56 protein-coding genes and 1 other RNA gene (1 of these 57 cut by a window edge) are annotated in these 56,673 nt (G+C 54.9%); 24 read left to right on the top strand and 33 right to left on the bottom strand.

Features of this window, described 5'->3' with window-relative positions; translation table 11 throughout:
* Positions 1-244: the beginning of a PLP-dependent aminotransferase family protein gene (locus JTA15_RS00815; protein ID WP_181240138.1), read on the bottom strand. It extends 1,217 nt beyond the left edge of the window; the window shows 244 of its 1,461 coding nt (coding positions 1-244); its start codon is at positions 242-244; its stop codon lies off the left edge, out of view.
* 100 nt (positions 245-344) lie between these two features.
* Between JTA15_RS00815 and JTA15_RS00810 the strand changes: the two genes are divergently transcribed.
* Positions 345-1,055: a GNAT family N-acetyltransferase gene (locus JTA15_RS00810; RefSeq protein ID WP_181240139.1), complete on the top strand. Its 711-nt coding sequence runs from the start codon at positions 345-347 to the stop codon at positions 1,053-1,055.
* On the opposite strand, the gene ykgO is transcribed toward JTA15_RS00810, so the two are convergent.
* Together ykgO and JTA15_RS00800 are read right to left on the bottom strand one after the other, a co-directional pair.
* A complete protein-coding gene (ykgO, locus tag JTA15_RS00805; RefSeq protein ID WP_219372744.1) occupies positions 1,052-1,192 on the bottom strand; it encodes a type B 50S ribosomal protein L36 in 141 nt (46 codons plus the stop codon). The two genes, JTA15_RS00810 and ykgO, sit on opposite strands and share 4 nt — an antisense overlap.
* A gap of 2 nt (positions 1,193-1,194) precedes the next feature.
* Positions 1,195-1,455 (bottom strand): type B 50S ribosomal protein L31, encoded by a 261-nt coding sequence (locus tag JTA15_RS00800; RefSeq protein ID WP_010428154.1) that lies wholly within the window; start codon positions 1,453-1,455, stop codon positions 1,195-1,197.
* 208 nt (positions 1,456-1,663) lie between these two features.
* Between JTA15_RS00800 and JTA15_RS00795 the strand changes: the two genes are divergently transcribed.
* Positions 1,664-3,229 carry an EAL domain-containing protein gene (locus JTA15_RS00795; RefSeq protein WP_219372743.1) on the top strand — a complete coding sequence of 522 codons (1,566 nt, stop codon included), beginning with the start codon at positions 1,664-1,666 and terminating at the stop codon, positions 3,227-3,229.
* On the opposite strand, the gene JTA15_RS00790 is transcribed toward JTA15_RS00795, so the two are convergent.
* Positions 3,222-3,494 (bottom strand): metal/formaldehyde-sensitive transcriptional repressor, encoded by a 273-nt coding sequence (locus JTA15_RS00790; protein ID WP_020885193.1) that lies wholly within the window; start codon positions 3,492-3,494, stop codon positions 3,222-3,224. The genes JTA15_RS00795 and JTA15_RS00790 overlap by 8 nt on opposite strands.
* Before the next feature lie 134 nt (positions 3,495-3,628).
* On the opposite strand from JTA15_RS00790, the gene JTA15_RS00785 reads away from it, so the two are divergent.
* Entirely contained in the window at positions 3,629-4,474 is an 846-nt protein-coding gene (locus JTA15_RS00785) for a nickel/cobalt efflux protein RcnA (RefSeq protein WP_219372742.1), read from the top strand.
* Positions 4,475-4,507: 33 nt separating this feature from the next.
* Here the strand turns inward: JTA15_RS00785 and JTA15_RS00780 are convergent, their stop codons facing one another.
* The 3 genes from JTA15_RS00780 to JTA15_RS00770 form a co-directional block, all read right to left on the bottom strand.
* Positions 4,508-7,600: a beta-galactosidase gene (locus JTA15_RS00780; protein WP_219372741.1), complete on the bottom strand. Its 3,093-nt coding sequence runs from the start codon at positions 7,598-7,600 to the stop codon at positions 4,508-4,510.
* Positions 7,601-7,703: 103 nt separating this feature from the next.
* Positions 7,704-8,774, bottom strand: a complete 1,071-nt coding sequence (locus JTA15_RS00775; protein WP_032677525.1) for a LacI family DNA-binding transcriptional regulator — start codon at positions 8,772-8,774, stop codon at positions 7,704-7,706.
* Between the two features lie 78 nt (positions 8,775-8,852).
* Positions 8,853-9,464 carry a YitT family protein gene (locus tag JTA15_RS00770; RefSeq protein WP_032677524.1) on the bottom strand — a complete coding sequence of 204 codons (612 nt, stop codon included), beginning with the start codon at positions 9,462-9,464 and terminating at the stop codon, positions 8,853-8,855.
* An 86-nt stretch (positions 9,465-9,550) separates the two neighbouring features.
* Between JTA15_RS00770 and JTA15_RS00765 the strand changes: the two genes are divergently transcribed.
* Positions 9,551-10,972 carry a PLP-dependent aminotransferase family protein gene (locus tag JTA15_RS00765; protein WP_025204848.1) on the top strand — a complete coding sequence of 474 codons (1,422 nt, stop codon included), beginning with the start codon at positions 9,551-9,553 and terminating at the stop codon, positions 10,970-10,972.
* Positions 10,973-11,052: 80 nt separating this feature from the next.
* Here JTA15_RS00765 and JTA15_RS00760 read toward each other — a convergent pair whose 3' ends face one another.
* The 3 genes from JTA15_RS00760 to ffs form a co-directional block, all read right to left on the bottom strand.
* Complete coding sequence (locus tag JTA15_RS00760) at positions 11,053-11,268, bottom strand: hypothetical protein (RefSeq protein WP_014168888.1); 216 nt, start codon at positions 11,266-11,268, stop codon at positions 11,053-11,055.
* Positions 11,265-11,516, bottom strand: a complete 252-nt coding sequence (locus JTA15_RS00755) for a hypothetical protein (RefSeq protein ID WP_020885198.1) — start codon at positions 11,514-11,516, stop codon at positions 11,265-11,267. The genes JTA15_RS00760 and JTA15_RS00755 overlap by 4 nt, the downstream gene beginning before the upstream one ends.
* A gap of 268 nt (positions 11,517-11,784) precedes the next feature.
* An RNA gene (gene ffs, locus JTA15_RS00750) (signal recognition particle sRNA small type) lies at positions 11,785-11,881 on the bottom strand.
* 170 nt (positions 11,882-12,051) lie between these two features.
* Here ffs and JTA15_RS00745 point away from each other — a divergent pair.
* Complete coding sequence (locus JTA15_RS00745) at positions 12,052-12,363, top strand: MGMT family protein (protein WP_020885199.1); 312 nt, start codon at positions 12,052-12,054, stop codon at positions 12,361-12,363.
* Positions 12,364-12,393: 30 nt separating this feature from the next.
* On the opposite strand, the gene JTA15_RS00740 is transcribed toward JTA15_RS00745, so the two are convergent.
* Positions 12,394-12,921 (bottom strand): YbaY family lipoprotein, encoded by a 528-nt coding sequence (locus JTA15_RS00740; RefSeq protein WP_014168885.1) that lies wholly within the window; start codon positions 12,919-12,921, stop codon positions 12,394-12,396.
* Between the two features lie 203 nt (positions 12,922-13,124).
* Between JTA15_RS00740 and tesB the strand changes: the two genes are divergently transcribed.
* The gene (tesB, locus tag JTA15_RS00735; RefSeq protein ID WP_020885200.1) at positions 13,125-13,985 is read left to right on the top strand and encodes an acyl-CoA thioesterase II; all 861 of its coding nucleotides are present in this window, start codon (positions 13,125-13,127) and stop codon (positions 13,983-13,985) included.
* A 75-nt stretch (positions 13,986-14,060) separates the two neighbouring features.
* On the opposite strand, the gene amtB is transcribed toward tesB, so the two are convergent.
* The 5 genes from amtB to JTA15_RS00710 all read right to left on the bottom strand — a co-directional run bounded on the left by amtB (position 14,061) and on the right by JTA15_RS00710 (position 19,999).
* The gene (gene amtB, locus JTA15_RS00730; protein WP_020885201.1) at positions 14,061-15,347 is read right to left on the bottom strand and encodes an ammonium transporter AmtB; all 1,287 of its coding nucleotides are present in this window, start codon (positions 15,345-15,347) and stop codon (positions 14,061-14,063) included.
* Positions 15,348-15,382: 35 nt separating this feature from the next.
* Positions 15,383-15,721 (bottom strand): P-II family nitrogen regulator, encoded by a 339-nt coding sequence (glnK, locus tag JTA15_RS00725; protein WP_008503304.1) that lies wholly within the window; start codon positions 15,719-15,721, stop codon positions 15,383-15,385.
* Between the two features lie 222 nt (positions 15,722-15,943).
* The gene (locus JTA15_RS00720; protein ID WP_020885202.1) at positions 15,944-17,725 is read right to left on the bottom strand and encodes a SmdB family multidrug efflux ABC transporter permease/ATP-binding protein; all 1,782 of its coding nucleotides are present in this window, start codon (positions 17,723-17,725) and stop codon (positions 15,944-15,946) included.
* Complete coding sequence (locus JTA15_RS00715) at positions 17,718-19,490, bottom strand: SmdA family multidrug ABC transporter permease/ATP-binding protein (protein ID WP_032677523.1); 1,773 nt, start codon at positions 19,488-19,490, stop codon at positions 17,718-17,720. Before JTA15_RS00715 ends, JTA15_RS00720 begins: the two co-directional genes overlap by 8 nt.
* A 50-nt stretch (positions 19,491-19,540) precedes the next feature.
* Positions 19,541-19,999: an Lrp/AsnC family transcriptional regulator gene (locus JTA15_RS00710; protein ID WP_020885204.1), complete on the bottom strand. Its 459-nt coding sequence runs from the start codon at positions 19,997-19,999 to the stop codon at positions 19,541-19,543.
* Between the two features lie 115 nt (positions 20,000-20,114).
* Between JTA15_RS00710 and JTA15_RS00705 the strand changes: the two genes are divergently transcribed.
* Positions 20,115-21,161, top strand: coding sequence for a PLP-dependent cysteine synthase family protein (locus JTA15_RS00705; protein WP_040016790.1), 1,047 nt, complete (start codon positions 20,115-20,117; stop codon positions 21,159-21,161).
* 41 nt (positions 21,162-21,202) lie between these two features.
* Here the strand turns inward: JTA15_RS00705 and cof are convergent, their stop codons facing one another.
* A complete protein-coding gene (cof, locus tag JTA15_RS00700) occupies positions 21,203-22,021 on the bottom strand; it encodes an HMP-PP phosphatase (protein ID WP_219372740.1) in 819 nt (272 codons plus the stop codon).
* Between the two features lie 101 nt (positions 22,022-22,122).
* Between cof and JTA15_RS00695 the strand changes: the two genes are divergently transcribed.
* Both JTA15_RS00695 and queC read left to right on the top strand, forming a co-directional pair.
* The gene (locus JTA15_RS00695) at positions 22,123-23,823 is read left to right on the top strand and encodes an SgrR family transcriptional regulator (RefSeq protein WP_219372739.1); all 1,701 of its coding nucleotides are present in this window, start codon (positions 22,123-22,125) and stop codon (positions 23,821-23,823) included.
* Between the two features lie 66 nt (positions 23,824-23,889).
* A complete protein-coding gene (queC, locus tag JTA15_RS00690; RefSeq protein WP_219372738.1) occupies positions 23,890-24,585 on the top strand; it encodes a 7-cyano-7-deazaguanine synthase QueC in 696 nt (231 codons plus the stop codon).
* A gap of 60 nt (positions 24,586-24,645) precedes the next feature.
* On the opposite strand, the gene JTA15_RS00685 is transcribed toward queC, so the two are convergent.
* The 9 genes from JTA15_RS00685 to bolA all read right to left on the bottom strand — a co-directional run bounded on the left by JTA15_RS00685 (position 24,646) and on the right by bolA (position 35,009).
* Positions 24,646-25,044, bottom strand: a complete 399-nt coding sequence (locus JTA15_RS00685) for a YbgC/FadM family acyl-CoA thioesterase (protein WP_014168875.1) — start codon at positions 25,042-25,044, stop codon at positions 24,646-24,648.
* Positions 25,045-25,143: 99 nt separating this feature from the next.
* Positions 25,144-25,524, bottom strand: coding sequence for a helix-hairpin-helix domain-containing protein (locus JTA15_RS00680; protein WP_040016787.1), 381 nt, complete (start codon positions 25,522-25,524; stop codon positions 25,144-25,146).
* Positions 25,525-25,672: 148 nt separating this feature from the next.
* Entirely contained in the window at positions 25,673-27,544 is a 1,872-nt protein-coding gene (gene ppiD, locus JTA15_RS00675) for a peptidylprolyl isomerase (RefSeq protein ID WP_020885208.1), read from the bottom strand.
* A gap of 212 nt (positions 27,545-27,756) precedes the next feature.
* Positions 27,757-28,029, bottom strand: a complete 273-nt coding sequence (hupB, locus tag JTA15_RS00670) for a nucleoid-associated protein HU-beta (RefSeq protein ID WP_002444653.1) — start codon at positions 28,027-28,029, stop codon at positions 27,757-27,759.
* A gap of 210 nt (positions 28,030-28,239) precedes the next feature.
* Positions 28,240-30,594, bottom strand: coding sequence for an endopeptidase La (gene lon / locus JTA15_RS00665; protein ID WP_014168872.1), 2,355 nt, complete (start codon positions 30,592-30,594; stop codon positions 28,240-28,242).
* 183 nt (positions 30,595-30,777) lie between these two features.
* A complete protein-coding gene (gene clpX, locus JTA15_RS00660; RefSeq protein ID WP_020885209.1) occupies positions 30,778-32,052 on the bottom strand; it encodes an ATP-dependent protease ATP-binding subunit ClpX in 1,275 nt (424 codons plus the stop codon).
* 126 nt (positions 32,053-32,178) lie between these two features.
* Positions 32,179-32,802 (bottom strand): ATP-dependent Clp endopeptidase proteolytic subunit ClpP, encoded by a 624-nt coding sequence (gene clpP, locus JTA15_RS00655; protein ID WP_020885210.1) that lies wholly within the window; start codon positions 32,800-32,802, stop codon positions 32,179-32,181.
* A 260-nt stretch (positions 32,803-33,062) separates the two neighbouring features.
* A complete protein-coding gene (gene tig, locus JTA15_RS00650; protein WP_014168868.1) occupies positions 33,063-34,361 on the bottom strand; it encodes a trigger factor in 1,299 nt (432 codons plus the stop codon).
* A 330-nt stretch (positions 34,362-34,691) separates the two neighbouring features.
* Positions 34,692-35,009, bottom strand: coding sequence for a transcriptional regulator BolA (bolA, locus tag JTA15_RS00645; protein WP_013095855.1), 318 nt, complete (start codon positions 35,007-35,009; stop codon positions 34,692-34,694).
* A gap of 304 nt (positions 35,010-35,313) precedes the next feature.
* Between bolA and JTA15_RS00640 the strand changes: the two genes are divergently transcribed.
* The 8 genes from JTA15_RS00640 to JTA15_RS00605 all read left to right on the top strand — a co-directional run bounded on the left by JTA15_RS00640 (position 35,314) and on the right by JTA15_RS00605 (position 44,189).
* The gene (locus JTA15_RS00640; protein ID WP_014168866.1) at positions 35,314-35,892 is read left to right on the top strand and encodes a lipoprotein; all 579 of its coding nucleotides are present in this window, start codon (positions 35,314-35,316) and stop codon (positions 35,890-35,892) included.
* A 46-nt stretch (positions 35,893-35,938) separates the two neighbouring features.
* On the top strand, positions 35,939-37,414 hold the full coding sequence (ampG, locus tag JTA15_RS00635; RefSeq protein WP_219372737.1) for a muropeptide MFS transporter AmpG: 1,476 nt from the start codon (positions 35,939-35,941) through the stop codon (positions 37,412-37,414).
* A gap of 479 nt (positions 37,415-37,893) precedes the next feature.
* The gene (cyoA, locus tag JTA15_RS00630; protein WP_219372736.1) at positions 37,894-38,841 is read left to right on the top strand and encodes a cytochrome o ubiquinol oxidase subunit II; all 948 of its coding nucleotides are present in this window, start codon (positions 37,894-37,896) and stop codon (positions 38,839-38,841) included.
* Between the two features lie 16 nt (positions 38,842-38,857).
* Positions 38,858-40,849, top strand: a complete 1,992-nt coding sequence (gene cyoB, locus JTA15_RS00625) for a cytochrome o ubiquinol oxidase subunit I (protein ID WP_014168864.1) — start codon at positions 38,858-38,860, stop codon at positions 40,847-40,849.
* Positions 40,839-41,453, top strand: a complete 615-nt coding sequence (locus JTA15_RS00620) for a cytochrome o ubiquinol oxidase subunit III (RefSeq protein ID WP_014168863.1) — start codon at positions 40,839-40,841, stop codon at positions 41,451-41,453. The genes cyoB and JTA15_RS00620 overlap by 11 nt, the downstream gene beginning before the upstream one ends.
* Positions 41,453-41,779, top strand: a complete 327-nt coding sequence (locus tag JTA15_RS00615; protein ID WP_006176899.1) for a cytochrome o ubiquinol oxidase subunit IV — start codon at positions 41,453-41,455, stop codon at positions 41,777-41,779. The genes JTA15_RS00620 and JTA15_RS00615 overlap by 1 nt, the downstream gene beginning before the upstream one ends.
* Positions 41,780-41,790: 11 nt before the next feature.
* Complete coding sequence (gene cyoE / locus JTA15_RS00610) at positions 41,791-42,678, top strand: heme o synthase (RefSeq protein WP_014168862.1); 888 nt, start codon at positions 41,791-41,793, stop codon at positions 42,676-42,678.
* A gap of 149 nt (positions 42,679-42,827) precedes the next feature.
* On the top strand, positions 42,828-44,189 hold the full coding sequence (locus JTA15_RS00605; RefSeq protein ID WP_219372735.1) for an MFS transporter: 1,362 nt from the start codon (positions 42,828-42,830) through the stop codon (positions 44,187-44,189).
* Positions 44,190-44,221: 32 nt separating this feature from the next.
* Here the strand turns inward: JTA15_RS00605 and JTA15_RS00600 are convergent, their stop codons facing one another.
* Complete coding sequence (locus tag JTA15_RS00600; RefSeq protein ID WP_020885215.1) at positions 44,222-44,713, bottom strand: YajQ family cyclic di-GMP-binding protein; 492 nt, start codon at positions 44,711-44,713, stop codon at positions 44,222-44,224.
* Between the two features lie 203 nt (positions 44,714-44,916).
* On the opposite strand from JTA15_RS00600, the gene panE reads away from it, so the two are divergent.
* Both panE and yajL read left to right on the top strand, forming a co-directional pair.
* A complete protein-coding gene (panE, locus tag JTA15_RS00595; RefSeq protein WP_073395609.1) occupies positions 44,917-45,828 on the top strand; it encodes a 2-dehydropantoate 2-reductase in 912 nt (303 codons plus the stop codon).
* Positions 45,791-46,384, top strand: coding sequence for a protein deglycase YajL (gene yajL, locus JTA15_RS00590; RefSeq protein ID WP_020885217.1), 594 nt, complete (start codon positions 45,791-45,793; stop codon positions 46,382-46,384). The genes panE and yajL overlap by 38 nt, the downstream gene beginning before the upstream one ends.
* Before the next feature lie 45 nt (positions 46,385-46,429).
* Here the strand turns inward: yajL and thiI are convergent, their stop codons facing one another.
* Positions 46,430-47,878 (bottom strand): tRNA uracil 4-sulfurtransferase ThiI, encoded by a 1,449-nt coding sequence (gene thiI, locus JTA15_RS00585; RefSeq protein WP_014168857.1) that lies wholly within the window; start codon positions 47,876-47,878, stop codon positions 46,430-46,432.
* 312 nt (positions 47,879-48,190) lie between these two features.
* On the opposite strand from thiI, the gene xseB reads away from it, so the two are divergent.
* From xseB to JTA15_RS00565, 4 genes are all read left to right on the top strand, one after another.
* Complete coding sequence (gene xseB / locus JTA15_RS00580) at positions 48,191-48,433, top strand: exodeoxyribonuclease VII small subunit (RefSeq protein WP_008503331.1); 243 nt, start codon at positions 48,191-48,193, stop codon at positions 48,431-48,433.
* Positions 48,434-49,333: a (2E,6E)-farnesyl diphosphate synthase gene (gene ispA / locus JTA15_RS00575; RefSeq protein ID WP_014168855.1), complete on the top strand. Its 900-nt coding sequence runs from the start codon at positions 48,434-48,436 to the stop codon at positions 49,331-49,333.
* A gap of 24 nt (positions 49,334-49,357) precedes the next feature.
* Complete coding sequence (gene dxs / locus JTA15_RS00570; protein WP_219372734.1) at positions 49,358-51,220, top strand: 1-deoxy-D-xylulose-5-phosphate synthase; 1,863 nt, start codon at positions 49,358-49,360, stop codon at positions 51,218-51,220.
* A gap of 63 nt (positions 51,221-51,283) precedes the next feature.
* The gene (locus JTA15_RS00565) at positions 51,284-52,258 is read left to right on the top strand and encodes an aldo/keto reductase (RefSeq protein WP_014168853.1); all 975 of its coding nucleotides are present in this window, start codon (positions 51,284-51,286) and stop codon (positions 52,256-52,258) included.
* 81 nt (positions 52,259-52,339) lie between these two features.
* Here the strand turns inward: JTA15_RS00565 and thiL are convergent, their stop codons facing one another.
* From thiL to nrdR, 5 genes are all read right to left on the bottom strand, one after another.
* On the bottom strand, positions 52,340-53,311 hold the full coding sequence (gene thiL / locus JTA15_RS00560; RefSeq protein WP_020885221.1) for a thiamine-phosphate kinase: 972 nt from the start codon (positions 53,309-53,311) through the stop codon (positions 52,340-52,342).
* A 78-nt stretch (positions 53,312-53,389) separates the two neighbouring features.
* The gene (nusB, locus tag JTA15_RS00555) at positions 53,390-53,809 is read right to left on the bottom strand and encodes a transcription antitermination factor NusB (protein ID WP_006809908.1); all 420 of its coding nucleotides are present in this window, start codon (positions 53,807-53,809) and stop codon (positions 53,390-53,392) included.
* A gap of 21 nt (positions 53,810-53,830) precedes the next feature.
* Entirely contained in the window at positions 53,831-54,301 is a 471-nt protein-coding gene (ribE, locus tag JTA15_RS00550; protein WP_006176874.1) for a 6,7-dimethyl-8-ribityllumazine synthase, read from the bottom strand.
* An 87-nt stretch (positions 54,302-54,388) separates the two neighbouring features.
* Positions 54,389-55,492, bottom strand: coding sequence for a bifunctional diaminohydroxyphosphoribosylaminopyrimidine deaminase/5-amino-6-(5-phosphoribosylamino)uracil reductase RibD (gene ribD, locus JTA15_RS00545; RefSeq protein WP_219372733.1), 1,104 nt, complete (start codon positions 55,490-55,492; stop codon positions 54,389-54,391).
* A gap of 4 nt (positions 55,493-55,496) precedes the next feature.
* Positions 55,497-55,946: a transcriptional regulator NrdR gene (gene nrdR / locus JTA15_RS00540; RefSeq protein WP_008503337.1), complete on the bottom strand. Its 450-nt coding sequence runs from the start codon at positions 55,944-55,946 to the stop codon at positions 55,497-55,499.
* A 152-nt stretch (positions 55,947-56,098) separates the two neighbouring features.
* Here nrdR and JTA15_RS00535 point away from each other — a divergent pair, with 152 nt between their 5' ends.
* Positions 56,099-56,638 carry a DUF3251 domain-containing protein gene (locus JTA15_RS00535; RefSeq protein ID WP_025204974.1) on the top strand — a complete coding sequence of 180 codons (540 nt, stop codon included), beginning with the start codon at positions 56,099-56,101 and terminating at the stop codon, positions 56,636-56,638.
* The last annotated feature ends 35 nt before the right edge of the window (positions 56,639-56,673 follow it).

Below are 56,673 nucleotides of genomic sequence, written 5' to 3'. Positions count from 1 at the left end.
GGCGGTTACGCAGCAGATACCCTTCGAGCGTCAGCTGTTCCAGCGCCGCATTGACGGTATTCCGTGAAAGCGAGAGCTGCTGAGCCAGCATTCGCGAACCGGGAAGCCGGCTCCCGGCGTGTAGCTTGCCGCACAGTATCGCTTCACGCAGTGCATGATACAGCGCGCGCTGCAGCGTCTCTTCCCCCCGCGCTTTCAACGCGGCATTCAGCAAAGTATAAAATTCATCGCCCGGTATGTTCATCTCGCCTCCCGTGGTACCACCAAAACATAGCTGAGTGGCACTTTTTAAGGAACCAGTAATTCACTAGTCTGGCGTTCTTATCAACGTCACGGACAGTAAAATGAAAACATTCAATGAGTTTGGACAGCCAGTAGGCGAGGCGCTTATCGACTGGCAACCCCGCCAGCACCCTTCACGTGTGGTGCTTCAGGGCCACTATTGTCGCCTTGAGCCGCTGCGGGTGGAGCACGCTGAGGCGTTGTTCAGCGCGTATTCTCTGGCCGAAGATACCCGCAGCTGGACGTGGCTGTTGCGTGAGCCGGATGCCAGCGCAGAGGCGTTTGCAGGGTGGGTAGAGAGCGTGCGTGACTTATCCGATCCGATTCACTTTAGCGTTATCGACAACCAGACCCAGTCTGCGGTCGGCACGCTGGCTCTGATGCGGATCGATCCAACCAATGGCGTTGTGGAGGTGGGACATGTTCATTTCTCCCCGCTGCTCAGCCGCACGCCGATGTCGACGGAAGCGCAATATCTGCTGATGCGATACGTGTTCGACACCCTTGGGTATCGTCGATACGAGTGGAAGTGCAACAGCCTGAACGCGCCTTCGCGCAAGGCGGCACTGCGTCTTGGCTTTCAGTTTGAGGGGCGTTTTCGTCAGGCGCTGGTCACGAAAGGTCATAACCGGGATACCGACTGGTTTTCAATTCTCGACAAAGAGTGGCCGGCGCTGGCGAGTGCCTTTGAAGGCTGGCTTGCCACCGACAATTTTACTGCCGATGGCAACCAAAAAAGATCCCTGGAAAGCTGGCGCGAAACACGCGTCTAGCGTCTTTTCTTACGTCCCTGAACCGCCTTAAAACGCGGATTGGATTTGCAAACCACGTATAAGCGTCCCTTGCGTTTGACTATCTGGCAATCCGGGTGACGCTGTTTTGCACTGCGCAATGAGTTAAGTACCTGCATGGTTATCCCCGCTTCGCATTAAGAAAGCCGCCGAAACGCTTACGGAAGCGCGCCGCACTGCCATCCGTCGAGAACGTTTTCTGCTTGCCGGTGTAGAACGGGTGCGATTTTGAAGAGACCTCGATGGTGATATACGGATACGTTTCACCGTCGAGTTCAATTTCGCGGTCGGTCTTAATGGTTGAGCCGACTTTAAAGTATTCATTAGCACTGGTGTCGTGGAACACCACGGTGCGATAGGCTGGGTGGATATCTGGTTTCATCGTAAACTCTTTATGTTTTGTTATAACATAACAAAATGATATCTAACCCCTGCTGAAAAAACAACCCCTCTGCCCCGACGATATTTTCTGTTGTGCCGTAAATCATGACCTGCGCGTGCTATAACTTTATCATTTAGCGGTAAAATCTTTCTCCTCTGGCAGGTTTTTCAGCGCCCAGGAGCGGGCATAAGAGGAAGGAAACAGCACCATGAAAACCCGACATCTGGTCAGTCTGGTGACCGGCGTACTTATCATTGCGGTGCTGGTTCCGATTAGCCTGAGCATCTGGCTGGCACATCGCCAGGCGGAAGATAAGTTTGTCGATGCGCTGGATAGCTATGCCTCACGCGTGCTGATACGTACCGCCAGGGTGGTGGATGATGCAAAGGAAGCGCTCAATAGCCTGCAGACCTTTAAAGGGATCCCCTGTAGCGTTATGCATTTAAGGGAGATGCGGCGGGTCGCTTTTTCATGGCGTTATGTTCAGGAAGTTATTTATATCAACAATCTTGAACCCCTTTGCTCGTCCCTGGAACAAACCAGTCAGTCGGCCCCTTTCCCGCCGCCCATGCGAATCACGGAAGATGGTTATGGCGCATGGCTCACCACGCAAAACGATCTCGGTTTTAGCCGCTACATGGCGGTCCTGGGTCGGGGCCACTATCTGGTGCTGGTGGATCCTGCCTCGCTTGTCGATGTGATCCCTTTTGGTGAGATCGCCACAGATGCCGCCCTGGTGGGCAGCAAATCACATCTCATTTTTGCCAGCAGCAGCAAGCTCGATCCGCATATCCGCAATCTGGTTAAGGATCAGGGCGTCACCCGTATTCAGTACAACGGCTCGATATACATTATGAAGCCTGTTCCTGAACTGGGGTTTACGGTGGTCGCCTGGGCGGCGTTAAAACCGCTGGCTGAAACCTGGCACCAGCAACTTCTCATCTGGCTGCCATTCGGCATACTGATAAGTCTGCTTGCCGCACTCTTTGTTTTACGATTGCTGCGTCGCATCCAGTCGCCACGCAACCGCCTGCTTGACGCCATCAATAACCGGGAATTTGTGGTGCATTACCAGCCCATTATTGAACTCTCTAGCGGGAAGATTGTGGGCGCAGAGGCGCTAACCCGCTGGCCCCAGCCTGACGGCAGCAGCCTTTCACCGGATATTTTTGTGCCACTTGCTGAGCAAACGGGGCTCATCTCGCAGCTGACGCATTTGGTCATTGAAAAGGTGTTTGAGGATATGGGCTACTGGCTGCACCTTCACGCCGGTCAGCATATTTCCATTAACCTCGCGCCGGCCGATTTGACCTCGGGAAAACTCCCGCCACTGTTGAGTCACTTAATGAATAAGTGGAAAGTCCATCCGCAACAGATCGCCCTTGAGTTAACCGAGCGCGGCTTTGCCGATCCTAAAATCAGCGCACCGGCCATCTCCGCCTTTCGTCATTCAGGCCACGCAATCTATATTGATGATTTCGGTACGGGCTATTCCAGCCTGAGCTACCTGCAGGATCTGGATGTCGACACGCTAAAAATTGATAAAGCGTTTGTGGATGCACTGGAATATAAAAACGTGACGCCACACATTATTGAAATGGCAAAATCGCTGAAGCTGGCGATGGTTGCGGAAGGCGTGGAGACCGAAGGGCAACTCGCCTGGCTACGTCGTCACGGCGTGCAGTATGGGCAGGGTTGGTACTACAGCAAGGCGTTGCCGAAAGCGGACTTTATTCTTTGGGCGGAAGATAACCTCAAAACACATCCTACTTAAGATAGGATTTGATCACCTGTAACACGACGCCAAGATCGGCTTCGCGCTGAGCTTCTTCAGGCTCTTTCACCACATGATCGGTGAGATGACCTTCGATCACCTGCATCATCATGCCGTTTACCGCGCCGCGGATCGCCGCCAGCTGTTGTAACACGTCGGCGCATTCGTGGTCGCTATTGAGCATTTTTTCCAGGGCAGCGCTTTGCCCCTGAATTTTCTTCAGGCGAGTCAATAACATCTTCTTGTCGCGAACCGTATGTGACATCTCTGTCTCCCTCATCGTATGGCTTTTAAAGCATATCATGCTCTACTCCCCCTGAGTATTTTTCTACTGGGGGGTAGTATTAGACTACTGGGGGGGAGTAGTATCTGAACACGCTTTCCACTCCGGAATTTTCCATGAACGATTTTGCTTCACTCCTGCAGCAGGGCAATGCCTGGCTGTTTGTACCCAGCGCTATCCTCCTCGGCGCGCTGCATGGCCTGGAGCCGGGCCACTCCAAAACGATGATGGCCGCGTTTATTGTGGCTATTCGCGGTACGCTGAAACAGGCGGTGTTGCTTGGTCTGGCGGCAACGCTTTCCCATACGGCGGTGGTCTGGATCATTGCCATGGCAGGATTATGGTTTGGCCGGGGCTGGGATGCGCATACGTCTGAGCCCTGGTTCCAGCTGGTCTCGGGGATACTGATCGTGCTGATCGCCCTGTGGATGGCCTGGCGAACCTGGAAGGAGAGTCAGCCACACGATCACCACCATCATCACGATCACCATGACCATCATCATGATCATCACGACCATGACCATGACCATGACCACCATCATGATCATCACGACCATGGGCATCCACTGGTTGAAGAAGAGTGGCAGGACGCCCACCAGCGCGCGCATGCACAGGATATTAACCGCCGCTTCAACGGCCAGAACGTTACCACCGGACAAATTGCACTGTTTGGCCTGACCGGAGGGCTTATCCCCTGCCCGGCCTCAATCACGGTCCTGCTCATCTGCCTGCAGCTGAAGCATTTTGCCCTCGGCGCAACGCTGGTATTCAGCTTCAGTATTGGTCTGGCGTTAACGCTGGTCGCTTCCGGTGCAATTGCCGCCCTGAGCCTTAAGCATGCGACAAAACGCTGGCCGGGTTTCAGCGAGTTTTCACGAAAAGCACCGTGGATCTCCGCTGCCCTGATTACTGTGGTCGGGATTTACATGAGCCTGCACGGCCTGAGCGGTATCCTGGCGTAAGCGAGGCGGCCACTGCTGTGGCCGCCTCTTTGCTCAGTCAGGGTTCTGCTGCCAGTTGAAGGTATAGCGAAGCTGGCGTTTCTGCAGAATAAATTCCGGCGAGACGCTGGGGCTCCACGAGTCATCACCGCCCACGCCCATATGGAACGCGTCCAGGTTAAACCAACACCCCGGCTCCTCGCGCAACAGATGATGGTGAGTTGTCTCATGCAACTGCTGCTGGCTGTAGCGGCTGACGGAGAAATGGAACAGGCCATTCAGCCGATGCGCGCCCAGCAGCAGTTCACGGGTATCACAGCGCAGACCATTTTCTGTCGGGAAGATGTAAGGTGTGTGCATGGCTTCCAGCGGTAATGTCCAGCGCCCCTGCTGAGCCGCCAGCGTTCTGTCCGGGTAATTTTCATGTGGCCCAAGCCCCAGCCATTGAACCGTTTCCGGCGTTGCGGCAAGGTGAACACTCAGGCCTACGCGTGCCGGTTCCGGGATATCAGACGCAATATCGACCTGAATATCGCCATGCAAAACGCCCCGATCGTCCACCCGCCAGACTTTACGGCTCAGGAACAGCGCTTTACCGCGATACTCCCAGACATGCAGGGTTTTCACCACCGCCTCGGCTGCATGCTGCTCTCCTTCACAGTGCAGTAATCGCGGGGTGAGCTCGTACATGCCTGCCGCTTTCCAGCGCTCCACCCACGCATTAGGATCGATTCGCGTGGCCTCGCTCACGCCAATATCATTGTCCAGCGGTGCGCGGCTAACGTTATCCGTCAGCGGTGAGAGCAGCGTTTCAACGCCGTTGCGCCACCATTGCGTCAGGTGTCCTGACGCGCGGTTGAACTGCCAGCGTTGCTGCTGATGCACCAGCTCAAGCACGTCGCCAGTTTGCGTTAACACCGGCGGTACACCTTCTGGCACTGGCGGGGCGATATACAGGGGCGTCGGAACCGGCCACTGCTCCCACGCGCAGCGATGGTTTGCCGGTGACCACGGCGTCGCCCGCGGCTGGTGCACTTCAACGTTCAGCCAGACGTCACCCGCTTCAGGCGCCAGCGCTGGCAGGTTGATGTCCAGACGCTGTGTGCCCTGGGGAGCAATGGCAAGCGTCACGTCCCCCCTGGCCAGCACGTTGCCGTCACGGACAAGGGTCCAGCGCAGCACCTCGTTATCGGTATGACGGAACAGGTAATCGCTGTGGACTTCAAGCACCAGCGGAGACATACTTATCCGCGTAAAGGTGAAAAACTGCTGAGCGCGCTGGGCTTCATACAGCGCCGGATGCGGTGTGCGATCGGGAAAAACCAGCCCGTTAAGGCAGAACTGGCGGTCATTGGGCGTGTCGCCAAAGTCTCCCCCGTAGGCCCAGAACGGTGTGCCATTTTCGTCTTTTCTGGTCAGCGCCTGGTCAACCCAGTCCCAGACAAATCCCCCCTGCAGGCGAGGATGGCGGCGAAACGCCTGCCAGTATTTGGCAAAACCACCGAAGCTGTTCCCCATCGCGTGGGCGTATTCACAGAGAATAAGCGGACGCGTTTCATCCGGCATGCCGATCCATTTTTTAACAGACCATTTCGGTACCGCCGGGAAGGGCTGATCCTCATCGACCCGGGCATACATCGGGCACACGATATCGGTCGCTGCCGTATTCGCCCCACCGCCTTCGTACTGCACCGGACGCGTCGGATCGGTGGTTTTCAGCCAGCGATACAGTGCGTCATGGTTCGCGCCATGGCCGGACTCATTCCCCAGCGACCAGATGATAATCGAAGGATGATTGCGGTCGCGCTGCACCATGCGGGTGACGCGTTCGCTCATGGCAGGGAGCCAGCGCGGATCGTCAGCAAGGCGACTCATCGGCACCATGCCGTGGGTTTCAATATTGGCTTCGTCGACGACATACAAACCATAGCGGTCGCAAAGCGTGTACCACAGCGGATGGTTCGGATAGTGCGAGCAGCGCACGGCGTTGAAGTTATGCTGCTTCATGAGTTCGATATCGCGGCGCATCGTCGCTTCATCCATTACCTGGCCGTTTTCCGGGTGATGCTCATGCCGGTTAACGCCGCGGATCAGCAGGGGTTTACCGTTGAGCTTCAGCAGGCCATTGCTGATCTCTATGCGGCGGAACCCCACATCGCAGGCCTCCGTTTCCAGCACCTCACCCTGCGCGTTCAGAAGGGTCATCGTCAGGCGATAAAGTTCCGGCCTTTCCGCACTCCACAAGGCAGGCGCCTCAACGGGGAACGTCACCGTTAGCCGCTCGGCCCAGCCGCCGCGCTCATCGACAACGGCAGTGCCCGGCCGCCCGGTGGCACTGGCGCATTTTCCGCTGTTGCGCCACAGGGTAAACGCCACCTCACACTCCGCAAACTGTGCGCCTGCGAGCGCGAGATCCACCTTCAGCACCGCGCGATCCCGCTCCGCATTCAGGTCAGTCACAACCTGATAATCGGCAATGTGCGTCTCTGGCTTATGCAGCAGCGACACATCGCGGAAAATCCCGCTCATGCGCCACATGTCCTGATCTTCCAGATAGCTCCCGTCGCACCAGCGCAACACCATGACCGCAATGCGGTTCTGGCCAGGGCGCAGCACCGCTGAGAGATCGAATTCGGCGGGCAGTCGGCTGTCCTGTGAATAACCGATCCACTGACCGTTACACCACAGATGAAACGCCGAGTTCACGCCATCGAAGATAATGCGGGTTTGGCCGTTCAGTAGCCAGGCATCATCCATCTCAAATGTGAGCGAGTAACAACCGGTTGGGTTTTCTTGCGGCACAAACGGTGGGTTTACGGGGATCGGATAGGTCACGTTGGTGTAGATGGGCATGTCGAACCCCTGCATCTGCCAGTTAGAGGGCACGGGCATCAGCACGGCATCGGCGCAATCTTCACTGACCCATACCGAAGGAACCTGCTCTGGCGCAGGAAAGAAGCTAAAACGCCACTCCCCGTTAAGGAGGCGTCGGCTGACGGTTCCCCCGTCTTCTCTGGCAGAGTGTTCGTCACGCCAGCTGTGCAAGGGAGCATGTGCTGCCAGGCGGTTCCACTGGGTGACCCCCGGGTTTTCCCAGTCCCGACGAGCCAGAAGTGCGCTGAGGGTCAGCGATGGAGTGTTGGACATATTAACCTCTTTGCGAAGCGCTCACAATTTTAGCTAACATGCCCTGGCTACCGGGTGCGGTAAAGCGTCGGATCGCGGGGTAGCGAGTCAGATCACAAAAGTCTTACCGGCGGGCAAGTTGCTCAGCCGCTAGCGCCAGGCTCCTGAGCTGCTGTGCCAGATCCTCGCGTTCGATCTGCTGCGGATCGTGGCGAGCGGTAGAATGGCGGGTCACCAGCGTCACCGGAAGCTGAACCTGCCAGCATGCGTCACCCTCAACTGGCGCCAGCAGCCACTCCACGCTTCGCTCGCCGGCCTCGCGAAAAGCCTGGCGAATAGTGGTCAGTGGGGGAGAAAACCAGGCGCTGTCTGCCGTATCGTCGAACCCGACAACCGACATCTGGCCCGGGATCGCAGTCCCTTTTTCCGCACAGGCGCGCATCACCCCCAGCGCCATTTGGTCGTTCGCGACCACTATCGCATCCGGGAGTTGCGCGGCAGATAACAGCAAATGTCCTTTCTCATAGCCGCTTGCCGCACTCCAGTCGCCGTGCGCCACCGCGACAGCCTCAAGCCCGGCCTGTGCCAGCGTGGCGTTCCAGCCTGCGAGACGTGCCCGGGCAGAGACAGAGCTCTCCGGTCCGCTCAGCAGCGCTATACGCTCATGCCCCAGCGAAAGCAGATGCTCAATCCCGAGACGAGCACCCTGCTCTGCATTAAACACAAGACTGTTTACCTGAGCCGAGGGTGAGACATCCAGAAACAGCACCGGAATGGGCGATGCGAGGGCTTTTAGCGCTTCAGCATGAGAATTCTCCAACGGCACATTCACCAGCAGAGCTTCCACACGCTGCGCCAGCAACGCCTGAAGGGCAGACTGGCACTGCTGTGGATGTTCCACCATTGAGATAAGCACGCTCGCCCCCTGTTCAACCGCCCGGGATTTTACCGCCGAAACAATTTGCGAAGGGGCGTGCAGCGCCAGATCGGTAGTAATAAGGCCAAGCGTACGGGTACGTTTACCCGCCAGCTGTTGTGCCCTGAGATTGGGGACGTAGTGCAGTTCCGCCATCGCCTGCTGCACCTTTTCCCGCGTGCGGGCAGAGACATGCTCCGCGTCGTTAATCACACGGGAAACGGTCTGATAAGAAACCCCCGCAAGGAGGGCAACATCATAAAGAGTGATTGCTTTCATGCATTCTGGCATCGCGTCATTCGAAGGCCACTATTCTGACACAGCGACGCCATGAAAACATGTGAGCGCTTCGCAGAATTAAACAACCCGCTCCGGCTGGGGAGTCTTCTCAACGCGCGGCTTATAACGGAACAGAGGCAAGCAGATCTGGATAAGCGGGCCAATGGTCAGCGCATACGCGACGGTGCCTATCCCGAACGTTCCGCCCAGCATGCACCCAATCAGCAGCACGGACACTTCAATCGAGGTACGCACGCTGCGGATGGACCATCCCATACGGGCATGGATCCCGGTCATGAGACCGTCGCGCGGGCCCGCCCCGAAACCGGCACCGATATACATACCGGTGGCTATCGCGTTCACGACAATTCCAGCCACCAGCAGCGCGATACGCAGGGGCAGCGAGGTCACCTCGGGGATCAGGGCCATGGAGGCATCTGCCGCCAGGCCAATAATAATCACGTTACTGAGGGTTCCCAGACCAGGCATCTGACGCAGCGGGATCCACAGCAGGAGTACCGCCGCACCGGTTAAAATAATCACCATTCCTATGCTCAACCCCAGCTGGATCGCCACGCCCAGGTGGAAGACGTCCCACGGATCGAGCCCCAGATCCGAACGAATAAACATCGTGGTTGAAAGCCCATACAGCCCTAAACCGACATACAGTTGTAGCAGACGACGTACCATTTTTATCTTCTCCAGTGAACCAGGCTTTCATCTTGAGCGAAAATGGCATTATGATTAATGTCCAGTTTTCAAATAGTGGACTGCACATGTCATCTCGCCGCTTCGGAAGCCAGTCATTGGTACGCCTGTTAGGCCATTGGCAACAAACCTCGTCCCGGACCCCGCTCTGGCGTCAGCTGGCGGATGCATTACGCCTGTTAATTCTTGATGGCCGACTGGCACTTAACACCCGTCTACCCGGCGAGCGGGAGCTGGCCACTGCGCTGGATGTGAGCCGGACCACCATCAGCAGCGCACTCGCCCATCTGCGTGAGGAAGGTTATCTCGAAAGCCGCCACGGCAGCGGTTCACGCGTGATCCTGCCCGACACACGCGCCGTGCCAACCCTTTCAGCAGCCAGTGCCGCGCTGGATCTCTCCACCGCGGCGCTCAATGCCGGGCCTGAGATCCACCAGGCCTATACCCATGCGCTCACGGCCATTACGCAACATCTCTCGCTTACGGGTTACGATCAGCTTGGGTTGCCGGCGCTGCGGGAAGCCATCGCCGCACGCTATACCGCGCGGGGGCTTCCGACCCGGACAGACGAGGTAATGGTAGTCAATGGTGCGGTCAGCGGTTTTGCGCTGGTCCTGCGGATGATGACCGGCCCGGGGGATCGCGTCGTGGTCGATCATCCCACTTACCCGCTGGCGATCGCCGCCATTCAGGGAGCGCAGTGCCGTCCAGTGGGCGTGTCGCTGCCGGAAACGGGCTGGGATACTCATGGGTTTGCCGCAACGCTTGCCCAGACAGCGCCGCGCCTGGCATACCTGATGCCCGATTTTCATAACCCGACCGGGCGATGCATGGATATTCCCACCCGTCAGGCAATCACCGAGATTGCCGCGCAAACCCGCACGACGCTGGTAGTAGATGAAACGATGGTGGATCTGTGGTTTGACTCGCCCCCGCCGCCGCCGCTGGCGTCATTTAACCCGCAGGCCACCGTGATAACGTTAGGCTCTGCCGGAAAAAGTTTCTGGGGCGGCCTTCGTCTTGGCTGGATCCGTGCCTCCTCGCGCACCATCGCTACGCTTGCCCAGACGCGGGATACCCTGGATTTAGGATCGCCCATGCTCGAACAGCTGGCGACGCTGTGGCTTATCAATAACAGCGAAACGTTTTTGCCTGCTCGCCGGAAGATGCTGGCGGAACGACGAGACCAATGCGGCGCGCTGTTGCGCGAGCACTTCCCTGAATGGACATTCCATGAAGCGGAAGGCGGGCTTTCCTACTGGATTGAACTGCCGGGGATGCTGGCAACACAGCTTGCTGCACGCGCAGAGATACTGGGAATCAACCTGGGGACCGGCACGCGGTTTGGTTTATCGGGTGCGTTTGATCGGTATTTACGTATGCCCTTTTCACTCGATCCGGCTGAGCTTGAACAGGCATTACTGAGAATTAAACCCTTGTGGCTCGCCCTGAATAAAAACGTGCCATCAATAAAAAGAAGTCTGGTTTGATATAAAAAATTTGAAGTGGATCATAAAATAAAAACTGCTGACTGTCACAGATACAGTCAGCAGTTTTCACCATTCAGGATTTAGTGCTGAGGAGGAATAGGAAAACCTTTCAGTGAAATAACGAAATTTTCACCGTCTTTCTTTATTTTTGCGCCGGTATCACACCAGTCAGACGCAATACGAAAGAACTCATCACTTCCTACATTCCAGCCAAGACGTACATGCTTCACGTAGCCTGAACGCAACAGATCGCAGGCCTCGTTGTAGTCACTGGCAGTTGACAGTTGTTGTTTCATTTTCTCTTCTTAAGAATTTTACGTAGAGCCTTGATTTCTTTAGGAGTAAATGGAGAAACACTCTCTTCTTCCGTATGCTGGTTATCAATATCCTCTTCCGATACTCCCGCCTCTTCTACCGCTTCGAATGCCAGCAGCAGCAGTTTCTCTGTCGTCACGCTTAAATTCTCGTTATTAACTTCAGCATAGTGGCGAAGTCTTTCTTTTAGCGCTTGATCAATCTTAACGTTTAACACCGCAGTAGCCATGTTTGTCACTTCCCTTCGGAATAAGTACTTTATTTAATACACGAACTTAACAATGTTATCCAGATATATATTTTTAAGTTATGACAGAAAAAAGACATCCGATATTAAAATGACAGTCTATTATTACAGGTTTATGACAGTAATATTTCAATGCAATGAAATATATATTACATGCAGTCAGTAAAGTCCTAATAACGTTGTGGATTAAAGGCTATTCGAAGCGAAGAGAAACAGGGAGAGTGTTGATGAGAGCAGAAATGGGTGGGGGCCCTGCCAGCTACATCCCGGCACACACGTCGTCTGCCCTGGCTGCTTCCTTCCGGACCTGACCTGGTGAACAGAGTAGCGTTGCGGGAGAACCAACAGAGCCCCCATTGAGAGCGTTGATAACCAACGCGCTGGCGCATTATCCCTGTGCTTACCGCCAATTGCAAGCGACCCGCAACCGGATGCTGGTTTCTTGCGCAAACTGGCGCAGCAATTGGGTTTATCTTCGTTTAACATGACTGTCCAGACATTCCCCACAGGTAGACGTATGGACGAACATGACTCCTTTCCACAACGCGTATGGCAAATTGTGGCCTCTGTGCCGGAAGGTTATGTCACCACCTATGGCGACGTAGCGCGTCTGGCCGGTTCTCCGCGTGCGGCGCGGCAGGTCGGTGGCGTACTGAAAAGGTTGCCGGAAGGAAGCACCCTGCCATGGCATCGGGTGGTAAATCGTCATGGGACAATCTCGTTGACCGGGCCGGATCTGCAGCGCCAGCGTCAGGCGTTACTGTCAGAAGGGGTGCAGGTGTCGGGGTCAGGACAGATTGATTTGCAAAAGTACCGCTGGGTGTATTAAACCCTCTCCCGAAGGAGAGGGTTTAAAGCGTTACATTTGGGTCGGAGGGGTTGGCAGAGACGGTTGGTTAGTCTGTGGCGCAACCGGCACTTCGGTTTGCTGTACCGGAACCAGGTTCAGGTCAACTTTTGTCCCGCCGTGGTTAATCGCTTCCTGCACCGTATCGGTGATAAACACCAGTTTATCGTTGATCGTTACTGCTGCGCTCAGGAGGATACGGGCATTAGGCTGCACGTCTGATGGGTTATACGGCAACACGAAGCTAAACGGTGCCTGCTTACCTTCCGTACGTACGGCACGCTGGGCCAATACTTTAGACGGCGCGTCTGCCAGGGAAGCATCAGACAGGGTTACCGTTAATACCGCATCTGGCGGTAACGCGACTTTCTGTTTAATCCAGATAGTCCCGGAAACGTTAGGCTGCTGAATGGACTGCTGTGAGAGTGTATTAATCCCGTTTGGATCTGCTGCTGGCACCGGCACCTGGGCGCTCTTTCCTGCACAGGCGGACAACGCCACCGCAATTGCTACACCACTTAGCATGGGCACGAGTTTCATTGAAGTCTCCTTATCATCAATGCACCAGCGGGATCGATCCCATCCGATGTCATTTCAATCACATAACACAGGTAAGTTTGGCACAGATCACTGATTTATGCCTAAAATCGTCCAGATATTCAGATTATTCTACCCATCGGACCACTTTCATTTCTGCGTTATACTCTGCCTATCTTTCGCTACGGCGTTTATTGAGGACAACTATGAGTCAGGCACTGAACAATCTGCTGACATTACTGAATCTGGAAAAAATTGAGGAAGGACTCTTTCGCGGACAGAGCGAAGATCTCGGCTTACGCCAGGTCTTCGGCGGGCAAGTCGTAGGACAAGCGCTCTACGCAGCAAAGGAGACCGTCCCTGCAGACCGTCTGGTGCACTCATTTCACAGCTACTTCTTACGCCCTGGTGATAGCGCAAAACCCATCGTGTATGACGTTGAGGTATTGCGGGATGGCAACAGCTTTAGCGCGCGTCGTGTGGCGGCGGTTCAGAATGGCAAGCCTATCTTTTACATGACCGCCTCGTTCCAGGCGCCGGAACCGGGTTATGAGCATCAGAAAACGATGCCACCCGCGCCGTCGCCAGACGATCTCAAATCCGAGACCGATATCGCCCGTGCGCTGGCGCATCTGCTTCCACCGCAGGTAAAGGAGAAGTTTCTCTGCGATAAACCGCTTGAGATCCGCCCTGTCGAATTCCATAACCCGATGAAAGGCCACACGGCCGAGCCAAAGCGTCAGGTCTGGATCCGCGCTAACGGTACCGTGCCCGCGGATTTCCGCGTTCATCAGTATCTGCTGGGTTATGCCTCAGATTTCAACTTCCTGCCGGTAGCGCTGCAGCCGCACGGCGTGGGCTTCCTTGAAAAAGGGATGCAGGTGGCCACCATCGATCACTCCATGTGGTTCCATCGTCCGTTCGACATGAACGAGTGGCTGCTCTACAGCGTGGAGAGTACTTCGGCGTCAAGCGCGCGCGGCTTTGTGCGCGGTGAGTTTTACACTCAGGATGGCGTGCTGGTCGCGTCGACGGTGCAGGAAGGGGTAATGCGTAACCGCGGGTGATGTTGTACTGCGGCCCTCTCCCGACGGGAGAGGGAACAAAACGAAAACGGCAACCCTGGGTTGCCGTTTTGCTTATCAGGCGTTGTACGCATTCTCGCCGTGGCTGTTTACGTCCAGACCTTCGCGTTCCTGCTCTTCCGGAACACGCAGACCGACGGTCATATCCGCCAGCTTATAGCCGATGAAGGCCACAACGGCAGACCACACGACGGTGATGGCAATACTTTCCAGCTGCACCAGCACCTGGTGAACCATGGTGACGCCTTCTGCGTAACCCACGCCACCCAGCGATTTCGCCGCGAAGATACCGGTCATGATACAGCCGACGATGCCGCAGACGCCGTGTACACCGAAGACATCGCACGGGTCATCGACGCGCAGAACACGTTTCAGCGCCGTCACACCCCACAGACCCGCCAGACCGGCAACCAGCCCGACAAGCAGCGCGCCGCCAACACCAACGTAGCCACAAGCTGGCGTGATACCAACCAGACCGGCAATTGCACCTGAACAGGCACCCAGCAGTGAAGGCTTACCGCGTACCGCCCACTCACCAAACACCCATGAGAGGATCGCACCCGCCGTGGCCACAACCGTGTTCACGAAGGCCAGCGCGGCGATTTCGTTTGCTGCGCTTGCTGAACCGGCGTTGAAGCCGAACCAGCCAAAGTAAAGGATCGCTGTACCGGTAAAGACCATCGGCAGGTTGTGCGGTTTGAACGCTTCTTTACCGAAGCCCACGCGTTTGCCAATCAGGTATGCCCCTACCAGGCCCGCCACCGCGGCGTTGATGTGTACAACAGTACCGCCTGCGAAGTCCAGCGCGCCATGGCTCGCCAGCAGACCGCCACCCCAGACCATGTGCGCAATCGGCACATAGGAGAGCGTCAGCCAGACCACCACGAAGATCAGTACGGCGGAGAAGCGAATACGCTCAGCCAGCGCTCCGACGATCAGCCCGACGGTGATACAGGCGAACGAGCCCTGGAAGGCAACGTGAATATATTGATAGAAACTGCCCATCAGCGCGGTCAGTTCGATGTTTTTCAGCATGACCCAGTCAAAGTTTCCGAAGAACGCATTGCCCGTGCCGAAGGCCAGAGAGTAACCGTAGACCACCCACAACACGCAAACCAGCGCGAACGTGACGGCAACCTGCGTCAGCATGGAGAGAACGTTTTTGCCACGGATCAGGCCGCCATAGAACAGCGCAATGCCCGGAATGGACATGAACAGCACCAGCGCGGTGCTGATCATCATAAAGGCGTTATCGGCTTTGTCTGCCACCGCAGGGGCAGCCAGTGCCAGGCCCGGCAGCAGTGCCAGCGAACCCAGACCCGTTTTGATTGTTGCTATCTTCATTTTCTCGATCCCTATCACTGTGTGCCAGGAGTTACTTACAGTGCCGCTTCGTCAGATTCGCCGGTACGGATGCGAATGACGCGCTGCAATTCGGCAACGAAAATTTTGCCGTCGCCAATTTTGCCGGTGTAGGCCGCTTTGCTAATGACATCAATAACTTCATCAAGCTGGTCATCAGCAATCGCGACATCAATTTTTACTTTTGGCAGGAAGTTAACGCTGTATTCTGCCCCGCGGTAAAGCTCGGCATGACCCTTCTGACGACCAAAGCCTTTCACTTCGGTGACAGTCAGTCCCTGAATACCCATGGAAGACAATGCTTCACGCACGTCTTCGAGTTTGAATGGTTTGATTACAACCGTAACCAGCTTCATAGATCCCCTCCAGTCAGAATTCGGTAATGGCCGCCGCTAATACGCAGAAGACATTGCAAGGGGTGTGCCAGAAATGAAAACCTGAGGGAAACGCGGTGCAATGAGCATTGCATGAGCGTGTTTAACGAACCGGTGAAAAAAAACGCACCATGACAGTGCACGGTGCGTTTCAGTTTTGCACCAACAGTAATGACTGTTAGCGCGCTGCCTTGTTTTGGTGCATCAGGCGCTGAGGGATTCGTCCTCACGCACGCTGGCGGCCAGCTCTTCACCGGCCAGCTGCAGCTGATACATCTGCCAGTAGCGCCCTTTTGCTTCGAGCAGCTCCCGGTGCGTACCGCGTTCGACGGCCTGACCGCGGTGCAGCACCAGGATGGTGTCTGCGTCGACAATCGTTGAAAGACGGTGTGCGATAACCACCAGCGTCGTGTGGTCACGCACCGCGGCCAGCGCCAGCTGGATAGCCTGCTCAGTACCAGAGTCAATGCTGGCGGTTGCTTCGTCGAGTATCAGCACCTGCGGCGTTTCAATCAGCACCCGCGCCAGGGCCAGAAGCTGCTTTTGTCCTACCGAGAGGTTATTCCCCTGCTCACCGAGCCGGGTATTGATCCCATCGCTAAAGCCGCGCGCCAGCTCTGCCAGCTGCACGGTTTCCAGCACATCCCACACCTGTTGCTGGGTATAGTCCCGACCGAGAGTGACGTTGGCGTAAAAGGTATCGGCCATGACTACCGGGTCTTGCTGCACCATTGCAACGCCTTTGCGCAACACATTGTGGCTCAGTGATGCGAGCGGACGACCATCAATGCGGATTTCACCCTGACTGACCGGGTAATAGCCCATCAACAGGCTGGCGAGGGTACTTTTGCCGCTGCCGGTGTGCCCCACCAGCGCCACAAAGCCGCGCGACGGCACATCAAGAGAGATGTCCTGCAACACCAGACGGTCTTCACGGTAAGCAAACGAGACCTTATCAAACGTAATCTCTCCGCTTTGCAAAGGACGCTCATCATCGCCGTAGGTCTGACGTGGCCGGTCCATCAGTTCGAACACGCGCTCCCCCGCCACCACGGCCTGTTGCAACATAGACTGCTGGGTGGTGAGTTCTATCAACGGTTCATTAAGGCGTCCCAGATAGCTGATAAAAGCGTACAGAACCCCAACTTCAATTGTTCCGTTCGCGCTCATCCCGAAAAGCATCAGCAGGCCACAGAGAACCAGCGCCGAGAAGAGGCTCAGCAGCGGACGCAGCAGGAAACCGTCCAGTCGCAGCGTCTGCATGCGCGCCATATAGTGCGACCGGCTGGCTTCCCCCATGCGTTCACCAAAGCGTGCCTGCTGGCGGAACTGCTGAATGACGCTCATGCCGTTGATCACTTCGTTGAAGCCATCGTTGATATCGGCCAGATAGGCGCGCACCCGACGCACAATCGGCGTGCTGTAGCGTTGATAGATGACCATTACAATCAATACGGCCGGGAAGATGGTGATCGCCACCAGAGCCATACGCCAGTTGAGGCTAAACATCGCCACCAGCATGGCGCCAATCAGCGCCGCGCTGCGCAGCACGGTTGCCACGACGGTGACATACAGATCGCGGATCACCTCGGTATCGTTGGTCACCCGGGATATCACCTGCCCAACCGGCTGGGTATCAAACTCGCTCAACGGCTGGCGCAGTGCCGCATCCATCACATCCGTACGTAACTTCTGCACCACGCCCACGGCCGCCCGGTTAAAGAGCAGAGACTGGGCGTAATGCAGTGACGCCGCAGTCAGCTGTAGCCCAACGTAGGCCACACCTAACCCCGCGACGAGCCCCAGCGGCAAATAGCTTTTCGCCACCATATTGTCGATAAAGTAGCTGATGAGCAGCGGACCGCTCACTTCTGCAATCGCGGCAATCCACAGCAACAGCACGGCAAGTGAAAGCGGTTTTCGCCACGGAGAACCATAGGCCAGCAGGCGTTTTAGCGTCGGCCACTGCGTCACGGTCTTACGCATTAGCGTTCTCCTCATCCTGTTCCGGGGCGTCGTCTAGCGCCGCTTCAAGCTGCTGATAACGATACATATCGCGATACCAGCCCGGTTGCTCCGCAAGCGGTTCATGCTGTCCGCGCTGGGCAATGTGCCCGTGCTGTAATACCAGAATTTCATTGGCTTCCGTCAGCGCCGACAACCGGTGTGCACTGATGATCACCGTCCTTCCATCCCCCCACTGTCGCAGGTTATGCAGGATCTGGTGCTCGGTGCGGCCATCGACGGCGGAGAGCGCATCATCAAGGATCAGGATTTCGGCATTCAGCAGCAGCGCGCGGGCAATCGAGAGACGCTGTTTTTGCCCGCCGGAAAGCATAACGCCACGCTCACCCACTTCCGTTTCATAGCCCTGTGGCAGACGCAGAATATCGTCATGGACGCTGGCCAGGCGCGCGACGTGCTCAATCTCTTCCTGAGTCGCCGCCGGGCGTCCGAGGGCAATGTTATTCGCCACGGTGTCAGAAAAGAGAAACGGCGTCTGGCTGACCACCGCCAGACGACCGCGCCAGTCATCGAGCAGCAGGTTCGTCAACGGAATATCATGGAAGCGAATATCGCCCTGCGTGACGTCAAAGTGACGTTGAATCAGGGAGAGTACGGTACTTTTCCCGGCGCCTGTCGGACCGCAGATACCGAGCATCTGACCCGGTTTGAGCGTAAAGCTGACGTTCTCCAGTACCGTATGTTCCGTTTGCGGATACACAAACTTACGGACGTCGACATTCATCACGCCGCGCCCTTCCGGTACCGATTCGCTACCGTCATTCACCACTGGCGCTTCGGCAAGCATCGCGCGAATACGGCTGTAGGCGGCGCTGCCGCGCTCTACGATGTTAAACATCCAGGCCAGTGCCAGCATCGGCCATATCATCAGCCCCAGGTACATGGCAAAGCTGGTCAATTGCCCGAGGGTTAGCGAGCCCTGCACCACCATCCAGCTCCCGCCACCAATGGCCAGCAGGTTTGCCATGCCAATCGCGACATAGATTGTCGGGTCAAACCGCGCATCGATACGCGCAACGCGCATGTTCTTCGCCCCCGTGTCGGCGGCATCGGCTGCAAACAGCGCGGATTGTCGATCTTCCAGGCCAAACGCTTTGATCATGCGGATGCTGGTCATGCTCTCCTGCGTACGGTCATTCAGCGAGGAAAACGCCGCCTGCGCCAGCTTGAAGCGCTCATGAAGCTGTTCGCCATAGCGGTTGATTGCCAGCGCCATCAGCGGCATAGGCAGCAACGCCAGCAGCGTGAGCTGCCAGCTTATCTGGGTGGACATCACAATCAGAACCGCACAGCCCATCACCAGAGAGTCCACCAGCGTTAACACCCCTTCCCCGGCGGCAAACACGACGCGGTCAACGTCATTGGTGGCGCGAGCGATAAGATCCCCGGTGCGATGACGCAGGTAGAACTCGGGATGCTGGCGGCTCAGCTGACGATAAAAATCTTCACGCAGTTCGACGGCCAGCTGATAGGACGCGCCAAACAGCAGTACCCGCCAGACGTAGCGCAGCAGATAGACAATGATGGCTGTCAGCACCAGCGTGCCGACCCACATCAACACCCGTGCGGTGGTGTAATGCTGTTCTGTAACGCCATCCACCACGTATCCCACCACTTTCGGCGGAATTAACTGCAGGATGGCAATGATAATAAGCAGGGCCACAGCGCCGAGGTAGCGTTGCCACTCCCGACGAAAGTACCAGCTTAATTGGGCAAATAATCGCACGCGGTTTGTTCCTGAAGGTATGGATCCGGCTACGCCGGGAAGTTATTCAATTAATCAATGGGTAGTGCTGTGGTGTATTTAATCTGTTCCATGGCGAAGCTCGAGGTGACGTCCGACAAGCCCGGTACGCTGTTCACCAGCCGCTTGTAAAAATCATCATAACGCTTCATGTCTGCCACCTGGACGCGCATCAGATAGTCATACTCTCCCGCCATGCGCCAGAAACCGAGCACCTCCGGCATCTCGGAGACCTGTGTTACGAAGCGGCTGTACCACTCGCTGCTGTGATGTTGGGTTTTTATCAGGACAAATGCCGTCAACCCAAGCCCCAGTTTTTCGGGATCTAAAAGCGCGACTCGCCCCAGAAGGATGCCGTCATCTTCAAGCTTCTTGAGGCGCTTCCAGCACGGCGTGGTGGTCAGATTAACGGCATCTGCCAGTGCCTGCAAAGAGAGGGTACAGTCACTTTGCAGTAAAGAAAGCAGCTTACGGTCTATTTTATCTAGCATACCCACCTCACAGAGAAAAATTTTCTCCCTTCATTCTATTTTAAAGGCCATATAGCAACAATTTTTTCTGTGCTTTTCGCTATGCTGGGCACAAAATGACAAACGGATAAATACGATGAATAGCGCCTGGGTTAAACATGCCATCAGCGAAATCAATGCCGACTATCAGCGCTCGGCGGACACCCATCTCATTCGCCTGGCTCTGCCGGGTTTTGCTGGCATCCAGCTGTACCTGAAAGATGAAAGCACCCATCCCACCGGTAGCCTGAAGCATCGCCTGGCGCGTTCGCTCTTTTTATACGGTTTATGTAACGGCTGGATTAAGGAGGGAACCACGATTATTGAATCCTCCTCCGGTTCAACCGCCGTATCCGAAGCCTACTTTGCCCGCCTGCTGGGCCTGCCGTTTATCGCCGTGATGCCCTCCTGCACCGCGAAACGAAAAATTGAGCAGATTGAATTTTACGGTGGACGCTGCCACTTTGTGGAAAGCGCCTGCGAAATTTACGCTGCGTCTGAAATGCTGGCCCGTGAGCTGAATGGCCACTATATGGACCAGTTCACCTTTGCGGAGCGAGCCACAGACTGGCGCGGCAATAACAACATTGCCGACAGTATTTTCCGCCAGATGACCCACGAACCTCACCCTGTTCCGTCGTACATCGTGATGAGCGCCGGTACTGGCGGCACCTCAGCCACCCTGGGACGTTACATCCGCTGTCAGGGCTATGATACGCAGCTGATGGTGGTTGATCCGCAGAACTCGGTGTTCCTGGACTACTGGCAAAGCCGCAATGCGGATCTGCGCAGCCCGGTGGGCAGTAAGATTGAAGGTATTGGCCGCCCGCGCGTGGAGCCTTCATTCATTCCGGACGTGGTGGATGAGATGCTCCGCGTGCCGGATGCCGCCAGCGTGGCAACGGCGCACTGGCTGGAGACACAGATTGGCCGTAAAGTCGGTGCATCTACCGGCACCAACATGTGGGGAGCCCTGCAGCTTGCGGCTCGCATGCGTGAAGAGGGGCGCACCGGCTCTATCGTCACCCTGCTCTGCGACAGCGGCGAGCGCTATCTTGAGACCTATTACAATGCGCAGTGGGTTCAGGCAAACATCGGCGATATTGAGCCGTGGAAAGCGCAGATTACGCAGCTGGTGAAATAAAAAAAAGCCAGACCGGGGTCTGGCTTGCTGGAAGGGTCTCACTATTCGGGGGAATATGGGAGGTTGTTGTTGTCCAGCCAATGCGTCAAAAAATGAGACACTGCTTCGTTACCGCAGTGTCCGATAACCGGTAGATGGGGAAGCTCTGCCTTCAACTGCGGCATCGCATTTCCCATGATCAGACCGCGACCAACGCTGCCCAGCATTTCGCGGTCGTTCATGGCGTCGCCAAACGCCATACATTCCTGCATCGTTAAGCCTAAGTGATCGCTCAGTACCGCCAGCGCCGATCCTTTATTACACCCAACCGGCAAAACCTCGAGACAGTCCACCGCTGAAAAGGTCAGGTGTGCCCGGTCGCCTAACGCGTCATTCAGTTGAATGCGTAAGCGACAAAGATCGTCATGATCGCCGCAGAAACAGATCTTCGTCACCGCGTGAGCCGGAATACGGCGCAGATCGATGAGCTGATAGCGGAAACCACTGTAGACATGGGCGTGCAGCAATGCCGGAATGTCATGCCCGGTAAACCAGCCGTTATCGTTAAAGACATGAACGCTGGCCCGGGTGTCCCAGGTGCTGTGCAGGACGATATCTGCCACTTCCGGGTTGAGATCCTGACGGTGGAGAACATCGCCTTCGACAGAGTGAATGCGCGTCCCGTTGCCGGTAATAAGAAAAGCATCCAGGGAAAATGCCCCCAGCAAATGGCGCATCTCCAGCACATGACGGCCGGTGGCAAACGTCAGGGTGACATCACGTTCGTGCAGGCGCTTAAGAGCACTCAGGGTTTTCTCACCCAGACGGTGATCCGGCATTAACAACGTACCGTCCATATCAAACGCAGCGAGACGAGCCATGATTACTCCTGAAATGTGATGCGGTTAACTTGTGCATCAGTATTGCGTGAGATATACGGAAGTAATAGTGAATAGATGATAATTATTGTTCAGGGTTTCTCATGCGCCAGCTTAACCGACTCAACCAGTACCACCGTTTGTGGCAGCCTTCCGCTGGCGCGACGCAGCAGGCCACCATCAGCGAGCTGGCCGCCCGCTGTTTTTGCAGCGAACGGCATGTCCGTACGTTACTGCGTCAGGCGCAGGAGGCGGGCTGGCTTAGCTGGCGAGCGCAGTCTGGCCGCGGTAAGCGTGGGGAGCTGACTTTCCACGTCACCCCGGAGTCACTGCGCAATGCGATGATGGAAGAGGCGCTGAAGCGTGGGCAGCAGCATAACGCGCTTGAGCTGGCCCAGCTGGCACCGGAGGAGCTGCGGTCACTGCTTCATCCGTTTTTAGGCGGCCAGTGGCAAAACGATACGCCGACGCTGCGCATTCCCTATTACCGCTCGCTGGATCCACTGCATCCCGGCTTTTTACCCGGTCGGGCGGAACAGCATCTGGCAGGACAGGTTTTTTCCGGGCTGACGCGTTTTCACGGTAACAGCAGCGAACCGACGGGCGATCTTGCCCATCACTGGGACGTGTCGGAGGACGGGCTGCGCTGGCATTTTTATATTCGCTCCACGCTTCACTGGCATAACGGTGATAAAGTCGAAACGGTCCAGTTACAGGAGAGTCTGAATGCGATGTTGACGCTCCCGGCCATGCACAGGCTTTTTCAGAGCGTGCTGCGCATTGAAGTTACCCATCCGCAGTGTCTGACGTTTATTTTACACAAGCCCGACTACTGGCTGGCGCATCGGCTGGCAACCTATTGCAGCCGTGTGGCGCACCCGGCACAACCGATGACAGGCAGCGGACCTTTCAGGCTCACCGCGTATAAGCCGGACCTGGTTCGTCTGGAAAGCCATGAGCAGTATCACCTTAGCCACCCGCTACTGAAGGCCATCGAGTTCTGGATCACCCCTCAGCTATTTGATCAGGGGCTTGGAACCAGCTGCCGGCATCCGGTACAAATCGCCATCGGAGAGCCTGACGAACTGACCCGTTTGCGGCTAGTGAGTAACAGCATCAGCCTGGGGTTTTGCTACCTCACGCTGAAGCGCAGCCCGCGTCTTAGCGAAATGCAGGCAAGACGCCTTATCAACATCATTCACCTCTCAACGCTTCTGCATACTCTTCCTCTGGATGAGGGGCTTATCACCCCAACGCAGGAGTTGCTGCCGGGCTGGCGTATTCCTGAGTGGCCGGATCTCACGGATGTCCCTTTGCCTGAGACGCTGACCCTGATTTACCATCTGCCCGTCGAGTTACATACCATGGCGAGTCAGCTAAAAGCGTATCTTTCCCGCCAGGGCTGTGCGTTAACGGTCATCTTTCACGATGCCAAAACGTGGGACGGATGTCAGCATCTTGCCGACGCGGACCTTATGATGGGAGATAGGCTGATTGGCGAAGCACCGGAATACACCCTTGAGCAGTGGCTTCGCTGCGATGCGCTATGGCCGCACCTGCTGAGCACGCCGCAATATGCCCATCTGCAGGCGACACTGGATGCCGTTCAGACTCAGGCTGACGAGCATGCCCGGCATCGCGGGCTGAAAGCTATTTTCACCCAACTCATGGAGAGCGCGGTGCTGACGCCGTTGTTTAACTACCAGTACCAAATCAGCGCCCCCCCGGGAGTCAATGGCATACGGCTTAACACCCGCGGCTGGTTCGATTTCACCGAAGCCTGGCTCCCGGCCCCCAAATCGTGAAGAAGCTGGTCGTCGCCGTAGTCAGACGGTAACATGATGTTTTTACCGTAACTGTCGAGATGATTTATGAAACGTGCCGTCGTCGTGTTCAGCGGAGGACAAGATTCCACTACCTGCCTGGTTCAGGCGCTTCATCAGTACGATGAAGTTCACTGTGTCACTTTCGATTATGGTCAGCGACATCGCGCTGAAATCGACGTCGCCCATGAACTGGCGCTGAAACTGGGCGCGCGCGCGCATAAGGTGCTGGACGTTACGCTGTTAAATGAACTGGCCGTCAGTAGCCTCACCCGCGACAGTATTCCCGTTCCTGACTATGAACCTGATGCCAGCGGTATTCCGAACACCTTTGTGCCAGGCCGCAACATTCTCTTCCTGACGCTGACGGCGATCTACGCCTACCAGGTGAAAGCCGAAGCGGTGATCACGGGCGTGTGTGAAACCGACTTCTCCGGGTACCCTGACTGCCGTGACGAGTTCGTGAAGGCTCTCAACCACGCCGTGAATCTGGGGATGGCAAAAGAGACGCGCTTTGAAACGCCACTGATGTGGCTTGATAAAGCGGAAACCTGGGCGCTGGCAGACTACTGGGGCAAACTGGACATGGTTCGCAGCGAAACCCTTACCTGCTACAACGGCATAAAAGGTGATGGTTGTGGCCAGTGTGCGGCCTGTAATCTGCGCGCAAACGGACTGAATCACTATCTGGCCGATAAAGCGGGCGTGATGTTGGCGATGAAGAAAAAAACCGGGCTCAAATAAGCCTCTTTGACCGTGCTGGCGAACAGAATATCGACAGCACGGGTCATGAACACAACGCGCTTAGACGATCATCAACTGCAGTTTTTCCCGCAACTCCCCTTCCAGCGGCAACGCTTTCTGGGTTTTCAGATCGATACAGACAAAGGTGATCAGCGCGTCGGCAACGGCCTGGCCTTCAGGATCCAGCGTCACCGCCTGGGTTAACACGCCGCTCTTGCCGTTTAACTGTTGAAGCTGGCTGGTGATGGTCAGCACATCACCCAGCACGGCCGGGCGACGGTAGTTGATATTGATGTTGACGACCACGAACGCGATGTTGTGCGCGGTCATCCACTGAAAGCTTTCGCTGCTTTCCAGACCGTCCCAGCGCGCTTCTTCAAGAAACTCAAGATAACGGGCGTTGTTGACGTGCTGGTAAACATCGATGTGGTAGCCGCGTACTTTGATTTTTGTCTGCATAGCGCAATAGCCTTTACTGTTGTTATAGGATAAGAGGTCATGACTGGTATGACCTCTTTATCCTGGCAAAATTTTGCCGCCGTGCAAGTAATTATGTGATTACAACGTCAGGTGTGAGAGGTTGCGCTCAACCAGCGCTCCGCCCATACCGGGCACTTGCTTAAGATCGTCAACCGTTTTGAAAGGACCGTACTCTTCGCGATAGCTGACTATCGCCTGCGCTTTTTTTAGCCCTACGCCATTCATTACCCGGGCGAGATCCTCTGCCGATGCCGAATTGATACTGACTCGCGTACCGTCATCATCCGCGCTTTTTCCGGCATCCGTGGCTTTCGTCTGGCCAGCTGCGGGTGCCGCTGCGTCAGACCTGGTTTGCACCGCCGGTGTTTTCGCCGCAGGTGTCGTCGCCAGCGCACCTGCGCTCATCCCGGTGGTGGCAATCGCCAGAGTAATGAACAAAGCCTTGATTCCACATTTCATGCTGTTATCTCCTTGTTTGTTGACAGCCAGGCCACAATATCCAGCGTTATAACCCGGTACAAATGGCAGATTGCAGAAATGGAAAAGGCCGCGAAAGCGGCCTTTAGTTATTGCAGAGCGTTACGAAAATATGCGAGCAGATACGTAATTATTGCTGCTGAGTCATCACGTCACCGAGCTTGATTTTGGCTTCTGTGCGCAGGTTGCTCATCATCGCTTCGAAAGCAATCTGGGCATTGTTCTGGGTAATACCCTGCACCATCGCTTTCTTCTGCTCTTCAGGCATCGTGCCTGCTTTCACATCGTCCAGCGCGAGCAGAACGACGTTACCCTGCATATCGGTAGTGGTACCGAAGCTTGGTTTGTCCTTCGCAGGCAGGCTCAGACCGAACGCTGCCTGACTGACAGGATCCTGACCGGTACGGCTCAGCGTTTTTGGCTCACCGAAGCTCAGACCTGCCGCTTTCAGCGCATCCTGTTTACCCGCTTTCAGGTCAACCAGAATCTTCTCAGCATCCAGTTTTGCCTGCTGTTCCGCTTTGTTGTGCTTAACCTGAGCAACCACCTGATCTTTCACTTCTGCCAGCGGTTTAATCGCTTCTGGTTTGTGCTCGCTGACGCGAAGAACAAACGCACGATCGCCGTCGACGGTAATGATGTCAGAGTTGCTGCCCGGCGTGCCGTTCTCGCCAACCAGACCACCGTTGAAGATGGCATCAGCAACCGGTTTGAAATTCAGCTCTTCCGGCAGGTTATTACGACCGAACCAGCCGGTCTCAACCGCTTTCACCCCTGCAGCCTGCTCAGCACCCGCCAGAGATTCGTTGTCATTGCTGGCAGCATCACTGACTTTCTGTTGCAGCGCGTAGTAAGCATCCAGCGCTTTTTCCTGCTTCACTTTCGCTGCGATATCATCGCGAACGTCAGCCAGCGGCTTGGTTTTCGCGGCCTCGATGTCATCCAGACGCGCCACCAGGAAACCAACGGAAGATTTAATGACACCCGAAAGCTGGCCTTTGTCTTTCAGACCGGCATTTTTCAGTTCGTCAGGCGTGGTGCTCTCTTCCAGCCAACCCATATCACCGCCGTTTTTAGCAGAGATAATATCGGTGGATTTTGCTTTCGCGAGGGAGGCGAAATCAGCGCCCTTATTCAGCTCATCCAGCACGGCTTTGGCGTCTGCTTCAGTTTTGGTCTGGATCACGCTGTAGCGGTTACGCTGCGGCTGAGTGAACTGATCCTGATGCTGATCGTAATAAGACTGAATTTCCGCGTCAGAGGCTGTTTCCTGCAGCGCGGCAGCATCCAGCTTGATGTAGCTCACACGGAACTGTTCTGGAGCAACGAAGTTACTCTTGTTCTGCTCGTAGTAGGCGTTAATGTCCGCGTCGCTAACCTGCTGCTTCGCCGCCAGAGCATTCACATCGATGGTCGCTTCACGTACCACGCGCTGCTGTGCAACCAGGGCTGCCAGCTCTTCCGTCTCACCTTTGAGCATGAAATCAGTGCCAACGACGGCATTGATGAGCTGTTGGGTTGTCAGTTGATTACGCAGAGCCTGAGCGTATTGATCGGCAGTCATGCCCATCTGATTAATGATGCCGTTGTAACGCGCATTGTCGAATTTGCCGTTAGACTGGAAAGCCTGAGTCGATAAGATGGCTTTTTTAACCTGCTCATCGCTGATGCCCAGCCCCAGTTTTTTCGCGTATTGATCGAGCAGCGCTTCGTCGATCAGACGGTTCAGGGTCTGTTGGCGCAGGGATTTCATATACCCTTCGTTTGCCGCGAGTTCAGAGAATTGGTCGCCCAGCTGTTGCTGCATACGGTTACGTTCACCGGCAAAAGCATTCTCGAACTGACCACGGCTGATCTCCTGGCCATTCACTTTTGCGGCATAGTTCGCGCCACCGCCGATAAGGTAACTGCTCACGCCGGTCAATATGAACGACACGATAATGATACCGAAAATAATCTTGAGCACGAGACTGTTAGCAGCCGTGCGTAAGCTGTCCATCATGGTGTAACAACACTCCGCTGTAGGTGACTGGTTACCTGACGCTAACGGAAAATCCTGCCCGTCGCGCGTAAAGGCGTATTGTGACAAGAAAACGGTGCGATTGTCAGCCCACAACTCGCATAAACTCGCACAAATCAGGCCTGGACAAACAAAAAAGGCACATCAAATGATGCGCCCTTGTACTATTCGGCTTCCCTGAGATGGGAAAGCAATCAGTTTACTGCGTCTTTCAGCGCTTTACCTGCACGGAAACCCGGCACTTTAGCGGCAGCAATGGTGATCTCTTTACCGGTCTGAGGGTTGCGGCCAGTACGGGCAGCACGCTCTTTAACAGCAAAAGTACCGAAGCCTACCAGTGCAACGTCGTCCCCAGCCTGCAGAGATTCAGTAACAGAAGCAATTAATGCATCTAACGCACGTCCAGCTGCAGCTTTAGAAATATCAGCACCAGCAGCAATTTTGTCAATCAGTTGAGATTTATTCACTGTTCTCTTCCTCTCTTTATAATTTATATCGCGCCTGAATCCTTCACAACGCGACCGCGCAGCAGTTATATCAGGCCTGCCATGACCTTACAACACCCGTTGTTGATGGCTGGCCTAATCAGCAATCTAAATTAGCTATACAAAAAAAGGCTGGCAAGTGCGAAATGACTTACCAGCCTTACTTTTATTGACGCTCTTTGCGCGAGGTCACTATTTTGCGGTTACAACCTGCATTCCGGAAGGTTCATTCTGCAGGGCGAGAGTCAGAACTTCCTCAATTCGCTTCACAGGATGAATCTGCAGATCGGCAATCACGTTGTCCGGAATCTCTTCCAGGTCGCGTTTATTTTCGTAAGGGATCAATACGGTTTTGATCCCACCACGGTGTGCCGCCAGCAGTTTTTCTTTTAACCCACCGATTGGCAGCACCTGGCCACGCAACGTGATCTCACCGGTCATGGCCACATCGGCACGCACCGGGTTGCCGGTAAGGCAGGAAACCAGTGCGGTACACATGGCAATACCTGCGCTTGGGCCATCTTTCGGCGTTGCCCCTTCAGGCACGTGCACGTGGATATCGCGTTTCTCGTAGAAATCAGGGTTAATGCCCAATTTCTCCGCACGCGCGCGTACCACGGTCAGCGCGGCCTGAATCGACTCCTGCATCACTTCACCCAGAGAGCCGGTGTAGGTCAGCTTGCCTTTACCCGGGACACAGGCGGTTTCAATGGTCAGCAGATCGCCACCCACTTCCGTCCATGCCAGACCGGTGACCTGGCCCACGCGGTTTTCATTGTCCGCACGACCATAGTCAAAGCGCTGAACGCCCAGATAGGCATGCAGGTTGTCGCCATTGATCACGATGTGTTTCAGGCTCTTATCCAGCAGCAGCTGTTTAACCGCCTTACGGCACAGTTTAGAGATTTCGCGCTCAAGGCTACGCACGCCCGCTTCACGGGTGTAGTAGCGGATGATGCCAATAATCGCGCTGTCCTCAACGGTCAGCTCGTTGGCTTTCAGCGCATTACGCTCAATCTGCTTCGGCAGCAGGTGCCGTTTCGCAATGTTCAGTTTTTCGTCTTCGGTATAACCGGAGAGACGAATCACTTCCATACGGTCCAGCAGCGGCGCCGGAATGTTCATGGAGTTCGAGGTCGCGACAAACATGACATCGCTCAGGTCGTAATCCACTTCGAGGTAGTGATCGCTGAACGCCACGTTCTGTTCTGGATCAAGAACTTCCAGCAAAGCAGACGCCGGATCGCCACGCATGTCCGAAGACATTTTGTCGATCTCATCGAGCAGGAACAGCGGGTTTTTAACGCCCACTTTCGCCATCTTCTGGATCAGTTTACCCGGCATAGAACCGATGTAGGTACGACGGTGACCGCGGATCTCCGCTTCATCGCGTACGCCACCCAGCGCCATACGGATATACTTACGTCCGGTCGCTTTGGCGATGGACTGACCCAGAGAGGTTTTCCCTACCCCCGGTGGTCCCACCAGGCAAAGAATCGGGCCTTTGATTTTGTTCACACGGCTCTGGACTGCGAGGTACTCAAGAATGCGGTCTTTCACGCGCTCAAGGCCGTAGTGGTCGGTATCCAGGATCTCCTGCGCCTGACGCAGGTCTTTTTTGACCTTGCTGCGGGCATTCCAGGGAACCTGAACCATCCATTCGATATAGCCGCGCACGACGGTCGCTTCAGCCGACATTGGAGACATCATTTTCAGCTTCTGCAGTTCTGCTTCGGCTTTCTCTTTGGCCTCTTTCGGCATTTTCGCCGCGTCGATCTTACGCTTCAGCGCTTCGTTTTCGTCCGGCGCGTCATCCATCTCGCCGAGCTCTTTCTGAATGGCTTTCATTTGCTCATTCAGATAGTACTCACGCTGAGATTTCTCCATCTGCTTTTTAACGCGGTTACGAATACGCTTCTCAACCTGCAGCAGATCGATTTCAGACTCCATCATCGCCATCAGATATTCCAGACGTTCGTTAACGTCGGACATCTCCAGAACGGACTGTTTGTCAGCCAGCTTCAGCGGCATGTGTGCAGCGATGGTGTCCGCCAGACGCGCAGGATCGTCGATGCTGTTCAGCGACGTCAGCACTTCTGGTGGGATTTTCTTGTTCAGCTTGATATAGCCTTCGAACTGGCTAATCGCGGTGCGCACCAGCACTTCCTGCTCGCGCTCATCCAGCTGAGGTGATTCAAGGTACTCTGCCTTGGCAGAGAAATGCTCGCCATCGTCAGACAGGGTGGTAATACGCGCACGCTGCAAGCCTTCTACCAGCACCTTAACGGTGCCGTCAGGCAGCTTCAGCATCTGCAAAATAGAGGCCACGGTCCCGACGGTGAAAAGATCGTTTACACCCGGCTCATCCGTTGATGCTTCTTTCTGCGCCACCAGCATGATTTTTTTATCATGATCCATGGCGGCTTCGAGGCAACGGATAGATTTTTCCCGCCCTACAAATAAGGGTATGACCATGTGCGGATAAACCACCACATCGCGCAACGGCAATACGGGGATTTCAATGCGTTCAGAACGCTCAGGATTCATAGAGCTCTCTCTTAGTTTAGTGTCCGCCAGGTAAACTGGTCATGTCACTGTGCTTCACATAACCATTAACATGTATCCAGTATATGGGGATGTTTCCCACACATTCAACGCCGCGTATACGGAAAAATAAAAGGGGAGATAAAATCCCCCCTTTTTGATTAACTGCTTGTATGATTTGGTGAATTATTCGCCAGATGCCTGTTGAGCTTCCGGCTTGCCATAAATCAGCAATGGCTTGGTCTGGCCGCTAATGACCGACTCATCAATCACCACTTTCTCAACATCTTCCATCGACGGCAGATCGTACATGGTGTCAAGCAGCGCCGCTTCCACGATAGAACGCAGGCCACGCGCACCGGTTTTACGGATCATCGCTTTCTTGGCAATCGCGTCCAGCGCTTCGTCACGGAATTCCAGCTCAACGCCTTCCAGATTGAACAGCGCCTGATACTGCTTGGTCAGCGCATTTTTCGGCTCTTTCAGGATCTGGATCAGCGCGTCTTCACTCAGTTCGTTCAGCGTTGCCACAACAGGCAGACGGCCAATGAACTCAGGAATCAGACCAAACTTGATCAAGTCTTCTGGCTCAACCTGTGACAGCAGCTCGCCTTCGTTCGGCTTTTCAGACGAGGCTTTCACCGTCGCGCCAAAACCAATGCCGGAGCCGGTTTCAACACGGTGAGAGATCACTTTATCCAGACCGGCAAACGCACCACCACAGATGAACAGGATCTTGGACGTATCAACCTGCAGGAACTCCTGCTGAGGATGTTTACGGCCACCCTGCGGTGGAACGGCTGCAACCGTACCTTCGATCAGCTTCAGCAGCGCCTGCTGCACGCCCTCACCCGATACGTCACGGGTGATGGACGGGTTGTCAGATTTACGGGAGATCTTGTCGATCTCATCGATGTAAACAATCCCGCGCTGCGCTTTCTGTACATCGTAATCGCATTTCTGCAGCAGTTTCTGGATGATGTTTTCTACGTCCTCACCCACATAACCGGCTTCGGTCAGGGTGGTGGCATCGGCCATTGTGAACGGAACATCCAGCAGACGCGCCAGCGTTTCAGCCAGCAGCGTTTTACCGGAACCGGTTGGGCCGATCAGCAGAATATTACTTTTACCCAGTTCTACGCCATTGCTGGTATCACCGTTACGCAGGCGTTTGTAGTGGTTGTATACCGCCACGGCGAGCACTTTTTTCGCCTGCTCCTGACCGATGACATAGTCGTCAAGATGATGACGAATTTCATGCGGCGTTGGCAGCGCGCTGCGCTCGCGGTGAGGTGCTACTTCTTTAATCTCTTCGCGAATAATGTCGTTACATAAGTCAACACATTCGTCGCAGATATACACGGACGGCCCGGCAATCAGTTTACGCACTTCATGCTGGCTTTTGCCGCAAAAAGAGCAGTACAGCAGTTTGCCCGAACCATCTTTGCGTTTATCTGTCATGAGTCCAAACCTCTTTTTAAGTTCTTTGTGCCGCACATGACGACGCAAATGCCATTTTCAGACGCAAGCTGCTTTTAGCAACATGCCGCCCTACCTGAGTATAGCGGCACACTCGCGTCACGGGCATCAATTACGATGGGTCAAAACGGAGTCGACTAAGCCGTACTCAACAGCCTCAGAGGCAGAGAGGAAACGATCGCGCTCGGTATCGCGCTCGATCTGCTCAAGAGATTGACCCGTATGCTGCGCCATAAGTTCATTCATGCGCGCTTTTACTTTCAGAATTTCGCGGGCGTGGATTTCAATATCCGTCGCCTGCCCCTGATAACCCCCCAGCGGCTGGTGAATCATCACGCGGGAATTTGGCAGGCAGAAACGCTTACCTTTAGCCCCTGCGGTTAACAGGAACGCACCCATAGATGCAGCCTGCCCCATACAGATAGTGCTGACATCTGGCTTGATGAATTGCATGGTGTCATAAATGGACATACCTGCCGTGATCACGCCGCCCGGGGAGTTAATGTACAGGTAAATGTCTTTTTCCGGGTTTTCCGCTTCCAGAAACAGCATCTGCGCCACGATCAGGTTAGCCATGTGGTCTTCCACCTGGCCGGTCAAAAAGATAACGCGCTCCTTGAGCAGACGGGAATAGATATCAAAAGAACGCTCACCACGTGAGGTCTGTTCAATAACCATTGGCACCAGAGCCATATGGGGTGCAAAGTTATCTCGTTCGCCACTGTATGACATTTCCGTCTCCTGGATCAAAATTGAAAACACCTGCTGTACTGATTGTAACCTTACGGACGGATTATCAGCCAGTCTCAATCATCGTGATTACACACTTATGGGGTTCATACTGCCCTATTTCAAGCATAACAACCTTTTGTTGTTACGCTAACACTGAAAGGGCGTTTTAGCACTCTTCCTGGGGTAAAGCCGTGATAAAAAAAACCCGTCGCCGGAAGGCAACGGGTTTTTTGTTCAAACTTTAAACCCTGGGGGCGAAATTACGCCTGCTGGTTCATCAGTTCGTTGAAAGAGGTCGCTTTTTCGGTCACTTTCGCTTTCGCCAGTACCGCTTCAACAGCCTGCTCTTCCAGTGCAACATTGCGCATGTTGTCCATCAGCTCTTTGTTCTTACCGTAGAACTCGATCACTTCTGATGGATCTTCGTATGCAGAAGCCATCTCTTCGATCAGGCCTTTCACACGCTCTTCGTCAGCTTTCAGCTCGTGGGTACGAATCACTTCGCCCAGCAGCAGGCCAACAACAACGCGGCGTTTAGCTTGCTCTTCGAACAGCTCGCGTGGCAGTTCCATCGCTTGCTGCTGGTTGCCACCGAAACGCTGTGCAGCCTGACGGCGCAGAACGTCGATTTCGCTGTCAATCAGGGCAGCCGGAACGTCGATTTCGTTCGCTTTTACCAGACCGTCAATCGCCTGAGATTTCACACGGTTACGTACAGCGCCGTTCAGCTCACGTTCCATGTTTTTACGCACTTCGGTACGCAGACCGGCTACAGAACCATCTTCCACGCCGAAACGCTTGATGAATTCTTCAGTCAGTTCAGGCAGTTCGCGCTCTTCAACTTTCTTCAGGTTGATAACGAACTTCGCTGCTTTACCTTTCAGGTTTTCAGCGTGGTACTCTTCCGGGAAGGTCACGTCGATGGTGAACTCTTCGCCCGCTTTGTGACCTTTGATACCGTCTTCGAAGCCTGGGATCATACGACCCTGGCCCATTGCCAGTACGAAGTCAGACGCTTTACCGCCTTCGAACTCTTCGCCGTCTACAGAACCGGTGAAGTCGATGGTCACACGGTCTTCCGCGTCAACAGCACCTTCTTTCTCTTTCCAGTTCGCCTGCTGCTTACGCAGGGTGTCCAGCATGCCGTCAACGTCTTCGTCAGTCACGGAAACAACAGGTTTTTCAACTTCGATAGATTCCAGACCTTTCAGCTCAACTTCCGGGTACACTTCGAACTCTACGGAGTAGGTGAAGTCTTCGCCCTGTTTGTATTCGCCTGGAACGTAATTCGGCGCACCGGCCGGATTAATTTTTTCTTTGATGATCGCATCAATAAAGTTGCGGCTCATCAGTTCACCCAGCACATCCTGACGCACGGAAGCGCCATAACGCTGAGCAACAACATTCATCGGTACTTTGCCCTTACGGAAGCCGTCAATACGTACTTTTTTTGCTACGTTGACCAGCTCGCTTTTCACAGCAGTTTCGATGCTGTCAGCAGCGATAGTAATCGTTACACGGCGGCCAAGGCCTTGAGTGGTTTCAACTGAAACTTGCATCTTGTTACCTCAAAAAAATCACAGTGCTCGGTCAACTCTGAATCTGTCTGTTATACCGGGATGCTCTCTTAGTGCAGATTCACATTCCCTGTCGCCAGAATCATCCCGAAGACATTCATTAAGACGCGGCATTATAGCGGCATCACTTAGGTGAGTCGAGAACGGTTGGGGCATGTTGCTGCGGCTTTTTTCACACTTTAAGGCTATTTTTAGCCTTAAAAACGCACCATCCGCTCAAAACTCAGACAAAACAAAACGGCCCGGAGGCCGTTTTGAGGAAATCTGTATGCAACATACTGGAAAAGCTCCAGCCGTTGCAAATCCGATTTATCAGGCGATGGTGCCTGCGCCGCGACACGGCGGCGATGCAAATACCGTATCCTGCAAGCCTTCCCATTCCTTAATGGTATAGGTGTGCAATGCCAGCGCATGTACGGTTGTGGAGAGTTCTTCCGTCAAGGTGCTGTAGATCAAGCGATGTCGGTTCAGGAAACGTTCTCCCGTGAAGCGATCGCTGACCAGAACCACTTTAAAGTGGCTTTCAGAACCTGCCGGCACGTTATGACGATAGCTTTCGTCGACGACTTCGAGGAACACAGGGTTGAACGCTGCCCTTAATTTATCTTCTATCTGTTCACGTATCATCATGAAATCACTCCTCCGACAACGCCAGGATGTCACCCATCCCTTTAAATATTAGCCGCTTTTACCGTTTCCATTACAACAAGACAACAAATATTTAGCTTTCGTCTTATTTTCTCATTCAGACGAATGAAGTTCACTGTGAGACTCATACCTTTTGACCTTCGCGCGTGGAGAAAAAGGCGGGGCTGGTCAGTTTTCGGACAAGGCGATGAATTTACATGCGTTGACCACTTCCCCTGGCCGTTAGCGATGTTATGATGGCGGCAATTTTTCTCTGTAATGCTTACGATTCGTTGAGAACCTGAAAATGTTAAAAAAACTCTTCTTTCCGTTGGTAGCACTTTTTATGCTGGCAGGCTGCGCTACCCCGCCTACAACCATTGATGTCTCCCCTAAGATTACCCTGCCTCAGCAGGATCCTAGCCTGATGGGCGTAACCGTGAGCATTAACGGTGCCGATCAGCGTCAGGATCAAGCCCTGGCTAAAGTGACCCGCGACAACCAGCAGGTGACGTTGACCGCCTCACGCGACCTGCGCTTCCTGCTGCAGGAAGTGCTCGAGAAACAGATGACTTCCCGCGGCTATATGATTGGCCCAAGCGGTGCGGTTGATCTGCAGATCATCGTGAACAACCTGTACGCTGACGTGTCCCAGGGTAACGTTCGCTACAACATCTCCACCAAAGCGGATATCGCCATCATCGCGACCGCGAAGAACGGCAATAAGATGACCAAAAACTACCGTGCGAGCTACTCTGTTGAAGGCGCGTTCCAGGCGTCCAACAAAAATATTGCTAACGCGGTTAACAGCGTGCTGACTGACACCATTTCCGATATGGCGCAGGACACCAGCATCCACGACTTCATCAAGCAAAACGCGCGTTAATCCCGCTTCCTGACCCGGTGTTTCACCGGGTCAGCTTTATATGAACATGTCGAGTCATTACTTACGCATTTTCCAGCAACCCAAATCAGCCATCCTGCTGATCCTTGGTTTCGCCTCCGGTTTACCTCTCGCCCTCACCTCCGGCACGCTGCAGGCCTGGATGACCGTCGAGAATATCGATCTCAAAACCATTGGTTTCTTCTCCCTCGTCGGCCAGGCTTACGTCTTTAAGTTCCTGTGGTCGCCGGTGATGGACCGTTATACCCCGCCGTTCCTGGGCCGTCGGCGCGGCTGGTTAGTGATGACCCAGGTCCTGTTGCTGATCGCAATCGCGGCGATGGGCTTTCTTGAACCCACGACGCAGCTTCGCTGGATGGCCGCCCTTGCGGTGGTAATCGCCTTCTGTTCTGCCTCGCAGGATATCGTTTTTGATGCCTGGAAGACGGACGTGTTGCCTGCAGAAGAGCGGGGAGCCGGCGCAGCCATTAGCGTGCTGGGCTATCGTCTGGGGATGCTGGTATCCGGTGGTCTGGCGCTGTGGGTGGCCGACCGTTATCTCGGCTGGCAGGGCATGTACTGGCTGATGGCCGCCCTGTTGCTCCCCTGTATTATTGCCACCCTGCTCGCCCCCGAACCGAGCGATGTGATCCCGGTTCCACGTTCTCTGGAGCAGGCCGTTGCCGAACCTCTTCGCGACTTCTTTGGCCGCAACAACGCCTGGCTTATCCTGCTATTAATCGTCCTTTATAAGCTCGGCGATGCCTTCGCGATGAGCCTGACCACCACCTTCCTAATTCGCGGGGTCGGGTTTGATGCTGGCGAAGTCGGCGTAGTGAACAAAACGCTCGGGTTGTTTGCGACTATTGTCGGGGCCCTGTACGGCGGCGTATTAATGCAGCGTCTGACGCTCTTTCGCGCACTGCTGATCTTCGGCATCCTGCAGGGGGCATCGAACGCCGGTTACTGGCTGCTGTCGGTGACGGATAAGCATATGATCAGCATGGGCGCCGCGGTGTTTTTTGAAAACCTGTGCGGAGGTATGGGGACAGCGGCGTTTGTTGCCCTGCTGATGACCCTGTGCAACAAATCGTTTTCCGCGACGCAGTTCGCTCTGCTCTCGGCGCTTTCCGCCGTTGGTCGCGTGTATGTCGGTCCGATTGCCGGCTGGTTTGTTGAAGCCCATGGCTGGCCAACGTTCTACCTCTTCTCCGTGGTAGCGGCAGTGCCTGGGCTCTTATTGTTACTGGTCTGTCGCCAGACGCTGGAATATACCCAGCGAACAGAACACTTTATGCCACGCACGGAATATCATCGCGCTTACCGTTTTGCGTTACGACTGTTAATGGCGGGTTGCTTTGCCCTGGTGCTGTGGCTCGTGGTGCTCATTATTAATGCCACCACCTCTCTGGTACTGCCTCTCGAAGCGCTTCTGCTGGATGCCGGCGCGCTGCTGGCGGTTGCCGGGATCCTGACTGGTGGGCTGCTCGATTTCATGGCGCTGCGTAAAACGCAGTTAACCTGAAGTAAAATCCGAAAGGTTATTTCCCGTTGTAATCACGACCCGAAATTATAACGGTGAAATAGCCGCCAGCCGCTAAAAAAAATATTTGTTGTTTTGTGCGGGATAGGATTCGGAAATTATTGGAGTCAATTGCAGAACGCTATTTTTCATTAAACGATTCAGCATCAGAGAGTTTGATTTTTCGTTTTTTAGTTGTCTTTTTATTGATAATTAATTGTTAATTTTTTGTTTATTTTTCACAATGGTTATACCAATTGCCCCTTTTAGGGTATGCTTGGGGGTCCTTTCGTTATAAAGCCCATGCCATGCGGCTTACGTCTTAAAAAGCGACATAATTTGCAACACTTGTGACATGTGCGGCAGAACCCGGTAACACCTTCCTGACACAGGTCTAATGATGTTTACAGTAATGTAACCTTCCCGTAAAATGCCCCCACACTTTAAACGCCACCAGACTCCCGTGGAATTGAGGTCGTTAAATGAGACTCAGGAAATACAATAAAAGTTTGGGATGGTTGTCATTATTCGCAGGCACTGTATTACTCAGTGGCTGCGATTCTGCACTACTTGACCCCAAAGGACAGATTGGACTGGAACAACGTTCACTGATATTGACGGCTTTTGGCCTGATGTTGATTGTGGTTATTCCAGCCATTTTGATGGCTGTTGGTTTCGCCTGGAAGTATCGTGCGAGCAATAAAGATGCGAAGTATAGCCCTAACTGGTCACACTCCAATAAAGTGGAAGCTGTGGTCTGGACGGTACCTATCCTGATCATCCTGTTCCTTGCCGTACTGACATGGAAAACCACTCACGCACTTGAGCCAAGCAAGCCGCTGGTTCACGATGAAAAACCGATTACCATTGAAGTGGTCTCCATGGACTGGAAATGGTTCTTCATCTATCCGGAACAGGGCATTGCCACCGTGAATGAAATCGCCTTCCCGGCGAACACTCCGGTTCAGTTCAAAGTGACCTCCAACTCCGTAATGAACTCCTTCTTCATCCCACGTCTGGGTAGCCAGATTTACGCGATGGCCGGTATGCAGACTAACCTGCACCTGATCGCGAATGAAGCAGGCACCTACGATGGTATCTCCGCCAGCTATAGCGGCCCGGGCTTCTCAGGTATGAAGTTCAAAGCTATCGCGACGCCAGACCGTGCCGCTTTCGACCAGTGGGTTGAAAAAGTGAAGCAGTCTCCAAACACCATGTCTGACATGGCGGCGTTCGAAAAAGTGGCAGCACCTAGCGAATATAACAAGGTGGAGTACTTCTCTAACGTGAAACCAGATTTGTTCAAAGACGTTATTGGCAAATTTATGGATCACGGCAAGAGCATGGACATGACCCAGCCTGAAGGTGAGCATAGCGCACACGAAGGTATGGAAGGCATGGACATGAGCCACGCGGAAACCGCTCACTAAGGGGCCGAGGAAGAAAATGTTCGGAAAATTGACACTGGATGCAGTGCCCTACCATGAACCCATTATCGTGGTTACGGTTGCTGCAATTATCATCGGTGGCGCAGCCTTACTGGCCTTGATCACTTACTTCGGTAAGTGGAGCTACCTGTGGAACGAGTGGCTGACTTCGGTTGACCACAAAAAACTGGGTATCATGTACTGCATCGTCGGTATCGTCATGTTAATTCGTGGCTTTGCGGATGCGATCATGATGCGTAGCCAGCAGGCACTCGCGTCCGCGGGTGAAGCCGGCTTCCTGCCGCCGCATCACTACGACCAGATCTTTACCGCCCACGGCGTTATCATGATCTTCTTCGTGGCGATGCCGCTGGTTATCGGTCTGATGAACGTTGTCGTTCCGCTGCAAATCGGCGCGCGCGACGTAGCGTTCCCGTTCCTGAACAACCTGAGCTTCTGGTTCACGGTTGTCGGCGTTATCCTGGTTAACCTGTCACTGGGTGTGGGCGAATTTGCGCAGACCGGCTGGCTGGCTTACCCGCCGCTTTCGGGAATTGAGTACAGTCCGGGCGTTGGCGTCGATTACTGGATTTGGGCACTTCAGCTCTCCGGTGTCGGTACAACCCTGACCGGTATCAACTTCTTCGTGACCATTATCAAGATGCGTGCCCCTGGCATGACCATGTTCAAGATGCCGGTATTTACCTGGGCATCTCTGTGCGCCAACATCCTGATTATTGCATCATTCCCAATTCTGACCGTCACCATCGCGCTGCTGACCCTGGACCGCTACCTGGGCACCCATTTCTTTACCAACGATATGGGTGGCAACATGATGATGTACATCAACCTGATTTGGGCCTGGGGTCACCCGGAAGTGTACATCCTGGTTCTGCCGGTCTTCGGTGTGTTCTCCGAAATCGCAGCAACCTTCTCGCGTAAACGTCTGTTTGGTTACACCTCTCTGGTGTGGGCAACCGTGTGTATTACCGTTCTGTCGTTCATCGTTTGGCTGCACCACTTCTTCACCATGGGTGCTGGCGCGAACGTAAACGCCTTCTTCGGTATTACGACAATGATTATCGCAATCCCTACCGGGGTTAAGATCTTCAACTGGCTGTTCACCATGTACCAGGGCCGTATCGTGTTCCACTCAGCAATGCTGTGGACTATCGGCTTCATCGTCACCTTCTCCGTGGGTGGGATGACCGGTGTACTGCTGGCGGTACCGGGTGCTGACTTCGTTCTGCACAACAGTCTGTTCCTGATTGCGCACTTCCATAACGTTATCATCGGTGGTGTGGTCTTCGGCTGCTTCGCTGGCGTAACCTACTGGTGGCCAAAAGCGTTCGGTTTCACCCTGAACGAAAAATGGGGTAAACGCGCATTCTGGTTCTGGATCATCGGCTTCTTCGTTGCATTTATGCCGCTGTACGTGCTGGGCTTCATGGGTATGACCCGTCGTCTGAGCCAGCAGATTGATCCACAGTTCCACCCAATGCTGATGGTTGCAGCGGGCGGTGCCGTGCTGATTGCTTGTGGTATCGCGTCTCAGCTGATTCAGTTCTACGTTTCTATTCGCGACCGCGATCAGAACCGTGACCTGACCGGTGACCCATGGGGTGGCCGTACGCTGGAGTGGGCAACCTCTTCTCCACCACCGTTCTATAACTTCGCCATTGTGCCGCAGGTCCATGAACGCGACGCATTCTGGGAAATGAAAGAAAAAGGTGAAGCGTACAAGCAACCTGCTCATTACGAAGAGATCCACATGCCGAAAAACAGCGGTGCGGGCATTGTTATTGCCGCCTTCGCAACGGTATTTGGCTTCGCAATGATCTGGCACATCTGGTGGATGGCGATTGTTGGTTTCGCCGGCATCGTAATCAGCTGGATTGTGAAGAGCTTTGACGAGGACGTAGACTACTACGTACCAGTCCGTGAAGTCGAAAAACTGGAAAACCAGCATTTCGATGAGATTTCTAAAGCGGGGCTGAAAAATGGCAACTGATACTTTGGCGCACTCTACTGCCCACGCGCATGAACATGCGCACCACGATACAGGACCGACGAAAGTCTTCGGTTTCTGGATCTACCTGATGAGCGACTGCATTCTGTTCTGCTGTCTGTTCGCAACGTATGCCGTTCTGGTGAACGGCACTGCGGGCGGCCCGGCTGGCAAGGACATCTTTGAACTGCCGTTCGTTCTGGTAGAAACCGCGCTGCTGCTGTTCAGCTCCATCACCTACGGCATGGCGGCTATCGCCATGTACAAAAACAACAAGAGCCAGGTTGTCTCCTGGCTGGCGTTGACCTGGCTGTTTGGTGCTGGCTTTATCGGGATGGAAATCTATGAATTCCATCACCTGATTATGGAAGGCTTCGGGCCGGATCGTAGTGGCTTCCTGTCTGCGTTCTTCGCACTGGTAGGGACCCACGGTCTGCACGTAACGTCTGGTCTGATCTGGATGGCAGTACTGATGTTCCAGATCTCCCGTCGTGGCCTGACCAGCACTAACCGCACGCGTATCCTGTGCCTGAGCCTGTTCTGGCACTTCCTGGACGTTGTGTGGATCTGTGTGTTCTCTGTTGTATATCTGATGGGGGCGATGTAATGAGTCATTCAAACGATCATGGCGCTTCCCACGGTAGCGTAAAAACCTATATGACAGGTTTCATCCTGTCGATCATTCTGACGGTGATCCCGTTCTGGATGGTGATGAGCGGTTCTGCGTCTAAGCCGGTTATTCTGGGTGCAATCCTGGTAACCGCGGTGATTCAGATTCTGGTGCATCTGGTTTGCTTCCTGCACATGAACACCAAGTCCGATGAAGGCTGGAACATGACGGCTTTCATCTTTACCGTGATTATCATCGCTATCCTGGTAGTCGGTTCCATCTGGATTATGTGGAACCTTAACTACAACATGATGGTTCACTAAGAGCGGCGAGTATGTTTAAGCAATACCTGCAAGTCACGAAACCAGGCATCATCTTTGGCAACCTGATCTCCGTAATTGGGGGGTTCCTGCTGGCCTCTAAAGGCAGCATCGATTACACCCTCTTTATCGCTACGCTGGTCGGTGTGTCGCTGGTTGTTGCATCCGGTTGTGTATTTAACAACTACATCGACATGGATATCGACAAGAAGATGGAAAGGACTAAAAATCGGGTGCTGGTTAAAGGCCTGATCGCCCCTTCCGTCTCGCTGGTGTACGCCACCTTGCTGGGTATTGCTGGCTTTATGCTGCTGTGGTTTGGCGCTAATCCTCTGGCCTGTTGGCTGGGGGTGATGGGGTTCGTCGTCTATGTGGGCGTTTACAGCCTATATATGAAACGCCACTCCGTCTACGGAACGCTGATTGGTTCTCTCTCCGGCGCTGCGCCGCCGGTGATTGGCTACTGCGCCGTCACGAACGAGTTCGACAGCGGTGCGCTGATCCTGCTGGCTATCTTTAGCCTGTGGCAGATGCCGCACTCCTATGCCATCGCGATTTTCCGCTTTAAGGATTATCAGGCAGCGAACATCCCGGTTCTGCCGGTCGTGAAGGGCATTTCCGTGGCTAAAAACCACATCACGCTGTACATCATCGCCTTTGCCGTGGCAACGCTGATGCTCTCTCTGGGCGGTTACGCCGGGTACAAATACCTGGCGGTAGCGGCTGCGGTGAGCGTCTGGTGGCTCGGCATGGCTCTGCGCGGCTACAAAGTGGAAGATGACAAGGTCTGGGCACGTAAGCTGTTCGTGTTCTCCATTGTCGCTATCACTTCGCTGTCGGTGATGATGTCCGTGGATTTCATGGTGCCTGATTCACACAACCTGCTGACTTACGTCTGGTAAGTCACACCAGGTGAATAAAAGGGTGCTTCGGCACCCTTTTTTATTCATCGAATCCATTAATAACGCATGTAATATTTGTTAAATAACCCTTTATTTACCCCGCCCCTTCCCCGCACTACACTATGGCCTGCTTTTGAATTGAGGTGGTAATGAACGATTATAAAATGACGCCAGGCGAATTGCGCGCGACCTGGGGTTTAGGGACTGTTTTCTCGCTACGGATGCTTGGCATGTTTATGGTCCTGCCTGTTCTGACCACGTACGGCATGGCGCTACAGGGTGCCAGCGAAGCGCTGATTGGCCTGGCGATTGGCATCTACGGTCTGGCTCAGGCGGTATTTCAGATCCCATTTGGCCTGCTCTCGGATCGGGTTGGCCGTAAACCGCTGATTGTCGGCGGCCTGCTTATTTTTGTGCTCGGCAGCGTGATAGCCGCCCTCTCCCACTCCATCTGGGGAATTATTCTTGGTCGCGCCCTGCAGGGCTCTGGCGCGATTGCCGCCGCCGTGATGGCGCTGCTGTCAGACTTAACGCGTGAGCAGAATCGCACCAAAGCGATGGCGTTTATCGGCGTGAGCTTTGGCGTCACTTTCGCAATTGCGATGGTGCTCGGGCCTATCATCACGCATAAACTCGGTCTGCATGCCCTGTTCTGGATGATTGCCGTGCTGGCGACCGTCGGTATTGCGCTGACCCTTTGGGTGGTGCCGGACAGCAAAAACCACGTCCTTAACCGTGAATCCGGGATGGTGAAAGGCTGCTTCAGCAAAGTGCTGATGGAACCGCGCCTGCTTAAACTTAACTTCGGCATCATGTGTCTGCACATCCTGCTGATGTCGACCTTTGTCGCCCTTCCCGGTCAGCTTGCCGCCGCGGGCTTCCCTGCCGCGGAGCACTGGAAAATCTATCTGGTGACCATGCTGATTTCGTTCGTTTCGGTCGTGCCGTTCATCATCTATGCCGAAGTGAAACGCAAGATGAAGCGCGTCTTCATTGGCTGCGTGGCGGTGCTGCTGATTGCCGAGATTGTGCTCTGGGGATCCGGCCCGCACTTCTGGGAACTGGTGGCCGGCGTGCTGCTCTTCTTCCTGGCCTTTAACCTGATGGAAGCCCTGCTGCCATCGCTGATTAGCAAGGAGTCCCCGGCCGGCTATAAAGGCACAGCAATGGGGATCTACTCCACCAGCCAGTTTATCGGCGTGGCTATCGGGGGCTCGCTCGGCGGCTGGGTGGACGGCCTGTTTGATTCGCAAACCGTGTTCCTCGCGGGCGCACTGCTGGCGATGGTCTGGCTGCTGGTCGCCAGCAGCATGAAAGAGCCGCGCTACGTCAGCAGTCTGCGGGTCGAAATTCCTGAGGATGTTGAGATTACCGACGCGCTAAAACAGCGTCTTGAAGCAACAGAGGGGGTAAGTGAAGTGCTTATAGCCCCACAAGAGCGCAGCGCTTACGTCAAAATAGACAGTAAAGTGACTAACCGCTTCGAAATCGAGCAGGCTCTCAAAGCCTGAAAAAATGCCCGGTAAAACCGGGCATTTTTGTCTTAATCGCGGAAGTTCTTGAACTGGAACGGCTGCCCCAGATCGCCGCCACGTACCAGCGCCATAACGGCCTGCAGGTCATCGCGGGATTTACCGGTCACACGAATTTCTTCACCCTGGATTTGCGCCTGAACCTTCAGCTTGCTGTCCTTGATGAGCTTAACGATCTTCTTCTGAACCGCGCTCTCAATACCCTGCTTCAGTTTGGCTTCGACAAACCAGTTTTTACCGCTATGCACAAACTCGTCTGGTACATCCAGTGAGGTGCCTTCAATACCGCGTTTAAGCAGCTTGGCGCGCAGAATATCCAGCAGCTGGTTAACCTGGAAATCAGATTCGCTCAGGACCTTAATGGTCTTATTCGCATCGTTCAGCTCGAAAGTTGCCTCAACGCCACGAAAGTCGAAACGTGACTCAACTTCACGGCTTGCGTTTTCAACGCCGTTGCGGACTTCCTGGATATCAACTTCGGAAACAATATCGAAAGATGGCATCTTTTCTTCTCCCTTCATTTTTGTTGCGTTGCATAATACCCGCTACAAGGCAGATACCCCAAATAATTCGAGTTGCAGCTATCCCTGGCCGCTCACGTGAGGAAACACCGCACAGATGTCACAGGGTTTACTCAACAGAAGCTTAGCTGACGGCGCTATACTTAGGCCGTAACACCTGGCGCAGTTGCAGGTGAGGAGGAACAATGAAAATTACAGTGCTCGGATGCGGAGCCCTTGGACAGCTATGGCTGACCGCGCTTTGCAAGCACGGACATGAGGTACAGGGCTGGCTGCGCGTGCCCCAGCCCTATTGCAGTGTGAACCTGATTGACGAAGACGGAAGTATATTCAACGAATCACTCACCGCGAACGATCCGGATTTTCTGGCGCAAAGCGATCTGCTGCTGGTCACGCTCAAAGCATGGCAGGTTTCAGATGCGGTAAAGACGCTGGCCGCGCAACTTCCCCCAGACTCCCCCATTCTGCTGCTGCATAACGGCATGGGAACCATTGATGAGCTGAAAAGCATCCCGCATCCCTTGTTGATGGCGACCACCACGCACGCTGCACGCCGCGATGGCAACATTATCGTGCATGTCGCCAACGGCGTAACGCACATGGGCCCCGCCCGTACGCAGGATGGTGACTACAGCTATCTGGCGGATGTTCTGCAGAAGGTCCTGCCGGACGTGGCCTGGCATGACACTATCCGCCCGCAGCTGTGGCGCAAACTGGCGGTTAACTGCGTGATCAATCCGCTGACGGCGCTGTGGAACTGCCCGAACGGGGAACTGAAAAATCATCCGCAGGAAATTGCCACCCTGTGCGCGGAGGTCGCCTCGGTTATCGAACGTGAAGGCCTGCATACCTCGGCGGAGGATTTACGCTATTATGTTGAGCAGGTAATTGAAAGTACTGCAGAAAACATCTCCTCGATGTTGCAGGACATTCGGGCATTACGCCACACAGAGATTGATTACATCACGGGCTATTTGCTCAAACGCGCCCGCGCCCACGGCATTGCCGTGCCGGAAAATGCCCGTCTGTATGACCTGGTTAAACGTAAGGAGAGTGAATATGAGCGCGTCAGCACTGATCTGCCTCGCCCCTGGTAGCGAAGAGACAGAAGCCGTCACCACCATTGATTTGATGGTGCGCGGCGGCATTAACGTGACCACCGCCAGCGTCGCCAGCGACGGTAATCTGACCATCACCTGTTCACGGGGCGTAAAAATCCTCGCCGATGCACCGCTTGTGCAGGTGGCCGACGGGGATTACGACATCATCGTACTGCCGGGCGGCCTGAAGGGCGCGGAGTATTTTCGCGACAGCCCGCTCCTGGTCGAAACCGTCAGGCAATTCCATCTGTCGGGGCGCATCGTGGCGGCAATTTGTGCCGCAGCCGGCACGGTTCTGGTGCCGCATAACATTTTCCCGATCGGGAATATGACCGGTTTCCCGGGACTGAAAGAGACCATTCCTGAAGAGCAATGGGTGGATAAACGTGTGGTCTGGGATCCGCGCGTCAATCTGCTCACCAGCCAGGGGCCGGGTACCGCGATCGATTTTGGACTGAAGATTATCGACCTGCTGGTCGGGCGTGAGAAAGCCTACGAGGTGGCGTCGTCGTTAGTGATGGCGGCGGGGATTTATAATTTTTACGAAGCGTAGCGTGTAAAGAAAGCCGGGTAAGCGAAGCCGCCACCCGGCAAACGGTTAAGGGCGATAGACCTTCACATTTGCAAAGCCCTGCTCGCGCAGATACAGCGCCTGCAAACGGCTCATCACCCCGCGCTCGCACCACAGCAGATACGTTTTGCTCTGGTCGAGATCGCCGAATTTGGTGCTCAGCTTGTAGAACGGCAGGGAAACCACGTCCACGCCTTCAACCTGCAGCGGTTTGTCATCCTGTTCATCAATGGAACGGATATCCAGAATCGCGTCGTTGGCACCGAAACCGCTGACGGTTTCAACTTCAACCACTTCCTGCTCGGTCTGCTGGGCGATCTCGCGGATATCGATGTTGGTCGCTTCCGCCACCACCTTCTCCAGAATGCCGAAATCGAAGTTCTCTTCTTCGGCTTCGATTTTCGCCTTCACCGCTTTGACGGTCGGGCTTTTTGAGATCACACCGCAGTATTCCGGCATGGTGCGGGCAAAATCTTCGGTACCGATTTTGCGCGCCAGATCGATGATGTGCTCTTTATCGTAGGAGATCAGCGGACGCAGGATCAGGGTATCCGATACGTTGTCGATAAGACGCAGGTTGGTCAGGGTCTGGCTGGAGACCTGGCCCAGCGCTTCACCGGTGACCAGCGCCTGCACGCCGTACCGCTCCGCCACTTTGGACGCTGCACGCACCATCATGCGTTTCAGCACCACGCCCATCTGACCGTCGTCCACTTTTTCAAGGATTTCGCCGACCACTGGCTCAAAGTTGATCGCCACAAAACGCACGCGGTGGGAGCTGCCGAAGCGGTTCCACAGATAATGCGCGACCTGACGCACGCCGATTTCATGCGCCGCACCGCCCAGGTTAAAGAAGCAGTAGTGTACGCGGCAGCCGCGGCGCATCAGCATATAGCTGGAAACACCGGAGTCGAAACCGCCGGAGATCAGCGACAGGACATCTTCCTGCGTGCCGATTGGGAAACCGCCGATACCTTCATAACGGCCTTTCACCAGCAGCAGGCGATCGTTTTCGATCTCCAGGTTTACGGTCACATCCGGGTTAGTCAGGCGCACGCGGGCGCTCTCAACGTGCTGATTGAGGCCGCCCCCCACATAGCGCTCCACTTCAATGGAGCTAAACTCATGCTTACCACGACGCTTCACGCGCACGCAGAAGGTTTTACCTTCAATCTGATCGCGGTACTGCACCAGCGCTTTTTCAAAAATGTCATGCAGGGAGGTGTAAGGAACGTCTTCCACTTCCAGAATATGGTGAATGCCCGGAATACGGGTCAGCGCGTCGCGAATATCCTGACGTTTGTTTTCATCTTTCGCGCGAACCTCAACGTGGTCCCAGTGACGCACCACGGCGAGCGTTTCGTCGTAGTGTTTTAATACGTTACGAATGTTCCCGGTGAGAATTTTAATAAAGCGCAAACGCACAGATTGGCTTTTGATGGTGATTTCAGGGAACAATTTAATGATAAACTTCATGGCGGCAATGTTTCTTAGGCAAGCTTAAGGCTTGTAATGGAAAATGAAATATACACAAAATCATTCAGGTGGCATCAACGCGGCGAGTCACAGCCCCCCGCAAGCTTACGCGAGTAAGTAACGGAAAGGCGCAAACGTAGCCCAAACAGAGACAACCTGAAGGATGACGTGTATAGCAGCCCACACCCGTGGCTGCATCCAGGCGCGCAAGTATATCATCTTCACGCCGCTCCTGTGCACATTGCGCGTTATTTGATAATTGCCCCGAGTCCGTTACCATGTCGGGGCTGAGAATATAAGAGTCAATTCACTATGCCGAAGAAGAACGACGCACCGGCCAGTTTTGAAACTGCGCTGAGTGAGCTGGAGCAGATTGTCACCCGCCTTGAGAGCGGCGATTTACCGCTGGAAGAGGCGCTCAATGAATTCGAGCGCGGCGTGCAGCTGGCGCGCCAGGGGCAGGTCAAACTGCAGCAGGCCGAGCAGCGCGTGCAGATCCTGCTGTCCGACAGCGAAGACGCTAAAACTACGCCATTCACACCGGACGCCGAGTAAATGGATTTCGCCAACGAGCTTCAGGCATGCGTCGCGCGTGCCAACGATGCGCTGCGCCGTTTTATTGAGCCACAGCCTTTTCAGAACACTCCACTGGTTGAAGCCATGCACTATGGCGCACTCTTGGGTGGAAAGCGCCTGCGTCCGTTTCTGGTCTACGCCACGGGCAATATGTTTGGTATCAGCGCTAACACGCTGGATGCCCCGGCAGCCGCCGTTGAGTGCATCCATGCCTACTCGCTGATCCATGATGATTTGCCAGCCATGGACGACGACGATCTGCGTCGTGGCCAGCCTACCTGCCACATCAAGTTTGGCGAAGCGAATGCCATTCTGGCGGGGGATGCCCTGCAAACCCTGGCGTTCTCGATTCTGAGCGATGCGCCGATGGCCGAAGTGGCCGACCGTGACCGTCTGTCGATGATCTCTGAACTGGCAATGGCCAGCGGCGTCGCCGGTATGTGTGGCGGTCAGGCACTGGATCTGGAAGCGGAAGGACGTCAGGTTAATCTGGAACAGCTGGAGCGTATTCATCGCCATAAAACGGGCGCATTGATTCGTGCAGCCGTTCGTCTGGGCGCCCTGAGCGCGGGTGAACAGGGGCGCAAAGCCCTGCCGATACTGGACAGATACGCAGAAAGTATCGGTCTGGCATTCCAGGTTCAGGATGACATTCTGGATGTGGTGGGCGATACTGCAACATTGGGTAAACGTCAGGGTGCGGATCAGCAGCTTGGCAAAAGTACCTACCCCGCCCTGCTGGGTCTTGAGCAAGCCCAACGTAAAGCCCGGGATCTGATAGAGGATGCCCGCCAGTCGCTGAATCAACTGGCCGCGCAATCACTGGATACTTCGGCACTGGAAGCGCTAGCGGACTATATAATCCAGCGTGATAAATAAACACACTATCTCGATGAGCCTTTGATGAGTTTTGATATTGCCAAATACCCGACACTGGCGTTAGTTGACTCCACCCAGGAGTTACGCCTGTTGCCGAAAGAGAGCCTGCCGAAGCTGTGCGATGAGCTGCGTCGCTACCTGCTCGACAGCGTAAGCCGCTCCAGCGGCCATTTCGCCTCCGGGCTTGGCACGGTAGAGCTGACCGTGGCGCTGCACTATGTCTATAACACGCCGTTCGATCAGCTCATCTGGGATGTCGGCCACCAGGCCTATCCGCATAAAATTCTGACCGGACGTCGCGATAAAATTGGCACCATTCGTCAGAAAGGCGGCCTGCACCCGTTCCCATGGCGTGGCGAGAGCGAGTACGACGTATTAAGCGTTGGGCACTCCTCCACCTCGATCTCTGCGGGTATCGGTATTGCGGTGGCAGCCGAAAAAGAGAATAAACAGCGTCGTACCGTCTGCGTCATTGGCGACGGGGCGATCACTGCCGGTATGGCCTTTGAGGCCATGAACCATGCGGGCGATATCAAGCCAGACATGCTGGTTATCCTTAATGATAACGAAATGTCGATTTCCGAAAACGTGGGCGCGCTGAACAACCATCTGGCGCAGCTGCTCTCCGGCAAGCTTTACTCCTCGCTGCGCGAAGGCGGCAAAAAAGTCTTCTCCGGCGTACCGCCAATCAAAGAACTGCTTAAACGCACCGAAGAACACATCAAAGGCATGGTCGTACCGGGTACGCTGTTTGAAGAGCTGGGCTTTAATTATATTGGTCCGGTGGACGGGCATGACGTTCTGGGGCTTGTCACCACGCTGAAAAACATGCGTGACCTGAAAGGCCCGCAGTTCCTGCATATCATGACCAAAAAAGGCCGTGGATACGAACCGGCGGAAAAAGATCCCATCACCTTCCACGCGGTACCGAAATTCGACCCGAGCAGCGGTTGCCTGCCCAAAAGCAGCGGCGGCATGCCGAGCTATTCAAAAATCTTTGGCGACTGGCTGTGTGAAACCGCCGCTAAAGACAATAAGCTCATGGCGATCACCCCGGCCATGCGTGAAGGTTCTGGCATGGTGGAGTTCTCCAAAAAATACCCGGACCAGTATTTTGACGTTGCCATTGCCGAGCAGCACGCGGTGACCTTTGCGGCAGGCCTGGCGATTGGCGGTTATAACCCGGTTGTCGCCATTTATTCCACCTTCCTGCAACGCGCCTACGACCAGGTGATCCATGACGTTGCCATCCAGAAGCTGCCGGTCCTGTTTGCTATCGACCGCGCAGGCATTGTGGGTGCTGACGGCCAGACGCACCAGGGGGCATTTGACCTGTCGTTCCTGCGCTGCGTCCCGGATATGGTCATCATGACGCCAAGCGATGAGAACGAATGTCGTCAGATGCTGTTTACCGGCTACCACTATCAGGATGGCCCTAGTGCGGTGCGCTACCCGCGCGGCAATGCCGTCGGCGTTGAACTGCAGCCGCTGGAAAAACTGCCGATAGGTAAAGGTCTGGTGAAGCGTCGTGGTGAGAAAGTGGCGATCCTGAACTTTGGTACGCTGATGCCGGAGGCCGCGAAAGTGGCTGAAACGCTGAATGCGACCCTCGTGGATATGCGCTTTGTGAAGCCGCTCGACGAGGCCCTGATCCTGAGCATGGCGGAATCTAATGACGTGCTGGTCACGCTGGAAGAAAACGCCATCATGGGCGGTGCGGGCAGCGGCGTAAACGAAGTGCTGATGGCTAACCGTAAAGCCGTGCCGGTACTGAACCTTGGTCTGCCGGATCATTTCATTCCACAAGGCACCCAGGACGAAGCCCGTGCGGCGATTGGCCTGGATGCGGCCGGCATTGAGACAAAAATCCGTTCCTGGCTGGCCTGATCCCTCCCCTTTTCCGCTCCTGCTATGCTTAAACGTATTGTTTAAAAAAGCAGGAGCGGAACCATGCAATACACGACATTAGGAAAAACAGACCTTCAGGTTTCCCGACTTTGCCTGGGATGCATGACCTTTGGCGAGCCAGACCGGGGAAATCACGCCTGGACGCTGCCGGAAGAGAGCAGCCGCCTTATCATCAAACGCGCACTCGACGGCGGGATTAACTTTTTTGATACTGCCAACAGTTACTCCGACGGCAGCAGCGAAGAGATTGTCGGCCGCGCCCTGCGCGATTTTGCCCGCCGTGACGATGTGGTCGTCGCCACCAAGGTATATCACCAGGTGGGTGATTTGCCTGAAGGCCTTTCCCGTGCGCAAATCCTGCGATCGATTGATGACAGCCTCCGGCGTCTGAATATGGATTATGTCGACCTGCTACAAATCCACCGCTGGGATTACAACACGCCGATTGAAGAGACGCTGGAAGCCCTTAACGATGTGGTTAAGGCCGGGAAGGCGCGTTACATCGGCGCATCGTCTATGCACGCTTCGCAGTTTGCCTCAGCGCTTGACCTTCAGGCGCAGCACGGCTGGGCACGGTTTGTCACCATGCAGGATCACTACAACCTTATCTATCGCGAAGAAGAGCGCGAGATGCTGCCGCTCTGCTATCAGGAAGGCGTAGCGGTGATCCCATGGAGCCCCCTGGCGCGCGGACGCCTCACCCGACCTTGGGGAGAGACCACTGCCCGCTCGGTGTCGGATGCGTTCGGTAAAACCTTGTACGAAGGTACGGAAGCCAGCGATGCGTTGATCGCCGAGCGTTTAGCGGGGATTGCCGATGATACCGGTGCCACGCGTGCGCAGGTAGCGCTGGCGTGGCTGCTGAGCAAACGCGGAGTCGCGGCACCGATTATCGGTACATCGCGGGAAGAACAGCTGGATGAGTTGTTGAGTGCCGTTGATTTAACGCTGACGCCTGAGCAAGTCGCCGAGCTAGAAACGCCGTACCAGCAGCATCCGGTGGTAGGGTTTAAGTAAGCCCACGCCCTGCCCCTCTCCCAAAAGGAGAGGGAACAAAATCCCTCGGCCGGGTAAGCGCAGCGCTACCCGGCCGACGAATCACGCAAAGTGGTCGTAACCCTTCCAGTCAAGCGTAACCGGCGCGCCATCACGCACAAATTTCAGCCCTTCACTTTCCGGCATAATCTGTCCGATACAGGTAAACTTCGCCCCAAGGTGAGCTAGCGCCACGTCCAGCGTTCCCCGGTTCAGCTCCGGTACGGTAAAGCACAGCTCATAATCTTCGCCGCCGGAGAGCGCCCAGCGCAGAGCCTGCTCGGGTTCCACATGGCGAAGCAATGGCTCTGACAGCGGGAACAGATCCAGATCTACGCGCGCGCCCACACCGCTGGCCTTCAGAATATGGCCGAGATCGGAGATAAGCCCGTCAGAGAGGTCGATAGCCGAGCTTGCCCGCTCGCGCAGCGCCTGGCCGTGCAAAATACGCGGCGTTGGGCGCAGATGGCGTTTCACCAGATATGCCGCATCGTCGGCATCCTTGACGCGTAAGCGGTCCTGGAGGATTGCCAGCCCTGCGGCGCTGTCACCCGGCGTGCCGGTTACGTAGATCCAGTCACCCGGCTTTGCGCCCGAGCGTTTCAGCGCCCGGCCCAGCGGGACATAGCCGTGGATCGCAAGCGTCATCGACAGCGGCCCGGCAGTGGTGTCACCGCCAATCAGCTGCATATCGTAGTAGTTGAGCTGATCAAACAGCGCATCGCTAAAGGCTTCAAGCCAGTCTTCGTCCACCTCGGGCAGCGTCAACGCCAGCGTCAGCCACGCGGGATCGGCGCCCATGGCCGCTAAATCGCTTACGTTGACCGCCAGCGCTTTATACGCCAGATCGGCGGGATCGATATCAGGTAAAAAATGACGTCCGCACACTAAGGTGTCGGTGCTGATTGCCAGCGTCTGTTTTTCGGGAATATTGAGAAGTGCGCAGTCATCGCCAATGCCGGTTTCAACATCAAGACGAGAGGTTCTGACACGGTCGAAATAACGGGCAATCAGGGAGAATTCGCCGCATGCCATACGTTATGCCTCAGCAAATTAAATAAAAAAACCGGAGCCGCACTGCCCGGCAGGCAATGCAAAACTCCGGTTTGCGGATCACTTTTTGTGGGGACGGATCGCAGGTGCGGCTTTATCCAGCACACCGTTTACAAATTTATGGCTGTCTTCAGCGCCGAAGGTTTTCGCCAGTTCGATCGCTTCGTTGATGGCCACTTTGTACGGCACATCATCACGTTTAGACAACTCAAACAGCGCGATACGCAACACTGCTTTCTCAACCTGACCCAGCTCTTCGAGCAGACGGGACAGGTATGGCTTCATCAGACCATCGAGATACGCGCTATTAGTCGCCACTCCCGACAGCAGTTCACGGAAGTACAGAACGTCAACGTCTTTCACGTCCTGTTCTGACAGGAACTGGTATTCAACATCAGCGATGTCGTTCTGGGACAACTGCCAGGAGTAAAGTGCCTGGACGGCACATTCACGGGCGCGGCGACGAGCAGCAGGTTTCACGGAATTCCCCTTACAAAAAAATCAGGCCTTAATGGCTTTCAACACATTGATCATTTCAAGCGCGGTCAGTGCAGCTTCTGCACCTTTGTTACCGGCTTTGGTACCAGCGCGCTCAATGGCTTGTTCAATACTTTCGGTAGTCAGCACGCCAAACGCGACAGGAATTTCTGCATCCTGCGCAACGTGTGCCAGACCATTGCTTGCACCGCCTGCAACGTATTCGAAGTGTGCAGTGCCGCCACGAATAACGGTACCCAGCGCAATCACCGCGTCGTATTTACCGGTTTTCGCCAGCGCGCCCGCTGCCAGTGGCAGTTCATAAGCACCTGGAACCCAAACAACGGTAATGTTGTCATCTTTAACCTGGCCGATACGTTTCAGGGCGTCAATGGCACCTTCCAGCAGGCTGTCGTTGATGAAGTTGTTGAAACGCGCAATGGTGATGGCGACGCGAGCGTCCGGGGTAGCTACAGCAGCTTCAATAATGTTCATACTCTTCCTTTACGGGTTCATTTGGCCCCGCAGGGGGGCGGATTTTATCATAATACTTTGCGCACTGCTTCCCTATTTCAGGAGCAATTACGCTGGCGTTAAATGGAGGCAGACATCCGGGCCCACCGGACGAATCTCGCTAAATTTGAGTTGTGGTGCATCGCCAAGTTTTTCAAGACCCGGCAGCACAAACAGACCACGCGCATCGTTACCCAACAGTTTGGGTGCTACGTAGACAATCAGCTCATCCACCAGCCCGGCCTGCAGCAGCGCGCCGGCCAGCGTCGGCCCCGCTTCTACCCAGATACTGTTCACCTGTTGCTTACCAAGCAGCATCATCAGCACCACTAAGTCGAGGTGCCCGTTATGCTTTGGCACCATGATGCTGCGTACGCCTTGCGGCCATTCACGCGCATCGTCCTGCGTGCGTGCAATCCAGGTTTCGCCCTGCTGTTGCACGATGCGGTGCGCAGGCGTGATGCGATTCTGGCTATCGATGACAATACGCAGCGGCTGACGCAGGTTTTCCTGCGGGTAGCACGCCTGGGTATCGGCATTCAGTTCATCCCAGCGCACGGTCATGGCAGGATTATCAGCCAGAACCGTTTCACTGCTGGTGAGGATAGCATGGCTTTGCGCGCGCAGACGTTGCACATCGCGCCTTGCCTGCGCAGAGGTGATCCACTGGCTCTCGCCGTTCGCCATCGCCGTGCGACCATCCAGTGAGGCCCCAAGCTTAAGCTGAATGTACGGGAACCCGGTGCGCATGCGCTTCAGGAAGCCTTTGTTGATCGCCTCAGCATCCTGCATCATCAGGCCGTGACTGACGTCAATCCCTTCCTGCTGCAGTCGATACAGGCCGCGTCCGGCAACCTGCGGATTGGGATCCTGCATCGCCGCGACAACGCGCGCGACACCCGCCGCAATGAGTGCTTCGCAGCACGGCGGGGTACGGCCGTGGTGGCTGCAGGGTTCCAGCGTCACGTAGGCCGTTGCACCGCGCGCCTTTTCGCCGGCCATGCGCAGGGCATGAACTTCGGCATGGGGCTCACCGGCACGGTAGTGAAACCCTTCGCCCACGATCTCGCCATCGTTGACAATGACGCACCCGACGTTAGGGTTGGGATGGGTGGTAAAACGACCGCGCTGCGCCAGCTTCATGGCTCGCGCCATGTAAATCTCATCCTGCATGAGCTTAATCCTGTAAGCGGGCGATCTCTTCGCCAAACTCTTTGATATCTTCGAAACTGCGGTACACAGAGGCGAAGCGGATATAGGCGACCTTATCGAGCTTTTTCAGTTGCTCCATCACCAGGTTGCCAATCATCTTGCTTGGCACCTCGCGCTCACCCAAACCACGAAGGTAAGATTTTATGTGGTTTAACGCCATTTCGACGTCATCTGCACTGACAGGGCGTTTTTCCAGCGCCTTGAGCATCCCGCTGCGCAGTTTCTCTTCGTTAAACGGCTCACGCACGTCGTTACTTTTTACCACGCGCGGCATTACCAGCTCTGCAACCTCAAAGGTCGTGAAACGCTCGTTGCACACCAGACATTGCCGGCGGCGGCGTACGGAAGACCCTTCGCCCACAAGGCGAGAATCGATAACTTTGGTATCCACAGCGGAGCAGAATGGGCAATGCATACGGTATCCCTGTTATGTGGTTAACTGATTTTCATTTTACCCTGATCTGGCCTGACAACAAAGGAAGAGCTTTTTGAGACAAAGGATCTATGCCTGTTGATGCGATGCTGGCTACCATTACGGAGATCCGTTATTTCAAGGAAATAAACGCAATGACAAGACGTTACCTGAAAATATTGCTGGTGGGGAGTCTGTTTACCCTTAGCGCCTGTGCACAGCAAACCGAAGTCCGTCAAATGAAACAAAGCGTGAATACGCTCAATACCGCGATGGACAAACTGAACAAAGAAACTGTGAAGATCACCCAGCAAAACGCGCTGAATGCCAAATCCAGCAGCGGGGTTTATCTGCTGCCCGGGTCTAACACCCCGGCGCGCCTTAACAGCCAGATTGGCACGCTGAAAATGTCGCTGGTTAACGTGGCGGCCAATGCGGATGGTACTCGCGCAACATTACGCATTCAGGGGGAATCCAACGATCCTCTGCCAGCCTTTAGCGGCACCGTCGAGTGGGGGCAGATTCAGGGCACCACCGAGAACTATCAGGAAGTGAACGTGAAGAGCCAGCTGTTCACCGCACCCGCCAGCGTGCTGGCCCCGAGCGATGTTGACATTCCGATCCAGCTGAACGGACTTACGCCGGATCAGTTAGGTTTCATCCGCATTCACGATATCCAGCCCGCCGCGCAGTAATCCCCTTTCAGCGGAGTGCAATGTCACTCCGCTAA

It is taken from the genome of Enterobacter sp. BIDMC 29 (assembly GCF_019378755.1).
Classification (GTDB): domain Bacteria; phylum Pseudomonadota; class Gammaproteobacteria; order Enterobacterales; family Enterobacteriaceae; genus Enterobacter; species Enterobacter ludwigii.
Note: the sequence above shows the minus strand (reverse complement) of the source record. Positions and strands in the feature narration are given on the sequence as shown.

Bases quoted from the DNA above. Each gene is read 5' to 3' on its own strand.
- JTA15_RS00810 (WP_181240139.1), top strand. From the start codon at position 345: ATGAAAACATTCAATGAGTTTGGACAGCCAGTAGGCGAGGCGCTTATC.
- ykgO (WP_219372744.1), bottom strand. From the start codon at position 1,192: ATGCAGGTACTTAACTCATTGCGCAGTGCAAAACAGCGTCACCCGGAT.
- JTA15_RS00800 (WP_010428154.1), bottom strand. From the start codon at position 1,455: ATGAAACCAGATATCCACCCAGCCTATCGCACCGTGGTGTTCCACGAC.
- JTA15_RS00795 (WP_219372743.1), top strand. From the start codon at position 1,664: ATGAAAACCCGACATCTGGTCAGTCTGGTGACCGGCGTACTTATCATT.
- JTA15_RS00790 (WP_020885193.1), bottom strand. From the start codon at position 3,494: ATGTCACATACGGTTCGCGACAAGAAGATGTTATTGACTCGCCTGAAG.
- JTA15_RS00785 (WP_219372742.1), top strand. From the start codon at position 3,629: ATGAACGATTTTGCTTCACTCCTGCAGCAGGGCAATGCCTGGCTGTTT.
- JTA15_RS00780 (WP_219372741.1), bottom strand. From the start codon at position 7,600: ATGTCCAACACTCCATCGCTGACCCTCAGCGCACTTCTGGCTCGTCGG.
- JTA15_RS00775 (WP_032677525.1), bottom strand. From the start codon at position 8,774: ATGAAAGCAATCACTCTTTATGATGTTGCCCTCCTTGCGGGGGTTTCT.
- JTA15_RS00770 (WP_032677524.1), bottom strand. From the start codon at position 9,464: ATGGTACGTCGTCTGCTACAACTGTATGTCGGTTTAGGGCTGTATGGG.
- JTA15_RS00765 (WP_025204848.1), top strand. From the start codon at position 9,551: ATGTCATCTCGCCGCTTCGGAAGCCAGTCATTGGTACGCCTGTTAGGC.
- JTA15_RS00760 (WP_014168888.1), bottom strand. From the start codon at position 11,268: ATGAAACAACAACTGTCAACTGCCAGTGACTACAACGAGGCCTGCGAT.
- JTA15_RS00755 (WP_020885198.1), bottom strand. From the start codon at position 11,516: ATGGCTACTGCGGTGTTAAACGTTAAGATTGATCAAGCGCTAAAAGAA.
- JTA15_RS00745 (WP_020885199.1), top strand. From the start codon at position 12,052: ATGGACGAACATGACTCCTTTCCACAACGCGTATGGCAAATTGTGGCC.
- JTA15_RS00740 (WP_014168885.1), bottom strand. From the start codon at position 12,921: ATGAAACTCGTGCCCATGCTAAGTGGTGTAGCAATTGCGGTGGCGTTG.
- tesB (WP_020885200.1), top strand. From the start codon at position 13,125: ATGAGTCAGGCACTGAACAATCTGCTGACATTACTGAATCTGGAAAAA.
- amtB (WP_020885201.1), bottom strand. From the start codon at position 15,347: ATGAAGATAGCAACAATCAAAACGGGTCTGGGTTCGCTGGCACTGCTG.
- glnK (WP_008503304.1), bottom strand. From the start codon at position 15,721: ATGAAGCTGGTTACGGTTGTAATCAAACCATTCAAACTCGAAGACGTG.
- JTA15_RS00720 (WP_020885202.1), bottom strand. From the start codon at position 17,725: ATGCGTAAGACCGTGACGCAGTGGCCGACGCTAAAACGCCTGCTGGCC.
- JTA15_RS00710 (WP_020885204.1), bottom strand. From the start codon at position 19,999: ATGCTAGATAAAATAGACCGTAAGCTGCTTTCTTTACTGCAAAGTGAC.
- JTA15_RS00705 (WP_040016790.1), top strand. From the start codon at position 20,115: ATGAATAGCGCCTGGGTTAAACATGCCATCAGCGAAATCAATGCCGAC.
- cof (WP_219372740.1), bottom strand. From the start codon at position 22,021: ATGGCTCGTCTCGCTGCGTTTGATATGGACGGTACGTTGTTAATGCCG.
- JTA15_RS00695 (WP_219372739.1), top strand. From the start codon at position 22,123: ATGCGCCAGCTTAACCGACTCAACCAGTACCACCGTTTGTGGCAGCCT.
- queC (WP_219372738.1), top strand. From the start codon at position 23,890: ATGAAACGTGCCGTCGTCGTGTTCAGCGGAGGACAAGATTCCACTACC.
- JTA15_RS00685 (WP_014168875.1), bottom strand. From the start codon at position 25,044: ATGCAGACAAAAATCAAAGTACGCGGCTACCACATCGATGTTTACCAG.
- JTA15_RS00680 (WP_040016787.1), bottom strand. From the start codon at position 25,524: ATGAAATGTGGAATCAAGGCTTTGTTCATTACTCTGGCGATTGCCACC.
- ppiD (WP_020885208.1), bottom strand. From the start codon at position 27,544: ATGATGGACAGCTTACGCACGGCTGCTAACAGTCTCGTGCTCAAGATT.
- lon (WP_014168872.1), bottom strand. From the start codon at position 30,594: ATGAATCCTGAGCGTTCTGAACGCATTGAAATCCCCGTATTGCCGTTG.
- clpX (WP_020885209.1), bottom strand. From the start codon at position 32,052: ATGACAGATAAACGCAAAGATGGTTCGGGCAAACTGCTGTACTGCTCT.
- clpP (WP_020885210.1), bottom strand. From the start codon at position 32,802: ATGTCATACAGTGGCGAACGAGATAACTTTGCACCCCATATGGCTCTG.
- tig (WP_014168868.1), bottom strand. From the start codon at position 34,361: ATGCAAGTTTCAGTTGAAACCACTCAAGGCCTTGGCCGCCGTGTAACG.
- bolA (WP_013095855.1), bottom strand. From the start codon at position 35,009: ATGATGATACGTGAACAGATAGAAGATAAATTAAGGGCAGCGTTCAAC.
- JTA15_RS00640 (WP_014168866.1), top strand. From the start codon at position 35,314: ATGTTAAAAAAACTCTTCTTTCCGTTGGTAGCACTTTTTATGCTGGCA.
- ampG (WP_219372737.1), top strand. From the start codon at position 35,939: ATGTCGAGTCATTACTTACGCATTTTCCAGCAACCCAAATCAGCCATC.
- cyoA (WP_219372736.1), top strand. From the start codon at position 37,894: ATGAGACTCAGGAAATACAATAAAAGTTTGGGATGGTTGTCATTATTC.
- cyoB (WP_014168864.1), top strand. From the start codon at position 38,858: ATGTTCGGAAAATTGACACTGGATGCAGTGCCCTACCATGAACCCATT.
- JTA15_RS00620 (WP_014168863.1), top strand. From the start codon at position 40,839: ATGGCAACTGATACTTTGGCGCACTCTACTGCCCACGCGCATGAACAT.
- JTA15_RS00615 (WP_006176899.1), top strand. From the start codon at position 41,453: ATGAGTCATTCAAACGATCATGGCGCTTCCCACGGTAGCGTAAAAACC.
- cyoE (WP_014168862.1), top strand. From the start codon at position 41,791: ATGTTTAAGCAATACCTGCAAGTCACGAAACCAGGCATCATCTTTGGC.
- JTA15_RS00605 (WP_219372735.1), top strand. From the start codon at position 42,828: ATGAACGATTATAAAATGACGCCAGGCGAATTGCGCGCGACCTGGGGT.
- JTA15_RS00600 (WP_020885215.1), bottom strand. From the start codon at position 44,713: ATGCCATCTTTCGATATTGTTTCCGAAGTTGATATCCAGGAAGTCCGC.
- panE (WP_073395609.1), top strand. From the start codon at position 44,917: ATGAAAATTACAGTGCTCGGATGCGGAGCCCTTGGACAGCTATGGCTG.
- yajL (WP_020885217.1), top strand. From the start codon at position 45,791: ATGAGCGCGTCAGCACTGATCTGCCTCGCCCCTGGTAGCGAAGAGACA.
- thiI (WP_014168857.1), bottom strand. From the start codon at position 47,878: ATGAAGTTTATCATTAAATTGTTCCCTGAAATCACCATCAAAAGCCAA.
- xseB (WP_008503331.1), top strand. From the start codon at position 48,191: ATGCCGAAGAAGAACGACGCACCGGCCAGTTTTGAAACTGCGCTGAGT.
- ispA (WP_014168855.1), top strand. From the start codon at position 48,434: ATGGATTTCGCCAACGAGCTTCAGGCATGCGTCGCGCGTGCCAACGAT.
- dxs (WP_219372734.1), top strand. From the start codon at position 49,358: ATGAGTTTTGATATTGCCAAATACCCGACACTGGCGTTAGTTGACTCC.
- JTA15_RS00565 (WP_014168853.1), top strand. From the start codon at position 51,284: ATGCAATACACGACATTAGGAAAAACAGACCTTCAGGTTTCCCGACTT.
- thiL (WP_020885221.1), bottom strand. From the start codon at position 53,311: ATGGCATGCGGCGAATTCTCCCTGATTGCCCGTTATTTCGACCGTGTC.
- ribE (WP_006176874.1), bottom strand. From the start codon at position 54,301: ATGAACATTATTGAAGCTGCTGTAGCTACCCCGGACGCTCGCGTCGCC.
- ribD (WP_219372733.1), bottom strand. From the start codon at position 55,492: ATGCAGGATGAGATTTACATGGCGCGAGCCATGAAGCTGGCGCAGCGC.
- nrdR (WP_008503337.1), bottom strand. From the start codon at position 55,946: ATGCATTGCCCATTCTGCTCCGCTGTGGATACCAAAGTTATCGATTCT.
- JTA15_RS00535 (WP_025204974.1), top strand. From the start codon at position 56,099: ATGACAAGACGTTACCTGAAAATATTGCTGGTGGGGAGTCTGTTTACC.